This window comes from Pseudomonas sp. 43NM1, from assembly GCF_002836905.1.
Lineage (GTDB): Bacteria > Pseudomonadota > Gammaproteobacteria > Pseudomonadales > Pseudomonadaceae > Aquipseudomonas > Aquipseudomonas prosekii.
Map to the genome: position 1 here is coordinate 1 of NZ_MKGS01000141.1, position 55,564 is coordinate 55,564.

General features: G+C 55.0%; 60 protein-coding genes, 1 tRNA gene and 2 pseudogenes. 39 read left to right on the plus strand and 24 right to left on the minus strand.

All coding sequences use genetic code 11. The features are described from left to right. From BI292_RS14720 to BI292_RS14755, 8 genes and pseudogenes are all read left to right on the plus strand, one after another. A pseudogene (locus BI292_RS14720) lies at window positions 1–314 on the plus strand (phage tail tape measure protein); the annotation flags it as partial. A gap of 9 nt (window positions 315–323) precedes the next feature. After that, window positions 324–1,169, plus strand: coding sequence for a phage tail protein (locus BI292_RS14725; RefSeq protein ID WP_101208274.1), 846 nt, complete (start codon window positions 324–326; stop codon window positions 1,167–1,169). Beyond that, complete coding sequence (locus BI292_RS14730) at window positions 1,144–1,350, plus strand: tail protein X (RefSeq protein WP_101208275.1); 207 nt, start codon at window positions 1,144–1,146, stop codon at window positions 1,348–1,350. Before BI292_RS14725 ends, BI292_RS14730 begins: the two co-directional genes overlap by 26 nt. Before the next feature lie 89 nt (window positions 1,351–1,439). Continuing rightward, a complete protein-coding gene (locus BI292_RS14735; protein WP_101208276.1) occupies window positions 1,440–2,486 on the plus strand; it encodes a phage late control D family protein in 1,047 nt (348 codons plus the stop codon). A gap of 50 nt (window positions 2,487–2,536) precedes the next feature. Beyond that, window positions 2,537–3,100 carry a glycoside hydrolase family 19 protein gene (locus tag BI292_RS14740; RefSeq protein WP_101208277.1) on the plus strand — a complete coding sequence of 188 codons (564 nt, stop codon included), beginning with the start codon at window positions 2,537–2,539 and terminating at the stop codon, window positions 3,098–3,100. Beyond that, window positions 3,082–3,624, plus strand: coding sequence for a lysis system i-spanin subunit Rz (locus BI292_RS14745; protein WP_101208278.1), 543 nt, complete (start codon window positions 3,082–3,084; stop codon window positions 3,622–3,624). The genes BI292_RS14740 and BI292_RS14745 overlap by 19 nt, the downstream gene beginning before the upstream one ends. Before the next feature lie 149 nt (window positions 3,625–3,773). Further along, window positions 3,774–3,920: pseudogene (locus BI292_RS14750) on the plus strand (DNA adenine methylase); the annotation flags it as partial. Window positions 3,921–4,121: 201 nt separating this feature from the next. Next, complete coding sequence (locus BI292_RS14755; RefSeq protein ID WP_101208318.1) at window positions 4,122–4,877, plus strand: hypothetical protein; 756 nt, start codon at window positions 4,122–4,124, stop codon at window positions 4,875–4,877. A gap of 80 nt (window positions 4,878–4,957) precedes the next feature. Here BI292_RS14755 and BI292_RS14760 read toward each other — a convergent pair whose 3' ends face one another. Then, the gene (locus BI292_RS14760) at window positions 4,958–5,143 is read right to left on the minus strand and encodes a DUF3606 domain-containing protein (RefSeq protein ID WP_101208279.1); all 186 of its coding nucleotides are present in this window, start codon (window positions 5,141–5,143) and stop codon (window positions 4,958–4,960) included. A 425-nt stretch (window positions 5,144–5,568) separates the two neighbouring features. On the opposite strand from BI292_RS14760, the gene BI292_RS14765 reads away from it, so the two are divergent. Further along, window positions 5,569–7,506, plus strand: coding sequence for an LTA synthase family protein (locus BI292_RS14765; protein ID WP_101208280.1), 1,938 nt, complete (start codon window positions 5,569–5,571; stop codon window positions 7,504–7,506). Window positions 7,507–8,067: 561 nt separating this feature from the next. On the opposite strand, the gene BI292_RS14770 is transcribed toward BI292_RS14765, so the two are convergent. Then, the gene (locus BI292_RS14770; protein WP_101208281.1) at window positions 8,068–8,742 is read right to left on the minus strand and encodes a response regulator transcription factor; all 675 of its coding nucleotides are present in this window, start codon (window positions 8,740–8,742) and stop codon (window positions 8,068–8,070) included. A 68-nt stretch (window positions 8,743–8,810) separates the two neighbouring features. After that, the gene (locus BI292_RS14775) at window positions 8,811–10,454 is read right to left on the minus strand and encodes a phosphoethanolamine transferase (protein WP_101208282.1); all 1,644 of its coding nucleotides are present in this window, start codon (window positions 10,452–10,454) and stop codon (window positions 8,811–8,813) included. 332 nt (window positions 10,455–10,786) lie between these two features. Here BI292_RS14775 and BI292_RS14780 point away from each other — a divergent pair, with 332 nt between their 5' ends. Together BI292_RS14780 and BI292_RS14785 are read left to right on the plus strand one after the other, a co-directional pair. Further along, entirely contained in the window at window positions 10,787–11,476 is a 690-nt protein-coding gene (locus BI292_RS14780; RefSeq protein ID WP_305887388.1) for a histidine phosphatase family protein, read from the plus strand. Next, complete coding sequence (locus BI292_RS14785) at window positions 11,473–12,336, plus strand: phosphatase PAP2 family protein (protein ID WP_101208283.1); 864 nt, start codon at window positions 11,473–11,475, stop codon at window positions 12,334–12,336. The genes BI292_RS14780 and BI292_RS14785 overlap by 4 nt, the downstream gene beginning before the upstream one ends. 284 nt (window positions 12,337–12,620) lie before the next feature. Here the strand turns inward: BI292_RS14785 and BI292_RS14790 are convergent, their stop codons facing one another. The 9 genes from BI292_RS14790 to BI292_RS14840 form a co-directional block, all read right to left on the minus strand. Then, entirely contained in the window at window positions 12,621–12,977 is a 357-nt protein-coding gene (locus BI292_RS14790; protein ID WP_101208284.1) for a DUF6572 domain-containing protein, read from the minus strand. A 10-nt stretch (window positions 12,978–12,987) separates the two neighbouring features. Continuing rightward, complete coding sequence (locus BI292_RS14795; RefSeq protein WP_101208285.1) at window positions 12,988–14,184, minus strand: S-type pyocin domain-containing protein; 1,197 nt, start codon at window positions 14,182–14,184, stop codon at window positions 12,988–12,990. Window positions 14,185–14,899: 715 nt separating this feature from the next. Beyond that, on the minus strand, window positions 14,900–15,322 hold the full coding sequence (locus BI292_RS14805) for a DUF4952 domain-containing protein (protein WP_101208287.1): 423 nt from the start codon (window positions 15,320–15,322) through the stop codon (window positions 14,900–14,902). Continuing rightward, window positions 15,323–16,075, minus strand: a complete 753-nt coding sequence (locus BI292_RS14810; protein WP_101208288.1) for a hypothetical protein — start codon at window positions 16,073–16,075, stop codon at window positions 15,323–15,325. A 28-nt stretch (window positions 16,076–16,103) separates the two neighbouring features. Then, window positions 16,104–16,604, minus strand: a complete 501-nt coding sequence (locus BI292_RS14815) for a PAAR domain-containing protein (RefSeq protein ID WP_101208289.1) — start codon at window positions 16,602–16,604, stop codon at window positions 16,104–16,106. A 10-nt stretch (window positions 16,605–16,614) separates the two neighbouring features. After that, window positions 16,615–17,235: a hypothetical protein gene (locus BI292_RS14820; RefSeq protein WP_101208290.1), complete on the minus strand. Its 621-nt coding sequence runs from the start codon at window positions 17,233–17,235 to the stop codon at window positions 16,615–16,617. A 1,001-nt stretch (window positions 17,236–18,236) separates the two neighbouring features. Next, entirely contained in the window at window positions 18,237–18,794 is a 558-nt protein-coding gene (locus BI292_RS14830; RefSeq protein WP_101208291.1) for a Smr/MutS family protein, read from the minus strand. Window positions 18,795–18,884: 90 nt separating this feature from the next. Then, window positions 18,885–19,205, minus strand: coding sequence for a hypothetical protein (locus BI292_RS14835; RefSeq protein ID WP_092271102.1), 321 nt, complete (start codon window positions 19,203–19,205; stop codon window positions 18,885–18,887). A 131-nt stretch (window positions 19,206–19,336) separates the two neighbouring features. Then, on the minus strand, window positions 19,337–19,927 hold the full coding sequence (locus BI292_RS14840; RefSeq protein WP_101208292.1) for a cysteine hydrolase family protein: 591 nt from the start codon (window positions 19,925–19,927) through the stop codon (window positions 19,337–19,339). 253 nt (window positions 19,928–20,180) lie between these two features. On the opposite strand from BI292_RS14840, the gene prmB reads away from it, so the two are divergent. Beyond that, window positions 20,181–21,089, plus strand: a complete 909-nt coding sequence (gene prmB / locus BI292_RS14845; protein WP_101208293.1) for a 50S ribosomal protein L3 N(5)-glutamine methyltransferase — start codon at window positions 20,181–20,183, stop codon at window positions 21,087–21,089. A gap of 168 nt (window positions 21,090–21,257) precedes the next feature. Here the strand turns inward: prmB and BI292_RS14850 are convergent, their stop codons facing one another. Both BI292_RS14850 and BI292_RS14855 read right to left on the minus strand, forming a co-directional pair. Then, window positions 21,258–22,049 carry a hypothetical protein gene (locus BI292_RS14850; RefSeq protein WP_092271093.1) on the minus strand — a complete coding sequence of 264 codons (792 nt, stop codon included), beginning with the start codon at window positions 22,047–22,049 and terminating at the stop codon, window positions 21,258–21,260. Between the two features lie 99 nt (window positions 22,050–22,148). After that, a complete protein-coding gene (locus BI292_RS14855; protein WP_101208294.1) occupies window positions 22,149–23,147 on the minus strand; it encodes an alpha/beta hydrolase in 999 nt (332 codons plus the stop codon). 116 nt (window positions 23,148–23,263) lie between these two features. Here BI292_RS14855 and aroC point away from each other — a divergent pair, with 116 nt between their 5' ends. The 5 genes from aroC to mtnC all read left to right on the plus strand — a co-directional run bounded on the left by aroC (window position 23,264) and on the right by mtnC (window position 27,485). Then, window positions 23,264–24,355, plus strand: a complete 1,092-nt coding sequence (gene aroC, locus BI292_RS14860) for a chorismate synthase (protein ID WP_092271087.1) — start codon at window positions 23,264–23,266, stop codon at window positions 24,353–24,355. 34 nt (window positions 24,356–24,389) lie between these two features. Further along, window positions 24,390–25,535, plus strand: a complete 1,146-nt coding sequence (locus BI292_RS14865; RefSeq protein ID WP_092271084.1) for an MFS transporter — start codon at window positions 24,390–24,392, stop codon at window positions 25,533–25,535. Next, entirely contained in the window at window positions 25,532–26,158 is a 627-nt protein-coding gene (locus tag BI292_RS14870; RefSeq protein ID WP_101208295.1) for a methylthioribulose 1-phosphate dehydratase, read from the plus strand. Before BI292_RS14865 ends, BI292_RS14870 begins: the two co-directional genes overlap by 4 nt. Window positions 26,159–26,251: 93 nt before the next feature. Next, window positions 26,252–26,797 (plus strand): acireductone dioxygenase, encoded by a 546-nt coding sequence (locus BI292_RS14875; RefSeq protein WP_101208296.1) that lies wholly within the window; start codon window positions 26,252–26,254, stop codon window positions 26,795–26,797. A gap of 4 nt (window positions 26,798–26,801) precedes the next feature. After that, entirely contained in the window at window positions 26,802–27,485 is a 684-nt protein-coding gene (gene mtnC, locus BI292_RS14880) for an acireductone synthase (RefSeq protein ID WP_101208297.1), read from the plus strand. 224 nt (window positions 27,486–27,709) lie between these two features. Here mtnC and BI292_RS14885 read toward each other — a convergent pair whose 3' ends face one another. Further along, window positions 27,710–27,988, minus strand: coding sequence for a DUF3509 domain-containing protein (locus BI292_RS14885; RefSeq protein ID WP_092271072.1), 279 nt, complete (start codon window positions 27,986–27,988; stop codon window positions 27,710–27,712). Window positions 27,989–28,331: 343 nt separating this feature from the next. On the opposite strand from BI292_RS14885, the gene BI292_RS14890 reads away from it, so the two are divergent. The 7 genes from BI292_RS14890 to BI292_RS14920 all read left to right on the plus strand — a co-directional run bounded on the left by BI292_RS14890 (window position 28,332) and on the right by BI292_RS14920 (window position 33,891). Then, entirely contained in the window at window positions 28,332–30,170 is a 1,839-nt protein-coding gene (locus BI292_RS14890) for a long-chain-acyl-CoA synthetase (protein ID WP_101208298.1), read from the plus strand. A 95-nt stretch (window positions 30,171–30,265) separates the two neighbouring features. Next, window positions 30,266–30,784 (plus strand): ankyrin repeat domain-containing protein, encoded by a 519-nt coding sequence (locus BI292_RS14895; protein ID WP_092271066.1) that lies wholly within the window; start codon window positions 30,266–30,268, stop codon window positions 30,782–30,784. A gap of 157 nt (window positions 30,785–30,941) precedes the next feature. After that, window positions 30,942–31,472 carry a hypothetical protein gene (locus BI292_RS14900; RefSeq protein ID WP_101208299.1) on the plus strand — a complete coding sequence of 177 codons (531 nt, stop codon included), beginning with the start codon at window positions 30,942–30,944 and terminating at the stop codon, window positions 31,470–31,472. A 71-nt stretch (window positions 31,473–31,543) separates the two neighbouring features. Beyond that, entirely contained in the window at window positions 31,544–31,735 is a 192-nt protein-coding gene (locus BI292_RS14905; protein ID WP_092271060.1) for a PLDc N-terminal domain-containing protein, read from the plus strand. A 255-nt stretch (window positions 31,736–31,990) separates the two neighbouring features. Then, window positions 31,991–32,866 (plus strand): polyamine aminopropyltransferase, encoded by an 876-nt coding sequence (gene speE, locus BI292_RS14910; protein WP_092271057.1) that lies wholly within the window; start codon window positions 31,991–31,993, stop codon window positions 32,864–32,866. Between the two features lie 229 nt (window positions 32,867–33,095). Next, complete coding sequence (locus BI292_RS14915) at window positions 33,096–33,329, plus strand: hypothetical protein (protein WP_092271054.1); 234 nt, start codon at window positions 33,096–33,098, stop codon at window positions 33,327–33,329. A 220-nt stretch (window positions 33,330–33,549) separates the two neighbouring features. After that, on the plus strand, window positions 33,550–33,891 hold the full coding sequence (locus BI292_RS14920; protein WP_092271051.1) for a ribonuclease E inhibitor RraB: 342 nt from the start codon (window positions 33,550–33,552) through the stop codon (window positions 33,889–33,891). Between the two features lie 311 nt (window positions 33,892–34,202). Here the strand turns inward: BI292_RS14920 and BI292_RS14925 are convergent, their stop codons facing one another. Continuing rightward, window positions 34,203–35,024 (minus strand): cytochrome c, encoded by an 822-nt coding sequence (locus BI292_RS14925; protein WP_101208300.1) that lies wholly within the window; start codon window positions 35,022–35,024, stop codon window positions 34,203–34,205. A 606-nt stretch (window positions 35,025–35,630) separates the two neighbouring features. Here BI292_RS14925 and BI292_RS14930 point away from each other — a divergent pair. The 3 genes from BI292_RS14930 (at window position 35,631) to BI292_RS14940 (ending at window position 39,824) form a co-directional block, all read left to right on the plus strand. Further along, window positions 35,631–36,836, plus strand: a complete 1,206-nt coding sequence (locus BI292_RS14930; protein ID WP_092271045.1) for an acetyl-CoA C-acetyltransferase — start codon at window positions 35,631–35,633, stop codon at window positions 36,834–36,836. 25 nt (window positions 36,837–36,861) lie between these two features. Continuing rightward, window positions 36,862–39,006, plus strand: coding sequence for a 3-hydroxyacyl-CoA dehydrogenase NAD-binding domain-containing protein (locus BI292_RS14935; protein WP_101208301.1), 2,145 nt, complete (start codon window positions 36,862–36,864; stop codon window positions 39,004–39,006). A 95-nt stretch (window positions 39,007–39,101) separates the two neighbouring features. Next, complete coding sequence (locus tag BI292_RS14940) at window positions 39,102–39,824, plus strand: amidotransferase (RefSeq protein ID WP_092271038.1); 723 nt, start codon at window positions 39,102–39,104, stop codon at window positions 39,822–39,824. A 45-nt stretch (window positions 39,825–39,869) separates the two neighbouring features. Here the strand turns inward: BI292_RS14940 and BI292_RS14945 are convergent, their stop codons facing one another. The 3 genes from BI292_RS14945 to BI292_RS14955 all read right to left on the minus strand — a co-directional run bounded on the left by BI292_RS14945 (window position 39,870) and on the right by BI292_RS14955 (window position 42,607). Continuing rightward, complete coding sequence (locus BI292_RS14945) at window positions 39,870–40,841, minus strand: magnesium and cobalt transport protein CorA (RefSeq protein WP_092271035.1); 972 nt, start codon at window positions 40,839–40,841, stop codon at window positions 39,870–39,872. Window positions 40,842–40,981: 140 nt separating this feature from the next. Next, window positions 40,982–41,704 carry a 1-acylglycerol-3-phosphate O-acyltransferase gene (locus BI292_RS14950; RefSeq protein WP_092271032.1) on the minus strand — a complete coding sequence of 241 codons (723 nt, stop codon included), beginning with the start codon at window positions 41,702–41,704 and terminating at the stop codon, window positions 40,982–40,984. Between the two features lie 213 nt (window positions 41,705–41,917). Next, window positions 41,918–42,607, minus strand: coding sequence for a crotonase/enoyl-CoA hydratase family protein (locus tag BI292_RS14955; protein WP_101208302.1), 690 nt, complete (start codon window positions 42,605–42,607; stop codon window positions 41,918–41,920). A gap of 308 nt (window positions 42,608–42,915) precedes the next feature. Between BI292_RS14955 and BI292_RS14960 the strand changes: the two genes are divergently transcribed. The 8 genes from BI292_RS14960 to BI292_RS14990 all read left to right on the plus strand — a co-directional run bounded on the left by BI292_RS14960 (window position 42,916) and on the right by BI292_RS14990 (window position 48,333). Beyond that, window positions 42,916–43,005: transfer RNA gene (locus BI292_RS14960), tRNA-Ser, on the plus strand. 256 nt (window positions 43,006–43,261) lie between these two features. Continuing rightward, window positions 43,262–43,975 (plus strand): hypothetical protein, encoded by a 714-nt coding sequence (locus BI292_RS14965; RefSeq protein ID WP_101208303.1) that lies wholly within the window; start codon window positions 43,262–43,264, stop codon window positions 43,973–43,975. A 67-nt stretch (window positions 43,976–44,042) separates the two neighbouring features. Then, window positions 44,043–44,414, plus strand: a complete 372-nt coding sequence (locus BI292_RS14970; protein ID WP_101208304.1) for a Rap1a/Tai family immunity protein — start codon at window positions 44,043–44,045, stop codon at window positions 44,412–44,414. Window positions 44,415–45,585: 1,171 nt separating this feature from the next. Next, entirely contained in the window at window positions 45,586–45,996 is a 411-nt protein-coding gene (locus tag BI292_RS28785) for a hypothetical protein (protein WP_157831259.1), read from the plus strand. 160 nt (window positions 45,997–46,156) lie between these two features. After that, window positions 46,157–46,360, plus strand: coding sequence for a hypothetical protein (locus tag BI292_RS14975; protein ID WP_101208305.1), 204 nt, complete (start codon window positions 46,157–46,159; stop codon window positions 46,358–46,360). After that, window positions 46,357–46,590, plus strand: a complete 234-nt coding sequence (locus tag BI292_RS14980; RefSeq protein WP_101208306.1) for a hypothetical protein — start codon at window positions 46,357–46,359, stop codon at window positions 46,588–46,590. The genes BI292_RS14975 and BI292_RS14980 overlap by 4 nt, the downstream gene beginning before the upstream one ends. Next, complete coding sequence (locus tag BI292_RS14985; RefSeq protein WP_101208307.1) at window positions 46,583–47,059, plus strand: hypothetical protein; 477 nt, start codon at window positions 46,583–46,585, stop codon at window positions 47,057–47,059. Before BI292_RS14980 ends, BI292_RS14985 begins: the two co-directional genes overlap by 8 nt. Window positions 47,060–47,472: 413 nt before the next feature. Then, on the plus strand, window positions 47,473–48,333 hold the full coding sequence (locus tag BI292_RS14990) for a helix-turn-helix domain-containing protein (RefSeq protein WP_101208308.1): 861 nt from the start codon (window positions 47,473–47,475) through the stop codon (window positions 48,331–48,333). 619 nt (window positions 48,334–48,952) lie between these two features. On the opposite strand, the gene BI292_RS28790 is transcribed toward BI292_RS14990, so the two are convergent. Both BI292_RS28790 and BI292_RS28795 read right to left on the minus strand, forming a co-directional pair. Continuing rightward, on the minus strand, window positions 48,953–49,381 hold the full coding sequence (locus BI292_RS28790) for a hypothetical protein (protein WP_157831260.1): 429 nt from the start codon (window positions 49,379–49,381) through the stop codon (window positions 48,953–48,955). A gap of 64 nt (window positions 49,382–49,445) precedes the next feature. After that, complete coding sequence (locus tag BI292_RS28795; protein WP_157831261.1) at window positions 49,446–49,802, minus strand: hypothetical protein; 357 nt, start codon at window positions 49,800–49,802, stop codon at window positions 49,446–49,448. Between the two features lie 176 nt (window positions 49,803–49,978). On the opposite strand from BI292_RS28795, the gene BI292_RS14995 reads away from it, so the two are divergent. From BI292_RS14995 to BI292_RS15005, 3 genes are all read left to right on the plus strand, one after another. Next, entirely contained in the window at window positions 49,979–50,230 is a 252-nt protein-coding gene (locus BI292_RS14995) for a helix-turn-helix domain-containing protein (protein ID WP_101208309.1), read from the plus strand. Window positions 50,231–50,571: 341 nt separating this feature from the next. Beyond that, entirely contained in the window at window positions 50,572–50,790 is a 219-nt protein-coding gene (locus BI292_RS29175; RefSeq protein ID WP_101208310.1) for a hypothetical protein, read from the plus strand. A gap of 132 nt (window positions 50,791–50,922) precedes the next feature. Next, window positions 50,923–51,483 (plus strand): recombinase family protein, encoded by a 561-nt coding sequence (locus BI292_RS15005; RefSeq protein WP_101208311.1) that lies wholly within the window; start codon window positions 50,923–50,925, stop codon window positions 51,481–51,483. A 277-nt stretch (window positions 51,484–51,760) separates the two neighbouring features. On the opposite strand, the gene BI292_RS15010 is transcribed toward BI292_RS15005, so the two are convergent. From BI292_RS15010 to BI292_RS15020, 3 genes are all read right to left on the minus strand, one after another. After that, a complete protein-coding gene (locus tag BI292_RS15010) occupies window positions 51,761–52,555 on the minus strand; it encodes a hypothetical protein (protein ID WP_157831262.1) in 795 nt (264 codons plus the stop codon). Between the two features lie 91 nt (window positions 52,556–52,646). After that, the gene (locus BI292_RS15015; protein ID WP_101208313.1) at window positions 52,647–52,949 is read right to left on the minus strand and encodes a hypothetical protein; all 303 of its coding nucleotides are present in this window, start codon (window positions 52,947–52,949) and stop codon (window positions 52,647–52,649) included. A 214-nt stretch (window positions 52,950–53,163) separates the two neighbouring features. Further along, window positions 53,164–54,696, minus strand: coding sequence for a site-specific integrase (locus tag BI292_RS15020; protein WP_101208314.1), 1,533 nt, complete (start codon window positions 54,694–54,696; stop codon window positions 53,164–53,166). A 317-nt stretch (window positions 54,697–55,013) separates the two neighbouring features. Here BI292_RS15020 and BI292_RS15025 point away from each other — a divergent pair, with 317 nt between their 5' ends. Then, complete coding sequence (locus BI292_RS15025) at window positions 55,014–55,334, plus strand: YbjQ family protein (RefSeq protein WP_101208315.1); 321 nt, start codon at window positions 55,014–55,016, stop codon at window positions 55,332–55,334. Window positions 55,335–55,564 lie beyond the last annotated feature (230 nt).

Sequence of the window (55,564 nt, forward strand, 5' to 3'; positions counted from 1 at the left end):
GTTCCGGTGCGTTGCTGATGGCTTCGGCCCCGGCGCCGCAAGCACCGGCGCTGGGCGACGTGGCTCGCGCGTTGGCCGTGCAGGCCCAGGCCAAACCGGCGGCCGTGGCCATCAAGCCCAAGGAGCCGGAGAAGCCTGTGCCGGCGAAAGTCGATCAGCAGTTTCAGTACTCGCTGAACATGCCGGTCACGGTCCAGGGGGATGTCAAAGACCCGCAACGCTTGGCCCAGGACTTGATGCCGCATATGCGGCTGATGATGGCGGATGCGGCGAAACAGAACGCCGCCAAGCTCTACGACGAACCGCACCTGTAAGGAGGCCGCATGGCGTATATGGAACAGTTGCAATCGGGCCTCAAGTATCTGGTGGACGCAGGGGAGGCCGGCCGGCGCAGTGCCGACGGCATGCTCGGCCCGGTCAACGGCGCGATCAGTGAAATCACTGGCGCGGCGTCCGAGCTGGAAAACATCCCGTTCGTGGGGCCGGCGATCGGCGCCAAGCTTCAGCGGGTTATGCGCGGGGTGAACGCGGCACAGGCCAAGGTCGGCCAGGTCGTCGCGGTCTACGGCCGCGCGACCCGGGCGGCGGCCGAAGTGCAGGAGCGATTAGGGGTGCTCAAGGAGCAGGCGGGCAAGGCGGCGACGGCGATCAATAACATCGCCGGCAAGGTCAGTCCCGCGCTGGCCAACATCGTGCCCACCAGCGCATTTGCCGGGGATGCGACGCCGGCGCCGGAAGCGGTGAAGCCGTTCCCGCACCTGATGATCATTCAGCCGCGTGACCCGAAGCTGGAGCCGTATTACTTCAATCTGGACACGGCCGCGTTTGACGAGCTGAGCCGTTCGACGGAGTTTCGTTGGGCGTCCCAGGAACGACTCTCGCGCCGCCCGGCACAGCAGGCGATCGGCCAAGGCGAAGAGAAAATGACGCTTAAGGGCACGATCTACCCGGGCTTCAAGGGCGGCCTCAAGCAGCTCGACACGCTGCGCTCGATCGGCGCCAGGCTTCAGCCGCTGACCATGACCACGGGTTATGGCGAAGTGATTGGCACCTGGTGCCTGAAGACGGTCAGCGACGAGCAGGGCGCGTTTTTGCACGGCGGGATTCCGCGTAAACAGGGGTTCACTTTGGAGTTTGTGCGCTATGGCGACGACATGCAGAACGTCTGACGGGGACATGCTCGATGTCATTTGCCATAACTATTACGGGCATCTGAACGGCAGCACCGAGGCCGTGCTTGATGCCAATCAGGGCTTGGCCGATGAGCCCCAGCCGTACCGCACTGGCGTGGTGATTGTTCTGCCGGATCTGCCCAGCCCGACCACTGAGGGTGTGAGCTTGTGGGATTGACCTCGATCGTCGCCGGCGACGCGTTGCGTTAAGCGTAACAGCCCTTTGTTTCTTGCTCGCCTTGTGCGGGTTTTTTTTGGATGAAATTCATGACCCCGACTTTTCGAATCGTTGCCGACGGCGCCGATGTTACGGCAAAGATCAATGATCGGTTGTTGTTGCTGCGCACCTCGGACAAGCCGGGGATGGACTCCGACGAGTTTGAGTTGCGTATCGATGACCGAGATGGCCAGGTGGAGCTACCTCGGCGCGGTAGCTCTATCGAGATTTACATGGGCTATGTCGAAACTTCCCTGGTGCGCCTGGGTCGTTACGCGGTGGACACGGTCGAGGTGTCAGGCCCGCCGGATACGATCGTGATTAAAGGCAAGGCCAGCGACATGCGCGGCAGCGGTAAGACCATCCGCAGCGGCAGTTGGGAGGGCGTGCCGCTGTCGAAGATCGTCGCCGATGTCGCGGCGCGTAACGGCTGGGAGCCGGCGTGTCCGGTGGCCACGAAAGTCGCTCGCGTGGACCAGCTCGGCGAGTCGGATTTTAATTTCATCACGCGCCTGGCCAAGCAATACGACTGCACGGCCAAGGTGGCCGACGGCAAATTGATGGTGATGCCGCGCCAGGGTGGCCAGACAGCCAGCGGCAAGTCGTTCGGCGCAATCACCCTGACAAAAAGCGACCTCAGCCGCTGGCAGTTCAGCCTCGGCGATCGCAACTCGCACAAGGCCGTGGCGACCAAACATCAAGACAGGAAAAGCGGCAAGTTAGAGGTGGTCACGATCGACAACGAGGACGCCCCGGAAGGCTTGCCGGCAGTGCATACCGATCGACATATCTACCCGAACAAGACGGCCGCCGAGTCAGCGGCCAAGGCGCGCTTAGCGGCGTTCAATCGTTCGACCGCTGACGTGCGTTTCGAGATGCCCGGCCGGACCGACATCTTTGCCGAGCGTCCCATTATTGCCCAGGGTTTCAAGGATGGCCTTGATGGCGAATATCTGGCTGATTCGGTAGAGCAGGTATTCACCCAATCCGGCTGGTCGACCACCGTCGAATGCAATGCCGGCAAGAAAGGAAAATCCAAGGGCAAGAAAAAGAACGCCGCGAAACCACCGCTCAAGGTCGTGAGCGTCGCACCGTAATTACATCCCATGCCGCCTGTGTGCGGTTTTTTTATGTCTGGAGATTTTTTATGTCCGTCACGGAACAACAGCTACAACGCATCATGCCGAACGCCCGCCGCCAAGCGGGCGTTTTTGTATCCGCGCTCAATACAGCGATGGCCCACCGGCATATCAACACACCAAAACGTCAGGCGGCCTTTCTGGCACAAGTCGGTCACGAGTCAGGGCAACTGCAGTACGTCCGCGAGTTGGGCGGCGAGCAGTACCTGAGCAAATACGACACCGGCAAATTGGCGGCGGATCTGGGTAACACGCCGGCAGCGGACGGTGATGGCCAGCGCTATCGTGGTCGTGGCTTGATCCAGATCACCGGCCGCAACAACTACCTGCGCTGCAGCCTGGCCTTGTTCGGTGATGAGCGATTGTTGCGCACCCCTGAGCTCCTCGAGCTGCCGCAATGGGCCGCCGAGTCGGCCGCTTGGTTCTGGTGGGTGCGCGAGCTGAACGCCCTGGCAGACCGGGACGACTTCGACGCGATCACCCGCAAGATCAACGGCGGCCTCAATGGTCAGGCGGATCGGCTGGAGTTGTGGGGCCGGGCGAGGGCAGTGTTATGCGTCTCGTCGACCTGATTCCAGCACCGTATCGCCTGCTGGCCATCGGTGGGCTGCTGGTTGCGGTGACCGGCGGATCGGCTGCGCTGGCGTGGCAGATTCAGGATTGGCGTTACGGCCAGCAGTTGGCGGAGCAAGCCCGCCTGCAGGCCGAGACGTTGAATCAGCTGACCCAAGCCGCCGCGACGCAGCAGCAGGCCGAGCAGGGCAAACGGGTGGCCCTGGAACAACGGCTGTCGGCTAGTGAACAAACCTATTACCGAGTCTTGAGCGATGCCCAACGTGATCAAGGTCGCCTGCGCGACCGTCTTGCCACTGCTGATCTGCGCCTGTCAGTCCTACTCGACGCCACCACTGTTGCCGGCGGCGACTCAGTGCCAGCCACCACCGCCACCGGCGGCGTGGTTCATGGCGCCACTAGGGCCCAACTTGACCCAGCGCATGCTCAACGAATTATCGGCATCACCGATGCCGGCGACCAAGGACTGATCGCCCTGGCGGCTTGTCAGGCCTACGCCAAAGAAGTCTCAACACCGAAGTGAAAAAGAGCGGCCTGGGTGGATGCGTCAACATCCAACCCGACCGCCGTCCCTGCAGATGGTCCCTGCAAGTCCAGCCAAGGCTCTTACTCCGTGCACGAAGCGCGGCGAGCCTAGCACCTGTTTATCCATACAGTAAAGGTCTTGCTTTTATGTCCACACCTATCATCCCTTGGATGGGCGGCAAACGCCGCCTGGCCGACCGCCTCATTCCTCTCTTCCCACCTCAGGAGTGCTACGTGGAAGTCTTTGTCGGAGGTGCCGCGCTGTACTTCATGCGACCCCAAGCCGCGCCTGTTTAAGTCGTTAACGACATCAATGGCGACTTGGTCACGCTGTACGTTGCCGCGAGAGCACGATAGGCGCAGTTGCAGTCCGTGAGCGCGTTTTCATTTTATTTTCATTTTCATAAGACAGGTTTTTAACCTTCTTACTTGGATGATGCGCCATCGTCGCCTAAACCGACGTACACAAATCTAATGCGCTTATCGGTATTCATGATGAATAAACTTCCGCAAATTACGCTTGCATTCTGGATCATGAAAGTCTGTGCAACAACCTTGGGGGAAACCGCAGGCGACCTATTGTCAATGACCTTGGATGTGGGATATGCAATAAGTTCGCTGATCCTTATCAGTGTGTTTGTAGTAACATTGCTTACACAGCTTTCTTCTAAACGCTACTACCCTGCGCTCTATTGGCTTGTAATTCTTTCGACCAGTACAGCGGGCACGACCATGTCGGATTTCATGGATCGTACTTTAGGTCTAGGCTACGCCACAGGGTCCGCGATATTGATCGCGATATTACTGAGCGTTTTCACTCTGTGGTATTTCAGCGAGAAATCGCTTTCTGTTACTGACATCAAATCCCGAAAGGCCGAATTGTTTTATTGGTTTGCCATTTTGTTCTCCAACACGCTTGGGACGGCACTCGGCGACTTTCTCGCAGATGATTCAGGGTTGGGGTTCATGGGTGGCGCTCTCTTAATCGGATCGGCGATTGCGGCAATTGTGGTGCTGTATTACACAACCAAAGTCTCTCGACTACTGTTGTTCTGGGTGGCGTTCGTATTGACAAGGCCCTTCGGCGCGACGTTAGGCGATCTGCTCACTAAATCTCACGAGAAAGGTGGCCTAGATTTCGGCACGATTGGATCGTCCTTGGCACTGCTTACTGTGCTAGTAGTCTTAGTCGTAGGTACGATTTTGCGCAATCAAAACCCTGCCCGTACATGTACGCCCACAGCGGATTGATGCGAGATCATTCAACAGGTGCGGTTGAGATTTCGCGATAATCAACTGTTGGGATAAGCCACTGTACGGCCCTCCTCTGATCATGAGCGTCGCACTTGCACCAGATGGCGTGTCACTGCAGTCAGTGAGTCACCTACTTGCTCGACTGCGGCTTTAATTTCTTTTTTTGATACCCCTAGTCTCGCTGCCGAAAACTTGAGTTCGGTACCGTCCTGAATGTTGATCCTGAGCGCGTCGTTAGCAACCAAAGGATTTTGCTTTTCCATCAGACTCTCCATGTCCGGTGAAGTGCGAGAACAGGGTAGTCGCAAACGATTGAAATGGAGGGGTTTTTTGAAGAAAGTCGTGATTTATGTTTGGCTAGCGTTATTTTGTGATCAAAGTCACTCGCGTTTAAAATTCTTTGGTCCGTGTTTAGTGCAAGATCCAATTTAAAATCAACGTCTCAGCTGAAACGGACCATATCTAGACACAAGGCAGCTTCCAAGCTACTTTCTTGAGAATTAGCACCATTACGACGTCCGCCATTTCGCCTTGTTACAAGATGATGCACATAGGCCGAATGCATGATACTCAACTAAGCTTACGATCTCAAAAAATGCGCCAATAGCTGCATCAAAGCAATGAAATATGGCTTAGGATTAGGGCCATGAGTCCACTGATGGATCTGGCATCAAAAAAGGAATTATCAATGCGTTTAGCTTTTTCCGCTCCACTGCGTTTCCTAATCTTGGTTTCTGTCATCTGGCTGGTGATTTTCTCTGTCACGCGTCTGGTATTGCTCGCCACCCACTTATCTGAGGCGAACACCCCGTATTTTTCGATTTTCGGTTTCGGTCTTTTGTATGACACTTGTTTTCTACTCTACGCGGCAGTGCCGTTGGGCATGTATCTGATGCTGTGCCCGCCTGTTTTGTGGTGTACACGTGGACACCGTTGGCTTCTGCAGGGGCTGTTCGCTGTGAGCGTCTTCGGAATGCTATTTGTAGCAACAGCGGAATGGCTGTTCTGGGACGAATTTGGTGTTCGCTTCAACTTCATCGCCGTGGACTATCTGGTGTACTCCGATGAGGTGCTGAACAACCTCCTGGAGTCGTACCCAATTGGAAAATTGCTCAGCGCCTTGGCAGCTGTAGCAGTTTTGGTCTGCGTTGCCCTGCATAAAATGCTATGGAGAACGCTAAATGCGCCTCTTCCTTCTTTGCGTCAGCGGGTGAAAGCTGTCGGTGCTATTTTGGTATTAGGAGGTTGCACGCTGCTCGTGGTTGACCAAGAAACGCCCCGGACACAAGGCGGCAATACCTACCAACGTGAGTTGTCCAGCAATGGTCCCTACCAATTTTTCGCAGCGTTTCGCAATAATGAACTGAATTACGAGCAGTTCTACGCCACATTGCCAACCATCGATGTGGTGCAGCACATGCGTCAGGAATTAGCGGAAACCAACGCGAAGTTTACCGGCAAGGATCCGGTAGATATTCGCCGCACGGTGACGAACGGGAGCGGCGCTCTGCAGCACAATATCATTTTGGTCACGATTGAGAGTTTCAGTGCCAAGTACATGGGTAGCAATGGTCGAGAAGGAGGTCTCACCCCCTACCTTGATCGATTACGTAAAGAGAGCTTGTACTTCAACAACTTCTACGCCACAGGAACTCGCACGGATCGCGGCTTGGAGGCAATCACCTTGGCCATTCCTCCTACGCCCGGACGCTCCATCGTCAAGCGGGTTGGTCGCGAAAGCGGCTTCGCCAGTCTCGGCCAACAGCTGAAGCATGTTGGCTATGACAGCGTGTTCGTATACGGCGGTCGTGGTTACTTTGACAATATGAATGCCTTTTTCAGCGGAAACGGCTATCGAGTGGTCGATCAGAGCAGCGTTGCTGAATCCGAGATTCACTTCAAAAATGCCTGGGGCATGGCTGATGAAGATCTCTATCGCCAAACCCTGAAGCTGGCGGATGAGGACTTCGCGAAGCAGAAGCCATTTCTCCTGCAATTGATGACCACTTCCAACCACCGTCCATATACCTACCCAGGAGGCAGGATTGATATGCCGTCTGGAGTCGGTCGTGACGGTGCAGTGAAGTACACCGACTATGCTATAGGCAAATTCCTTGAGGATGCGCGCAAAAAATCTTGGTTCGCTAATACTATTTTCGTGTTTGTCGCTGATCACACTGCCGGTAGCGCGGGAGAGGAAGATCTGCCAATTCGTAACTACCAGATTCCGCTCTTCATTTACGCGCCAACGCTGATTCCAGCGCGCGAAGACAGCCAACTCGCCAGCCAGATAGACTTAGCCCCGACCTTGTTGGGATTGTTAAAGTTAAATTATGAATCTACATTTTTCGGTCGTGACTTACTGCGTCCCTCTTCTCTACCTCCACGCGTTGTTATAGGTAACTATCAGCACCTTGGCCTGTTTGATGGCAAAGATCTAGCCATCCTAAGCCCACGCGCTAGATTGCGGCGTCATGACGATTCGCTCGGTGATAGTCGGGAGACACCAGCTCAGATCGATGATCCCCTAGTGAGGCGTGCCGTCAGCTACTACCAAGCGGCGAGCTATGGCTTTACCAAGGGCTTGCTAGGCTGGTCAGAAGGGGAAGCATCAGCTAACGATTAGAGAGGCACGAAGCCCGCTACCATCGCCGTTCAATGGATTGATAACTCCGTTCGCTGACTCCGCGCCCACAGTTTTCTTCGTGGGCGCTTCTCGATTGTCGCGGTGTCGCCGTTTTAAGCAGCTAGCCGACGTTTTTCGGGCGGGAGCGGAAGACCGAATCCCTATCTAAGCCCGTGTGTATACCAGCGAAGAATCATTTGATGCGCGGCCCGCACGATGGCAGAGACCGGCCCCATATTCTGCAGCATCCAGAAAGCTAGGACTGGTACTAGCAGTGCCGGTCAAATGTTGCGAATGTCTTCATTCGCATCAAGCACGAACTCAAACCCGATACTCACTTCCTTTAATGTCTGTGCAACGCGGTCTACGAAGAACTCCGCTTGTTCTGGTAGTTCACACAGACCGTTAATGCGAATGATGGGCAGCTTGCCTTTGGATGGCGGGCAGGCACGCCATCGTCAGTACTACGCGCCTGTATGATCGGCGCGAGCAGCGACTAGAGGATTTGCCAACATACAAGGTGACCGGGGAGCGGGGGAAACAGCATTTAGCACGCCTGATTCATCGCGGGCCTTGCAGTTTGTAACCCATGCCGTGAACGGTGTGCAATAAAGTAAGATCAAAAGGTTTGTCTATGATCTTACGCAGCGTATAGAGGCTAGAGCGCAAGCTGTCGGATTCAGGCGTGTTGTCACCCCAGAGGGCCTGCTCAAACTCCTTGCGTTTAACCACAGATGGGCTTTTGCGCATCAGTAACTCCAGAAGCACTCGACCGGTTTGATTGAGTTTGAGCAATGTTCCGGCTCTGCGGACTTCCAAGGAATCCAAGTCGTAGGTCAAATCATGTACTTTGAGCACGTTTTTCCTCATGCCCGTTGAGCGCCAAGCAACCGCTTCAACGCGGGCAACCAATTCGGAAAGTGCAAAAGGTTTGACGATGTAATCATCGGCGCCAACGGAGAGCCCGGCCAGTCGATCCTCCAGTTGGTCCCTAGCCGTAAGCATTAGGACAGGGACGTGCTGTCTGGAGTCTTCCCTGAGTTTTTTGCAGATATGGTTGCCGTCCATCCCGGGGAGCATCAGGTCAAGGATGATGGCGTCGAAATTACCCAATATGGCAAGACGCAGTCCGGTCAATCCATCTAGCGCGCCCACCACTTCGTATCCCTTGAGCGTGAAGTACTCCGAAATGTTGGCAAGAATGTCTTTATGATCTTCGACAACAAGTATACGCATTGGGGTCACACTATTTATGGGGCGGCTGGGACTGTTTTTATATGTGGCCAGTGGGTTACGTGCGCCGGTTATTGGTCGGCCAAAACGCTGTCGGGCGCAGCGCTCCTGCAGCCAGCGAACATATCCAATTTTGGATCGTAAACATGGGTGTGAACATCTAATAGTCCAAGTACTGAATGGAAAAAATTGTCTTGACTTAGCGAATCATTGCGGTTGTTTTGCAAACAGGCGCTATCGATTGCAAATGAACGTTGGTAGTTGTCAGAAAACCAGACCATCAGGGGGACATGTTTTTGCTGATCAGGCGCAAGCATATAAGGCGTTCCATGCAAAAATAGGTTGTACTCGCCCAGTGACTCGCCATGATCCGATAAATAAATCATTGCTGTGTCAACTTTATCTTGGTGCTTGCGCAAAATATCAATCAGACTCGCCAACACATGATCGGTGTACAAGAGGGTATTGTCATAACCGTTGACAATACTCTCCCGACTGCACTGGTCCAGAGCGTTGCTTTCGCAAACGGGCGTAAATTTCTCAAATTCCTTGGGGTAACGCTTGAAGTATTCTGGACCGTGACTGCCCATCTGGTGCAATACAAGCACCGTGTCTTTATCAAGATGCTCAATGAAACTTTGCAGGCCTTGTAGCAGAATCTCATCCCTACATTCGTTATTGGTGCAGAGGTCGGGGTCTTTCAAATTACTCACGTCCTGAAAGGTAACCCGATCGCAAGTGCCTTTGCAGCCCGACTGATTGTCGCGCCAAACCACGTCTATTCCCGCATGTTTTAGTACATCCAGCAGCCCTTCTTCGGTTTTTGCTACCGACGCGTCGTAATTTTTGCGTCCCATATTGGAAAACATGCACGGCACCGATACCGCTGTCTCCGTACCGCAGGAGTGAACGTCAGCAAAAGCGATCATGCCGGGCTCTTTACTTAGTTGCGGCGTGGTGTCTCGCTTGTAGCCCAGGATGCTAAAATTTTCCGCTCGGGCACTTTCACCGACAACCAGCACTGTCAGAGATTTGCGCGCGTGTTGCGCCTGGCCGGTATCCCGGATCGCGTCTTCGCCTATCTTCATGAAGGGTTTTTGTGCGGTGGCAAGCTGTTCGCGCAGATAGCTGATTGATGCGCCAATGTAATTGCTAGGCACAAGCATCAAGCGTAATTCATGGTGGTTGCGAAAAAGCGACGACAAGCCTTGGTAATTGACCAGGGCAACGCCGCCTATGACTAATGCACAACTGAAGCTGACCAGTGTCTTACTAAGGATCTCTCGCGGCAGTTGGCCGTTGACGATCGGAGTTTTCCAAACGATCAACGATGGCAGTACGCCGAGAATCAGCATGTACGCGAACAGCTTTGGTGACAACAGATCAAAAACCTCCGTGACATTGGTTTCTGCGAAATTACGTAACATGCCAGCATCTATCAATACTCCATAGCGGCTCATGAAGTATGCGACGCCGGCGCTGACCATGAATAGGATAGTTAGCACTGGCTTCAATGTTTTCCGGAACGACAATAAAGTAAGTACGATATTGAAAGCAAAAAATACCATAATGCCAAAGGCCACCCTCAGCGCCATACCCTTGGTGGTTGTTATGTTGAAAAGATGTTCCCAGAGCGTAGCGTTGAAGCCAGCTAACAGGAAAGCACTGGCAAACAAGGTCGTCACTTCAGGGCGTATGGGCTTGATATTAAACATGTTGTCTACTTAATCGAAATGAGGGAGGCACCCATTGGCTGAGCGGGACGTCTCCAATGAACGCAGACTCTAGGCAGCGATTCATCAAATTTTTGTGAAAAAAACGCCACTAAAAAATTGGAATGGGCAGAATCTGAATTTATCTCGGTTAAACGCCGCGTGCGCACAAGCTGTAGACCTTATGCTAATAATTATTTTTTCACATCGTTTTCACCGTGCCTCAACGTTACTCACTTTAAGGTGCAGCTCATGCTAAGTCTGAGTTAGGTGCTGATGCGTTTCAAGTTAGAACCTGGCTGGCGCTAAGACCATTATTCTGCAGGAGCGATTGAGTGATCCCCGCTTTTATAAATGATTCGGTTATTTCGCGGATCAACTCTCGGCTGTCTAGATCTGATAAACAGTCAATGACAATTTTTTTCTTCATCGTTGCGCTTGGCGCGGTGCTTAGTTGGTTATGGACGGCTACGCCTGTTGCCGACTTGAGCAATGGAAGTAACTTAAGCGAGTCCAACCTGTATAAGGATTGGGCTCGGGGGAATGTCGTGGTTATGGTCCGACACGCCGAACGATGTGATCGCTCCACTAACCCCTGCCTGGGGAGTGCTGATGGAATCACGGTAAGCGGCAGTCGTTCGGCATCAGCTGTGGGTAACGGTTTGCGGCGACTGGGCCTTGATAAAGCCCAGATGATTGCGAGTCCGTTAACCAGGACTCGACAGACGGCCGATTTTATTCTAAGGAGATCAGTACAGACCCAAAGTTGGGTCGGCGATTGCGCCAGCAGCTTCAATGACGCAGTTTCAGAGCATAAACAACCTGCCGAGAATCTGGTGTTGATCACCCACAGCGGCTGCATTGACCAGTTCGAACGCAAGATGGGGGTGCGTGCCGGGGAGCGTTCCGCAGATTACACCCAAGCCTTATTTGTCAAAATGGATGGTCAAAAGGCTCCGAGCATCATTGGCTCGCTGAGCGCTGCGCAGTGGAAAAACATCATTCCCGGTCAGGTGAATTTATGAAAGCCTTGAGCGCCCGTCGTGAATTCTATGTCCGGTATTTAGGGCTGCCGCTCTTACTGGCATTGTTAACGTTCCTGGCTTTTGATCTGACCGATCTAGACAGACTGTTCAGCAACCTGTTCTACGATCCGGTCGCTGGTTTATTCCCTGTGAGCCACAATCACTTATTTGAAAAAATCACCCACAAATGGGCTCGAATCATTCCGGACTGGACAGGGGAGCTCGCTGTTATCGGCGCATTGTTGTCTTTTGTCTGGCCTGGTATTGTTAAATTTAATGCAACCCGATCTGGTCAATACGTCATCCACTCACGAATGGCGTCTCCCCTTCAATGGCTGCAACAGCACCGATTGGATTTCTTTTTCGTCATCGTCGCCTTCGCACTGAGTACCGGCCTCATTCATTACTTGAAAAGCCACTCAAGCATTTATTGCCCTGTAGAAACAACGCTCTATGGCGGCAGTGAGATCCGTAAAGAGTGGTACGAAAACTTCAACGTTTGGCGCGAAGCTGGTGCCGGGCGCTGTTGGCCGGGAGGCCATGCTTCCAGTGCGTTCAGCATGTTTGCCGTATATTTCGTCGCGCTACGCTATCGTTGGCAAAATTCGAAGTATTTGCTTGTTGGCGTGATGGTGCTTGGCCTCGTTTACGGTACAACCCGGGTATTGCAGGGCTGGCACTACTTTTCGCACACACTCTGGGCGGGTATTTTTGTGTGGATGAGCACGTTGTTGATGGCGCTGTTATTCTATGGCCGCTCTTTGCTGCAACAGCCAATCCGAGCGATAACTAAGCCTAGCTGCTCGGGCAACATCGTCGATAGTTCTGCTGCGGTTCCTTCTGTCAATCCTTCGACTTGAGCAATGAGGCCGATCAGCGCTGCCGGCACAGTAAGGATCAGAGGCGGAGTAGGGCAGATATAGGACCGGTATGGGCTGCGAGAGACCAGCAGATGGGGGCCAGCGCCCCGCATTTTTAGGCCCTTGGCGGACTTCAAAGATGCGAGAAGGGGTTCGAATCCCTATCTTTATCCAGGTCGTGACGGTGATCGTCCTTCTAACTGCGGGCCCTGCACGGTGACAAGAACCCGCCCCACGCACTGCAGCATGCGGAAAAGCGGGCTCGGTACTGGCTATATTAGTGATCACATGTTGCGAATGTCTTCATTCGCATCAAGCACGAACTCAAACCCGATACCTACCCCCTTTAGTGTCTGTGCAACACGGTCTACGAAGAACTCCGCTTGCTCTGGTAGTTCGTACAGGCCGTTAATGCGGATGATGGGAAACTTGCCCTTGGATGGTGGGTAGCTCTCCAATATCTCGCCACTTTCGATGAAGGCAATGTAGGTATTGATTTTCTCTTGCAGCAGCAGCAAGTGTTCGCCCTGTTGGGCCTTGTCGCCCCATTTAAGGTGGTCGCTGATAACCAGAATTACGTTTTTTGGCTCCCACTCTGGTACGGCAATAATATCGACGACCTTCGTTTCTACAATGGACATGTCTGCTCCCTCAGAGGGGTGAATCAGGTCGAAGGATTTCGATCCTGGTGGGTGGTATCTTGGTGCCACCTGGAAAGCCTGGCTTGCCTTTGCCGACGACGGTTGCACCAGTTTTCTCAATTTCAGGGAAGGCAGCTTTCTGATTTTTTGTCAGTGGTGCGGTTTCAGATGACTTGCACTCAACGCATGAAATCTCTCCGTCGGTGTCCCTGCCCAACATATCAATTCGGGTCTTCACACCACTGTCGGTTTTAACCGTAACCTCGCGTACGGCTTCGGGTCTGTTCTCGCTGTACTTATCGTAAGACGTGTCTTCGAAGGCCTTGCCCTGTTTTTTGTTTTTCTCAAACTGTGTGCTGAGCACAATGTAGATTGGCTCAATGCCAGAGTCGGGGAACCAGATAATTGCATCTTGGAACTCGGGTGGATGCGCAGGATTCGCCAGCACCGTGTCAGATTGTGCAGTCGGCGGATACACCCATACTGGTGGTAACGGAGGGGCGCCTTCCAGTGCGGGAATACCCAGCACATCGTCAGGGCCTGCCGCTGGCGTCCAAGTGAGCCCAATCCCGTTGCCAAGGTCCGCGACAAATTTCTCACCGTCTTTCTCGCCTCTGATGACAGGGACCTTTTCCCAGTCCGTTTTACCGCCCGTGTAGAAGCCGTAAGCGTCAACGGAGCCATCCGGCAATGTTTTTACGTTGACGCGTACACGTGTCCGGCCAGCTTCAAGGGTCGCGTATTGATCGTGGGTGTAGAAGGCGCTGTCAGGCGAAATGCTGGTATTCGGGATCAGTAATGCAACAGTGCCCAATGCAGCGCCAGCAGCAACAACGCCAGATCCTTCCAGCAGCCCTAGTGATAGCTTTCCGCCAAGACGTTGAGCAATTGCACCGCCAGTGGTAGACCCGCCTACCAGTTGCAGTGAAGTGCCTTGTGCTGCGATCGCTGTCCCGGTGCCAAGCACGGCCCACAGTCCATAATCGGCCAGTTTCTCAACAGGGATAAACCCGGCAGGGTTTTTGTGATTAATTACACCGTCAGGAAGGTTACAGCTCTTGGCAAACACACAGCCCATCGTGGCTGGCGTGTCATCCGGCTCCGGTGCCAGGTCTTTGTATTCCGCCCAACGCTGGGCGTGGGTATCGACAGGCTCGCCACCGCTATAGCTATGGCCTTTCGGCGGGTTAGGTACATAACCGCTCATGCAGCGTCCTTGTTCGTCCTTGGAGGTTCCCGGCCTGAGGCTGGGGCAGAATGACGTTAATGGGAAGCGCAAGCGCTGGCTGCAGGACAATTCCTGTTAGCTGCGCTTATTTCCCAGCTCCATGTCATTGCAGAGAGCGGATGGTAACTGCACTCGCATAAGGGTTTGAATAGTGGCCTTTTGCGCACTAGCGGCCATCGTTCCGAAAGTTGGCTTCTGGCTGATTGCAATCGTCATCGCGGCCGGGCAAAGGGAGAGTGGCGGAATGGTGATCATGACCTGAGAACCCTCAACGCTGCGAAGGCTGCTCTGATGTGGCTAGTCGATGTTCAGGTTTGTTGCGGAGAGGGGGTGAGGCTCTTTGAAGCGCTGGTGTCTGTTTCTATTCGGTCGGTGTTTTAAAAAAACAGAAACAGACACCTTAACAGACACCTTGGTGAATCTGGGTAGGCTGGAGGTCTTGAAAATAGTGGAGCGGGTGAAGGGAAACGAACCCTAGTTATCAGCTTGGGAAGCTGACATCACCACAGGCAGTGATCGGCCAGAAGCAGTCACCTACGACCGCCTACCGCTGATCGTTACTGCGGGTCGGAACGGTCATAAAAATCAGTGAACCCTCATTTTGCTTATCTATCAGAGGCGGTCACCCACTAATGGCTACCCACCGACACATCACATGAGCTGCGCATCGGTCCTGTCCGTTTACGAAGTGTGCTTAGATCTCTTCAGTATTGATGGATACAGTGATGTTGAAGAATTTTATTGCTGACCACGAATTCCGTTTGTTCACCGGCGTCTCCTCGGAACCCATGCCGAGCAGATACCATCGCTGTGTTTTTTTATCTCGATAAGAATAAAATGTTGAGTCCCAGCCGCAGCAGATAAACCGGAGCATCGGAAGGTTGAAAGTCTGGTTCATGTACTTTTCCGCCTCAAGGGCGTCTGAGCCTTTTACGCGGTACCGAGCAATGAGAGGCTTTCCCTGTTCATCATTGTTTTGAGTGCATTCCACGTACTCTACAAAATCAGGCTTGTCGCTTAGTTTAGCCAGAAAGTCGTCGCATCGAGGTTTAGCCATCGCGCAGCTGGCAAGCAGTGATAAACTTATCAAAATGAGTGAGGAGATTAGTCTGTTCATTTATTTTTCCACGATAAGTTTGCCAATGTATTTTCCTCTGCCTTCTTTCATGCGCTTATCAATTAAATAGTCGTAGATATCATTCCACTTCAGTAATTCGTAAAAGGTCACGCAGCCTTCTGATAAATGACCGATGTGGATATACCGACTGCTATTCCCTGTCGTTCCTTCAACCTCAATCGGGAACCAGACATCATTGCAGCGTACTCTTCCTGGGTGTGCGGCCTTGTAACCGGCTGTAGAAATATTGGCATGAGACTGATCGGGAGCCATAATCCGATGGGTGCCTGGCGGGATCGGCGTATACTGACCATCCCAAATACTGTTTAGCGTTACCTTAGCGGTTTTTCCATCGAAGCTTGCGATAGCCCATTGCTGTTTGCGAGTATCCCCCCTGATTTCGGAGCGGACAGCTATTGGATTGCCGCTGTATTTAACGTTCATGACAGCAGGGGCTTTTGGAGCAACATCCGAAAGATATTTTTCTGCATTTTCAGTGGCCATGCTGGCCTCTATTCCCACCCATGTGCTATTGCCGTCAGCCACTTTGAAATAAGTGCGGCCATTTTTTTCTTTCAGCATAGTGACTTTTGTGTATTCACAAAGAAAAGCATCTTTGCCGCTCGGCTCCTGACGTATTTTTAACCAGCCGCTGTCATTAGGGCGTCTCGAGTATTTGGTAGCAACAGTAACTGCATGGCTGCTATTTGGCTGATTATTTGAGCTTGTTCGATTGTTCGTAAGTACTGGCATTCTTCAGTGTCCATTTAGAAGCTAAGCGTTAAGCGATGTCGTCCGGTTCCAGATGCAGGTCTTCAACGACTGAGGTCGGTATTCGCTGGGTTTTCCCCAATTCGTTCGTTACGCCTCTGAAAATCTTTCCAGATGCGGTGGTCACCTTGTAGGCAAAATCAGCTACGGGCTCACCTTCCGTATCGAGCAGGGTGAATTGTTCATCGAAGCCGAACGAAATCGGAATAATCGGAGTAAAGGACGCACCACCACCGCTGTTGCCAATGATGACAGTTCCGGACCCGCCCATTACTGCGTTGCCATGATTACCAAGGCTTCCAACAACGACCGCCGGCAAGCCGTTAATCAGCACGCTGGTAATGACGTTGTCCGCTATCTGACTTCCACAGGCTGTGGGCTCGGTTTGTCTGGCTGCGCTCAAGCCATCAAAAAATACATCTGGCGAACCACTGGTAATAGGGTTCGAGCCATGACCCGGCATTGGGCATTCTGTAGGGTCAGACACCCGCGCTGCAGGTTTACCACTCATATGAAACTCCTTAATTGACGTGGATTTGATAAGAGCCGGCCGTGCTTCCAAAGCACCAACGGCAATCGATAGGATCAAATAATGCTACTTGATCCCAACTGGTTGTCTCGGCATCATGGGTTGACATTACACCTATGGCTTCAGTCTTGTGCCAGTGCATCTCCTTTGGGTGAGCAGCATCCAGGGTGTTGAGGAATGCGTTGTAGTCGGCAAGTTTCAAAAGATTATAGATTCCTCCCAATTTACTCGGAAGTTCATCACCCCAATTTAGATAGTATCCCTCCCCCCAACTACGCACATCGATGTGGGTAAACCACCCCATGGGCACTAGCTGTTCGTTTTGAATCAGAAGTTGACGGTTTTTTGCGGCAAAACCCAGGCAGATATGAAGATTTAAACCGCCTTCCTGCTCGGCCAAAACGCTAGGACAAAAAAATTGGGAAAGTGGCTGAGCTTCAAGATCAGAGTTTTGGGCTGCTAGCTCTGCGTCAAGTCGCGAGACAAATACCCGAACTACAGAGATTCCATTTGAGGTAGTTGTACAGCTCACCTCTTGATACTGACCATCGCTATTTTTTCTGGTCAAGCCATAGAGACGGATTGAAGATTTGAACGTAGAGGACTGATGCATCCATGCTCCAGATAATAATAACAAGGCACAAAAAATGAGAGGGAAAACTGCAATTGACTCAGTCTATTGAGCTCAATATAAAAGCATTTCAGAATCGCCTGTGGGACGTGCCCTTAGCCGGCTTAACAGAAATTGCCCCATCCCTTTCATGCGGATGTTGGTCAGATTGTCAGGTAAGGATAAATTTGTCGATGGTAAGCGTCTGGGCATTACGTGTTGTGTAACTAATCCGGTTACCGCCGATGCGGCAGCAGGCCCCTGATTCCACTTGCCCGCTGCGTGGGCAGGGGAGTCGGGACGTCCTTAAAAACTGTCCCTACAGGCAACTATGGTTCGATAACAGGACCGTCATGACTGGCCGCTTTTGGTCGTTTTCTGCCTTCCGCGACGGGCAGCAATCGGCCAGCGATTGCCTGCGCAGCCCAGGCGAATGGCCAAACCCCATTTTTCACCGTGCCGACTGACCAGCACCTAACGCACCGCGCCGCCCTCGAGCATGACGCGCGGCGCGTCTTCGTGAATGCCTTCCCTCATCCTGGTCCCACGCTGGATGGACCGCCCAAATTGCTAAAAAAACGAAGATGTTTCAGCGGATCAGCCAATACGGCCGGTGCGTTGGGGGCGTTCTACGCCCAATCCATCATCGGCCTGACGCAGATCGGCAAAGAGCGTGGGGGAGAGCTGTAGTTGATTTATCTTCAAGGCAGCGCGAATGAGCGCCTGACTTTCATGCTTAAAAATGGGAACCAACTGGTTCGGTGCAGGACGCTTTAACCAGCAAGGCTCGTACCAATTCTCGTACCACTGGCTGCGTTAAAGGGCGTTGGAACGAGATTGCTGGAGTACAAAAAACCCGGTTTTACTGCCCCTGCCGATCTACATGAACCAGCCCAAAATAGCGGTGTAATTCTGTTCCAGGGACATGAAACTACCTGTGGGATTTTACGCAAAGGGCAAGGGTACGGTGGCGGACACGGCGCTGCAAGCGTGAAGCGACAGCTTTACTCGTCGCGACCTTCCATCATGGTCCGTTTGAGCAGCACATAAACCGCTCCGGCGCCGCCGTGTTTAGCTTGGCAAGAGGTGAAGCCGAGTACCTGGGAATGCTGGCGCAGCCAGGTGTTGACGTGGCTTTTGATCATCGGCCGCTTGCCGTCCAGGCGCACAGCTTTGCCGTGGGTGACGCGCACGCAGCGGATTTCGAATTTGGTCGCTTCGGCAAGGAACGCCCACAGGGTTTCGCGGGCCTTTTCGACATTCATGCCGTGCAGGTCGAGGCTGCCTTCGAAGGGGATTTGGCCAATCTTCAGTTTGCGGATCTGGCTTTCCTGAACCCCGTCGCGGGCCCACATGAGCTCGTCTTCCGGGCCGACGTCGATCACAAACTGATCGGACAGACCGTCGACGGTGGTCGCATCGGTGCGCACGGTGGCAGCCTGACGCAGCTTGGCAATCTGCGCGCGGTCAGCCTTGGGTTTGCCGGTTTCGGCGCGATCGTGCTTGATCGGCTTGACGCCTTGGATCGCACTTTTGAACAGGGAAAAATCGTCGTCTTGCATGTCAGCCTCCGCGAAGGAGGGCAGTTTACCCAAGTCGCGACGCTATCCATAACAAACAATTGGAGCCCGGCCAGTGCCGAGCTCGAGGTTTCAGTCGTGTTTTTTCATCAGATGCGGAGCCATGTTCAGCTCTTGCGACTGGCGCGAGCGACGTCGGCAACGACGCCACAACCACACGCCGATGTACAACACCAGCAGGCCAATCACCAGGATCACCGCCGCGCCGGCCTTGTTGGTGTTCAGTTCGCCCATCGCGGGCGCGTGGCCGAGCAGACTGGCGCCGCCGGCCAGTGCCATCAGCACACCGAGCATCGCCAGCAGCGCGGCAATCGTTGCGCCGATTCGAAAACGCCAGTTGCTTTGGCCTTTGGGCCGCAAGCGGCGTGCGTCAAAACCATCGGATAACTTCATTCCGACCTTCCTCAATGGGTATCGGCCCTTCGACCGGGAGTTGACCGGGATGTTCCTGAGGCTAAGGCAATTGCAGCAAATGAGAGGCTTTTGCGGATGAGCGGCGGCATCGACCGCTCAGCGTCAGGCGATCAGATCAAATCGTGGGTCAGGGCGAGGGTGGCGAAGTTGTCCGCCATGATCGCCATTTCGGTCTGCTGCACATGTTCGGCGCTCAGCACGCTGTCCTTGTAGGGCAAATCGCGAGTGGCGCAGGCGTCTTCAACGAGTGTGCAACGGAAACCTAGGTTTTTCGCCGCGCGTACCGTGGTGCTGACGCTGGAATGGCTCATGAAACCGGCAACGATCAGGTCCAGCGAACCGAGTTCCTGCAAACGATCGTACAGCGGGGTGCCGTGAAACGCGCTCGGCAGCAACTTGCCGATGATGGTTTCGTCGCCCTGTGGCTCCAGGCCCGGGATGAATTCACCGCGCTCGCCCTGCGGATCGAACAGCCCGCCGACGGTGCCGAGGTGACGCACATGGACGATCGGCCGACCGGCTGCGCGGGCTGCGCTCACCAGTTGCTTGATGTTGGCGACGGCATTATCCATGCCGCTCAGGGCCAGCGGGCCGCTGAGGTATTCCTTCTGCGCATCGATGATGATCAGCGTCGCCTGGCTCAGTTTGGCCGCCGGGTAACCGCGGCCGCTGAGATGAAACATCGTTTGTGGAACGGACATTCTGGGGCTCCTTGGAGTGGGGCTTTTGCGACATTGTCCTCTGGCTGAGCGGTTCTGTGAATCGCTACTATCGCAGGCGCCGTCGTTGCTGGCGTGCAGCCTTGTCAAGATGCGCATTGTGTTCAATAGCCAATGGAAAATACAGATAAGTCCTACATCTGCTCGGCTGTTTTTCCCGCGTCGTCGTGGCGCGGTTTGGCTGGTAGAATCGCCAGTCGTTTTATTGCCACTCGTTTTATTTGGAGTTTGCCCCGTGATCACTTCCCGACTTCGTACCCTGCGCGACCATATCCGTTGGGCCGTCAGCCGCTTCCATGGGGAGGATCTGTTTTTCGGCCATGGGACCGACAACGCCTGGGACGAAGCCCGTCAACTGGTGTTGGGTTCGCTGCACTTGCCTTGGGAAATCGCTGACAGCTACCTCGATTGCGCGTTGGAAGACGACGAGCTGGTCAAACTGCAACGGCTGCTCAAGCGCCGCATCGAGGAGCGCATTCCCACCGCTTACCTGTTGGGCGAGGCGTGGTTCTGCGGCATGTCGTTCATCGTTGACGAGCGAGTGCTGATCCCGCGTTCACCGATTGGCGAGCTGATCGAAAAGCGTTTTGCGCCGTGGCTGGGCAACGATCCGCCGCGCATTCTCGACCTCTGCACCGGTTCCGGTTGCATCGGCATTGCCTGCGCCTACGAGTTCCAGAACGCCGAAGTGGTGCTGGCCGACCTGTCGTTCGAAGCGCTCGAAGTGGCCAACCAGAACATCGAACGCCACGGCGTCGATGAACGCGTGTACACGGTTCAGGGCGATGGTTTTGATGGTTTGCCGGGGCAGCGTTTCGACTTGATCGTGTCGAACCCGCCTTATGTCGATGCCGAAGATTTCGCCGACATGCCGGACGAATACCAGCACGAACCGGAGCTGGGCCTGGCGTGTGGTGAGGATGGTTTGAACCTGGTGCGCCGGATGCTCGCCGAAGCGGCGGATCACCTGACCGAGAAGGGGTTATTGATTGTCGAAGTGGGCAACAGCCAGGTTCACGTCGAAGCGCTATACCCGGAAGTCGATTTCGCCTGGCTCGATTTCGAGCGCGGCGGGCACGGTGTGTTCATGCTGACGGCGGAACAGTGCCGCGAGCATCAGGCCGTCTTCGCGTCCCGCGTCTGACCGCTATCATTTGTGGCGAGGGGGCTTGCCCCCGTTGGGTCGCGAAGCGGCCCGCGCACTTCCCCGCGCAGTTCAGCGTTTAACCGCAGCAAGCGGTTTACGCCTGCTGCGCTGTCGAACGGGGGCAAGCCCCCTCGCCACAACAAGCCCCCTCGCCACAAAGTGTTGCTACCGGTGCGTAGCAATCCAGATCAACAGTCCCGCCTGAAACACCGCAAATGCCACCAGGCAGGTAATGGTGAAGCGCAGCCCGGCGTCTTCACGTTTGTACTTGCTGACTTTCTCTTCGTGCTTCTTCAGCTTCACTTCCTGCTCAGCCAGGTTGTGCTCGGCTTGCTGAAGCATCTGCGCGGCTTCGAGAATTTCCACCTGCTGGAGCTTTTCGCTGTTCCAGTCCGCGAGTAGATCACCGACTTTCACTTCTTTGACGCTGCCCTTCAAATGCTGGGCATCGGCATACGCCACTTCAAAACCGTGCGCGCGCAAAAAGTGATCGCGGCGCAGGCGAGTGTCTTCGTTCAGTGCGTCTTTGTTGTTCAGGTCGGTGCCGTCGACGGTGTAGCCGGGCCAGCGTTTCTTCGCCCAACTGATGCCTTGAGCGGCGAGGTAACGGCCGATGCCACGGTTCAGCGGTTCGATTTGCAGCCCGCTGTCAGGGCCGAAATGCACGCGGCGGGTCTGGTGATCGACCCACACGTCCAGCAGATTCTGTTCCTTGCGCACCCGTTGGCCCGGCAGCTTGATGGTCAAGCGCATCAGGCTGAGTTCCTTGCTGTTGCGCTCGGCGTAACCGAATTCAACAAAGCGCAACGGCCGCCCGCCGGTGTTGCGATCGGTCTTCAACGGCGCCAGACGCAGCATTCTGTGGTGCTCGGCATGCACATCCGCCCACGGCAGCTCGACCGCTGGCGGTGCTTCTTTTTCAGCGCTGGTGTCGGGTGAAGTCTGGGTATCAGTCATAACGGCGAGATCCTGTCCAAGCTCTGCTTGCCGCCAGTCATAGCGCTGGCGACAAAGGCTTATCGGCCGTTTTACTCAAGACTGGAGGGCAATCAGCGCTTAACGGGTGCGAAGTCCGTCAATAAACCCAAGGATGCGCGCGCCCAGTTCGGCGGCCAGCGGCAATTGCGGGTCCTTGTACGAGGCCAATTGACGCTTCACGTCGTTGGGGACGATGCGCATCACGTGGTTCATGCCTTCGATCACCGCCAGTTCGGCGTCCGGTTTGGCTTCCTTGAGCAGCTTGGCGTCACCGACGCCGACCTGGATATCGTTGGTGCCCTGAACGATCAGCGCCGGCATTTTCAGTTTGGCAAACGCGGCGGCCGGGTCCTGACGGAACAATGAAATCAGGTAGGGCTGCACGCTTGGACGGAAAATCACCTGCAGTTGTGGCGGGACATTTTCGTCGGTGCGCCCGGCCTTGAGGCTGTCGAGCAATTCATTGCTGCGCAGCATCAGCGGTGGCGGCAGGCGATTGCTCAATTGCTGACGCAACACTTGGTCAACCGGGCGCGCGCTGCCGGACATGGAAATCACCGCCGATGCATCGACACTCGGCGCCGCCAGCGTGGCGATCAAGGCGCCTTCGCTGTGGCCCAGCAGAATCAACGGGCCAAAACGCGGATCAGCCTTGAGCTTCTGGCCCCAGGCCTCGGCGTCGGCAACGTAGGCTTCCACCGACAGATTGCGCTCGTCCGGGGTCGCGGCAAGGCTCGCCGCGACGCCGCGCTTGTCGTAGCGCACGCTGGCAATATTGTGTTTGGCCAACACCCACGCCAGCCGTTTGAGGCTGTCGTTGCGTCCGCCATCCGGGTTATTGCCGTCGCGATCTGTAGGACCGGAGCCGGAAATGATCAGGACAACGGGCACAGGCGTGTCGGATTTAGGCAACAGCAGGGAGCCGAAAAGCTCCCCGGTGCCGGTGATCAAACTGATTGGCCGCTGTAGGACAGTGGCCTGGGCGAAGCCGGTAAACAGGGTAAGGCTCAAGACTAGAACTCGCAGCATCATCACGCCATCATCAACAAGGTGCCGGTTGGACTCGCGGGCACCCAATAAGGTTCGCAGGTGGAAAGGTTAAGGCTGGAAAGGTTCGAGGATGAACTACTTGGGTAGCCTGCGTATACTGGCGCGCATTACGTATTCAGGTTCGATTTCACGGAGCGTCCCGCATGTCCGGCAATACCTACGGCAAGCTGTTCACGGTCACCACCGCTGGCGAAAGCCATGGTCCGGCGTTGGTCGCCATTGTCGACGGCTGCCCGCCGGGGCTGGAGATTTCCCTGGAGGATCTGCAGCGTGACCTTGATCGGCGCAAGCCCGGCACCAGCCGCCACACCACGCAACGCCAGGAAGCCGACGAAGTCGAAATCCTCAGCGGCGTGTTTGAAGGTCGCACCACCGGTTGCGCGATTGGTCTGTTGATCCGCAACACCGACCAGAAGTCCAAGGACTACTCGGCGATCAAAGACCTGTTCCGCCCGGCGCACGCCGACTACACCTACCACCACAAGTACGGCGAACGCGATTACCGCGGCGGCGGTCGCAGCTCGGCGCGGGAAACCGCGATGCGCGTGGCGGCCGGGGCGATTGCCAAGAAATACCTGGCGAGCCAAGGCATTGTCATTCGCGGTTACATGAGCCAGCTCGGCCCGATCGAAATCCCGTTCAAGACCTGGGATTCGGTGGAGGACAACGCGTTCTTTAGCCCCGACCCGGACAAAGTGCCGGAACTGGAAGCCTATATGGACCAGTTGCGCCGCGACCAGGATTCGGTCGGCGCAAAAATCACCGTGGTTGCCGAAGGCGTGATGCCCGGCCTCGGCGAGCCGATCTTCGATCGCCTCGACGCCGAACTGGCCCACGCGCTGATGAGCATCAACGCGGTCAAAGGCGTGGAAATCGGCGCCGGTTTCGCCAGCGTCGCCCAGCGCGGCACCGAGCACCGCGACGAGATGACCCCGGACGGTTTCCTCAGCAACAATGCCGGCGGCATCCTCGGCGGGATCTCCTCCGGCCAGCCAATCGTCGCGCACCTGGCGTTGAAGCCGACCTCCAGCATTACCACGCCGGGCCGCTCGATTGACGTCAATGGCAACCCGGTCGATGTCATCACCAAGGGCCGTCACGACCCGTGCGTCGGCATCCGCGCCACGCCGATTGCTGAAGCGATGATGGCCATTGTGTTGATGGATCACCTGCTGCGTCATCGTGGGCAAAACGCCGATGTGCGCGTGAACACGCCGGTGTTGGGTCAGCTGTAATGGCTGACCTCAAAGCCGTTTTGGTCTGAGGACCATGGCGGCGCTCCCGTACTGGCGGCTGTCCAGTTTTTACCTGTTCTATTTCGCCTTGCTCGGTTCGACAGCGCCATTTCTGGCGCTGTATTTCGATCACCTCGGATTTTCCAGCGCGCGCATCGGCGAGCTGGTGGCGATCCCGATGTTGATGCGCTGCGTCGCGCCGAACATCTGGGGCTGGCTCGGCGACTACACCGGCCGGCGCCTGGCCATCGTGCGTTTCGGCGCTGTCTGTACGTTGCTCACGTTCTCGCTGATCTTCGTCAGCAAAACCTACGCCTGGCTGGCGATGGTCATGGCGCTGCACGCATTCTTCTGGCACGCGGTGTTGCCGCAATTCGAAGTCATCACGCTCGCACATTTGAACGGTCAGACCTCGCGTTACAGTCAGATTCGCTTGTGGGGCTCGATCGGTTTCATCATCACCGTGGTTGCGCTCGGGCGCGTGTTCGAATGGCTGAGCCTGGACGTCTACCCGATTGCGCTGGTGCTGATCATGGCCGGGATTGTCGTCAGCAGCGTGTGGGTGCCGAACGCGCAACCGCTGCACAGCGAACGCGTGGCGGGGCAGGGTTTTCTCAAGCAATTGCGCAGCCCCGGCGTATTGGCGTTTTATGCCTGCGTGGCGCTGATGCAGATGAGCCACGGCCCGTATTACACCTTTCTGACCTTGCACCTTGAGCGACTCGGTTACAGCCGCGGCGTGATCGGCATGCTCTGGGCGGTCGGCGTGGTCGCTGAAGTGCTGATGTTCCTCGCCATGAGCAAAATCCTCGCGCGTTTCTCGGTGCGCCGGGTGCTGATGGCAAGTTTTCTGCTGGCGGCGCTGCGCTGGTTGCTGCTAGGTTCGTTTGCCGAATTTCTCTGGGTGTTGCTGTTCGCCCAAGTGCTGCACGCGGCAACGTTCGGCAGCTTTCACGCTGCTGCCATCCAGTTCGTGCAACGTAGTTTCGGCGCACGCCAGCAAGGTCAGGGCCAGGCGTTATACGCGGCGTTGGCCGGCACCGGCGGCGCGCTTGGCGCGTTGTATTCCGGTTACAGCTGGAATGCCCTCGGCGCAACATTGACCTTTAGTATTGCCAGCCTCGCAGCCTTCGCCGCTGCCGTTATCATTGCCACACGCATGCAAGAGGACCGGCCATGAGCCTTACCCGTGAACACCTCGCCCAGGAAATCATCGACGCCGGGCGTTTTCTCTATGGACGCGGTTGGTCGCCGGCCACCAGCAGCAATTACTCGACGCGCCTGTCGCCGACCGAAGCGCTGCTGACCGTATCCGGCAAGCACAAAGGCCAGCTCGGCATCGACGATGTGCTGGCCACCGACCTGTCGGGCAATAGCCTGGAGCCGGGCAAAAAGCCGTCCGCCGAAACCTTGTTGCACACGCAGCTGTATAGCTGGCGCACGGAGATCGGCGCGGTGTTGCACACGCATTCGGTCAACGCCACGGTGCTGTCGCGCCTGACGCCGGAAGATTTTATCGAGTTCGAAGACTACGAATTGCAGAAAGCCTTCAGCGGTATTTCGACCCACGAATCGTTGGTGCGCGTGCCGATTTTCGACAATGATCAGGACATTGCGCGCCTCGCCGCCAAGGTGCAGCCTTGGCTCGACGCCCATCCCGATTGTGTCGGTTATCTGATTCGCGGCCACGGCCTCTACACCTGGGGCGCGCGCATGAGCGACGCGTTGCGGCAGATCGAGGCTTTTGAATTTCTGTTCGAGTGCGAGTTGAAGACCCGCAGCGTCCTGAACCGCCAAGGCTGACTTCACCAGAAGCAGCGTGTTTGCCTGTTTAAACGCCGCGCCCGACCGGTCTGCAAGAACCGGACGGCGCTGCCGCTACCGAGGAATTGCCCCATGAGCAGCCTGTCCGTTTATCACGTCTCCAGCCCGGAAATACCCAACAAGGTATTGACCCATTTCGAAGACATCGCCTCGACCCTCGCCGAACAAGGCGTGCGTTTCGACCGCTGGCAAGCCGCCGCAAAAATCCAGCCGGGCGCCAGTCAGGAAGAAGTGATCGCGGCGTATCAGCAACAAATCGACAAACTGATGACCGAGCGCGGTTACGTCACCGTCGATGTCATCAGCCTGAACAGCGACCATCCGCAGAAAGCCGAATTGCGCGCCAAGTTTCTCGATGAGCACCGGCATGGCGAAGACGAAGTCAGATTTTTCGTCGCCGGGCGTGGCTTGTTTACCCTGCACATCGACGATTACGTCTACGCCGTACTCTGCGAGAAAAACGACCTGATTTCGGTGCCGGCCGGCACGCCGCACTGGTTCGACATGGGCGAACATCCGCATTTCGTGGCGATTCGTCTGTTTAACAATGCTGAAGGCTGGGTGGCCAAATTCACCGGCGAAGACATCGCCAGCCGTTTCCCACGCCTGGAGGACTGAGCCGATGCCGATCAAAGCGATTCTCACCGACATCGAAGGCACCACCAGCGCGGTGAGTTTTGTCTTCGACGTGCTGTTCCCGTACGCCGCCAAACACTTGCCGGACTTCGTTCGGCAAAACGCCGGTCGCGCCGATGTCGCCGAGCAACTGGATGCCGTGCGCCGTGACAGCGATGAACCGCAGGCGGATGTCGAGCGAGTCATCGAGATTCTGCTGGGCTGGATCGCCGAAGACCGCAAAGCCACGCCGCTCAAGGCAATCCAGGGCATGGTCTGGGAGCAGGGTTATCAGGCCGGGCAGTTGAAGGGCCACGTTTACCCGGACGCGGTTGACGCGCTGAAGCGCTGGCATCAGGACGGTTTTCAACTGTTTGTGTATTCCTCCGGCTCGATCCAGGCACAGAAGCTGATCTTCGGGTGCTCGGAGGCGGGGGATTTGTCGCCGCTGTTCAGCGGGTATTTCGACACGACTTCCGGGCCGAAGCGTGAGGCGCAGTCGTATCAGCGCATTACCCAGGCGATTGGCGTGGCAGCGGGGGAGATTCTGTTCCTGTCCGACATCGTCGAAGAACTCGACGCGGCGCGAACGGCGGGTATGGCAACGTGCGGTTTGGCGCGTGAGGGTGGCGAGTTGGCAGGGCACGTGACCGTCGACAGCTTCGGCAAAATCGATCCCTGCGCGTTCTAAACCATCACCGCAGTACCTTGTAGGAGTGAGCCTGCTCGCGATGGCGGTTTGTCATCCAGCATCATTGTTGACTGACACTCCGCCATCGCGAGCAGGCTCACTCCTACAATGGGTCGCATTCCACAGTTGCTGCCGGGGCGCTATAGCAATTTCCAGACCCCACAAACAACTCAGGCCGTGAAGCGATAACGCTCACGGCCTGTCTGTTTGCAGCGTCGAACGATTTACGCCGAGTGGTACGTCGGCAGGGCAAATCGTTGTTGGCTCTGCAGCATCGAAATCTGCGGCAGTTCACTGGCCTGTTCAGCCAGGTCACGGCGGATCGCGCTGATCACCCACGACAACTGATCGCCAGCGTGCAACTGCTGGTAAGAGATCGAGCGTTTGAACACTTTGCCTTCGGCGCTGCGCAATGTCAGCAGGATGCCACCGTCAGGTCGAGCCTGGGTGGTCACGTCGAAGTTGGAGAACAGGGAGTTAAATTTTTCTTGGATCAGGCTCATGTCTATCAGCTCCGTTAGCACTTGATTAGCAAGCATGGAGAGGTAGTTGCAGTGATTGTGCCAGCACGAGCCAATTAAAAAACCGTTATAAATCAATAAGTTATTTATATGTCGAATTTATGCTTTCGTGCAATCTGCATGAATAGCCATCGTGCATCCTGCATTTTGCGTGGTTTTGCACGATTCAACGGAACCAAAGGCACAAGCAAGGATCGTGTTTTCGCGTGTCCCGGCAGCGGATACAAAACATTGCAAAAACCGCGTGTACAGCGTCGGAACGGCTGACGTATTTTCGGGCTCATTCCATGCCGCCCGATAATAAGAAGACCGACCGGGAGCTACCATGCGCGACACGATCACCTGGGGCATGATGCTCCGCAAATTACCGACGATCGCCAAAGCCATTCCCCGCGTGGTGAAGGGCATGAAAGTCGCCAACGTCAAGGACCCGACCCAACCGTGTGGCCTCGCCTGGACCTTCGAACAGGCGACTTTGCGCAACCCCGACGGCCTCGCGCTGCTGCAAAACGACGTGGCGCTGACCTATGCGCAGGTCAATCAGTGGGCCAATCGCATCGCTCATCATCTGATCAGCCAAGGCATCGGCAAGGGCGACGCGGTGGCGATTTTCATCGAGAACCGCCCGGAACTGCTGGTGAGCATTCTCGCCGTGGCCAAGGTCGGCGCGATCAGCGCGTTGCTCAACACTTCGCAGACTCGTGACGCGCTGGTTCACAGCCTTAACCTCGTGGCGCCGGTCGCGATCATCGTCGGCGAAGAGCTGGTGCCGGCGTATTCCGCAGTCCGCCAGCGCGTAGCGATTGCCGAAACCCGCACCTGGTTTGTCGCCGACCGCGAAACTTATGGCAGTCCGGGCATTTCGCCCGACGACTTTATCAACTTGATGGAAGTCAGCGCCGACGCTGGCGACGCCAGCCGAAACCACAACCCGCCAAGCAGCCAACAGGTGTTTTGCGATGACACCTGCTTTTACATCTACACCTCCGGCACCACCGGGCTGCCCAAGGCCGGCGTGTTCAAACACGGGCGCTGGATGCGCAGCTCGGCGAGTTTCGGTTTGATCGCGCTGGACATGCGCCCCGAAGACGTCGTCTATTGCCCGTTGCCGCTGTATCACGCCACCGGCCTGTGCGTGTGCTGGGGGTCGGCGATCAGCGGCGCCTCGGCGTTTGCGATTCGCCGCAAATTCAGCGCCAGCCAGTTCTGGAGCGACGTGCGCAAATACCGCGCGACCACCCTCGGTTATGTCGGCGAATTGTGCCGTTACCTGGTCGATCAACCGCCCAGCGCCGATGACAACCAACACGGCGTGACCAAGATGATCGGCAACGGCCTGCGCCCCGGCGCGTGGCAACAATTCAAGACGCGCTTCGGCGTCGGCCACATCTGCGAGCTCTACGCGGCGAGCGACGGCAACATTGGTTTCAGCAACATTCTCAACTTCGACAACACCATCGGTTTCTCGTTGATGAACTGGGAGCTGGTGGCGTACGACCACGACAGCGGCGCGCCAATTCGCAACGCCAAGGGTTTGATGAGCAAAGTCGCCAACGGCGAGCAGGGTTTGTTGCTCGCCAGAATCGACGACAAAGCGCCGCTCGACGGCTACACCGATCCGCAGAAAACCGAAAAAGTCGTGCTCCGCGATGTGTTCAGCAAGGGCGACCGCTATTTCAATACCGGCGACTTGCTGCGCAACATCGGTTTTGGCCATGCGCAGTTTGTTGATCGCTTGGGCGACACCTATCGCTGGAAGGGCGAAAACGTCTCGACCACCGAAGTCGAAAACATTCTGCTGCAACACCCGAACATTTCCGAAGCCGTGGCTTACGGCGTGGAAATCTGCAACACCAATGGCCGCGCCGGCATGGCCGCGATCACGCCCGCCGAGTCGCTGGCGACCCTGGATTTCAGCGAATTGCTGAGTTTTTTGCAGGCACAAATGCCGGCGTACGCAGTTCCGTTATTTCTGCGGGTGAAGGTCAAAATGGAAACCACCGGGACCTTCAAATATCAGAAAACCCGGCTCAAGGATGAGGGTTTCGATCCGGGCAAAACCGCTGATGATCCGATCTATGCGTGGCTGCCGGGCAGCCAGACTTACGTGCAAGTGACTGCGCAGGTGTTGGCAGATATTTACGCGGGCAAGTACCGCTATTAAATCTGGCTATGGCAGCGCATGAGAAAAAATGAGTGACAGGCGCGAGGGCGCTCGGGAAACTGTCGGCTTTTGCGAACGACCAATATGGAGTCCCTATGTCAGACCAAAGCCGCCAGATGACGCCCGAAGAAGCTGCTGAATTTGCCGAACAGGTGTTCAACAAAGCGCGCGAGGGCGATGCCGCGATGATGGCTGCGCTGCTGACCAAAGGCTTGCCGCCGAACCTGCGCAACCACAAGGGCGACACGTTGTTGATGCTCGCTGCGTACCACTGTCACGCCGAGACGGTGAAAGTATTGCTCGAGCACAAGGCCGATCCCGAGATCCGCAACGACAACGGCCAGAGCCCGATTGCCGGCGCCGCGTACAAGGGCGATCTGGCGGTGGTCAAAGCGCTGGTGGAAGGCGGGGCGCAGGTTGACGGCTCGTCGTTCGATGGCCGCACGGCGCTGATGATGGCGGCCATGTTCAACCGCGTGGAAATCGTCGATTACCTGATCAGCAAAGGTGCCGACCCGCGCGCCAAGGACGCCAATGGCGTGACCGCCATCGATGCGGCGAAAACCATGGGCGCGGTGGATACCATGGCGCAACTTGAGAAGCTGCTGGCCTGAACCCGAACCTGCCGCTGATCCCGTAGGCCTGGCTTGCCCGCGATGGCGATTGTGCTGATGTCATCGCGGGCAAGCCTTGCTCCCACAGCGTCAATGGGCGGCGTAATGCTGTATCCTTCGCGCCCTCAAAATTCTCCTTCGCTACAGGATCCGCGCCATGAAAACCGCACTCGTCGAACTCATCAGCAAAATCAGCTCCGGGTGCATGGGCGATGACGAAATCCTCAAGATCGCTGACGAAGCGGCGCAGGCCTACGCTGATCCGCAAGCTTTCCTGACAGCCAATCCCGACATCAACTACGACGACACCTTCCCAATGCCATTGGGCGAGTGGGTGGTGGTCGGCAGTCTGCCGGAAACCGTGCTGTTCCAGGCTGACACCTACATGGATTTGTTCGCGCAGATCGTCGCCTCGTTCGGCCCCGGCGTCGACTTCAACGTCAAACCCAAGCAACTGGCCAAGACTGAAGCCCTGACGGCGCTCAACCGCATTCAGGTGCAGATGAGCAGCATGAACAAGGAAAACGGTGGTTACACGCTGATGAACTTCAGCCAGTTGCTCGACGACGAACTGCAAGTGGTGCTGGTTTACGGCAACGACGTGCCGCGTGTTCTGCAGTTGTGCGCCGAAGTCGGCATCGCTGCCGCGCCGTCTCTGGAAGCGCTGAAAGTGGCGGTTCACGTTTAATGCAATAAAACGGAACCCTCGTCAGGGCCGGCTATCCTAAGACTGCATGCCACTATCTAGGGAGCAACACCATGGGTTCGACGTTTAACGGTCTGATTGGCCTGATCATTTTCGCCCTCGACATCTGGGCCATCATCAACGTGCTGAAAAGCGGCGCTACCACCGGGATGAAAATCGTCTGGGTGCTGCTGATCCTGTTGCTGCCGGTGCTGGGCCTGATCATCTGGGCCATCGCCGGACCACGAGGCAATGTGCGCATCTGACCTTGTACCCGGCTCCCCTGCGGGAGCGAGGCTTGCCCGCGAAGAGATCGTGTCATTCGACATTGATATCGACTGACACGACGTCTTCGCGGGCAAGCCTCGCTCCTGCAGGAATTCGGTGCGTGATCATGTGAGGTTCGACCTGTCATGTTCCGCAACGTAGAATGCGCGCCTTTCCCGGGCAATCGAGCCTTTCGATTGGCCATCATGGGCGGGTAACCGTCCGTTGCCGCCGCATTCATCGGAGCACTTCCCATGAGCACCACCAAGACCAGCGAATACCTGGAAACCCTGTACGAAGGCTACGGCCAGCGTTTTCGCATGGAAAAACTGCTGCACGAAGTGCGCACCGAACACCAGCATCTGGTGATCTTCGAAAACCCGCGCATGGGCCGGGTCATGGCGCTGGACGGTGTGATCCAGACCACCGAAGCCGACGAATTCATCTACCACGAGATGCTCACCCACGTGCCGATCCTTGCCCACGGCGCCGCCAAGCGCGTGCTGATCATCGGCGGCGGCGACGGCGGTATGCTGCGCGAAGTGGCGAAACACGGCAGCGTCGAGCACATCACCATGGTCGAGATTGACGGCACCGTGGTCGACATGTGCAAAGAGTTTCTGCCGAACCACTCGAAGGGTGCTTACGACGACCCACGGCTGAACCTGGTCATCGACGACGGCATGCGATTTGTCGCCACCACTACGGAAAAATTCGACGTGATCATCTCCGACTCGACCGATCCGATCGGGCCGGGCGAAGTGCTGTTCTCGGAGAACTTCTACCAGGCGTGCCACCGCTGCCTGAACGAGGGCGGCATTCTGGTAACGCAAAACGGCACGCCGTTCATGCAACTGGGCGAAGTGCAAACCACCGCCGGACGCCTGCGCAGCCTGTTCCCGGACTGGCATTTCTATCAAGCGGCCGTGCCGACTTACATTGGCGGCGCGATGACGTTTGCCTGGGGCGCGACCAACACCGCTTACCGCAAACTGTCGCGCGAAACCCTGCAACAGCGCTTCGCCGGCAGCGGCATCGTTACCCGTTACTACAACCCGGAAGTGCACATCGGCGCCTTCGCCATGCCGCAGTACGTGTTGAACGCGATCAACAAGCCAAGTAACGACTAACCCGTCCCGAACCAACGTAATTCCCGGCAGGAGCAGAGCTTGCTCGCGAAAGCGGTGTACCCGTCGACAGGTGTTTTGACTGATACAGCGTCTTCGCGAGCAAGCTTTGCTCCTACAGGGTTGCGGTAAATTTTTGCTGACCCAGCGACGCAATCCGTTTGAACGATCACACAGTGCAAAAGTCCAGATAGTTGTAAGCCCATTTGCGGGTTTGATCGAGGAGGCACTGATGTCAAAGTGGAAAATCACTTTCGTAGATGATCACGGTGAAACGGTCGATGAAGTCTTCGAGTGCGAGGAATGCCCGGATAACGAGCACGCCGCCAAACTCATCAAGGCTCGATTCCTGCCGGTGGCTGCCGAGCTGGATCTGAATGATCTGGAAGGCCGGACCACTGATGCCAGCGTCAAAAGTCTGAAAACCCAGAACAGCATAGAAATCCTCGGCATTACGCCTGCCTGAACCTCATCTGTCTCATTCTCAACCAGACCTTGGCAGCAGCTCCGAGATGGGGCTACTCTGCAAGCGAGATCAGCGATTGGATCGCTAAGGTCTGGTCTTGTCAGCTACATGCTTAAACCCCGGCGGCAACCTGATTACGGGTTGACGTAATGTCCTCGCCAATCGGTCGCGGGCAATGGGAGTACGGAAAGTCTATCCATATTTTTCAGGAGGACGATTCATGAGCACAGCCTATCAAGAAGACATCAGCACCAGCGTGCTGCGCCGCATGAAGGAAGGCGGTTTCGATTTTTCACGGTTCCATCCCATCGAGTTCTACGCAATTTTCCCGGACGAGGAACGGGCCCGCAGAGCAGCAGTGCATTTTTGTGGTGAATCGCTGAACGCGCAGGTCAGCGTGCGTGACGACGGCGCCTGGCATTTGGAGTTAAGCAAAGTGATGCACGCCACCTACGACGGTATTGGCGATTTCGAGCAGGATTTCGAGGCGGTGGTCGAGCCTCTGGGCGGAATTATCGAGGGCTGGGGCGTCAAGCAGGAGGTACGAGGGCTACTCGCATAACACTATGAACAGCGACAACATCCACTAACGGCTGACCTTCGGGTTGGCCGTTTTCGTTTTTGCGCAGGCATGAATCCTTGTAGGAGCTGAGCTTGCTCGCGAAGGCGTCCGATCAGACACAACTGTATTGGCTGACCCACCGCTATCGCGAGCAAGCTCGGCTCCCACAGGGATTGTGTGCATTCCGCCCTTGTAGGAGCTGAGCTTGCTCGCGAAGGCGTCCGATCAGACACAACTGCATCGGCTGACCCACCGCTATCGCGAGCAAGCTCGGCTCCCACAGGGATTGGGTGTATTGGAGTGAGCGCGTGTCACGGCTGGGTTTTGCGCCCGGCCATGTGTTGCAGATACGCGACCAACTTATCCAGATCCGCCGTCGGCAATACCTGCTCGGAGAAGCCCGGCATTTTCGCCTGTGGCCAATGGCGCAGGCTTTGCGGGTCGCGGATGTAGCGTTTGAGGAAGTCGGCGCCGAAATATTCGGTGGGGTTGTACGGGATATTCAGGTCCGGCCCAAACTGCGCATCGCCCGCACCATTGAGCCGGTGGCACGCCAGGCAATTCTTCTGAAACAGCGCAAATCCCTGGTTCACCGGATCGTCCGCCTTCAACGCCGGATCCGGCAACAACGCCGGAAAGCGCTCTGCTACCGGCGCCATACGCTTGATGCTGGCGACCTGAAACGGCCATTGCTCGGGGCTGATATTGCCGGCCTGCGGATCGGTCCAGACCAGATAAAACGGCCCGGCGCTGGGTTTGTTCGCCGACAGCGCCGGCCACGGTTTGCCCGGATCTTCAATCGCCAGCCAGGCCTGCGCGCCGTGCTTATTGAGCAACGGCGCGGCCGCCAATTCAGCGGCAAAACCATCGAGTGCCACGGCTTGCAGATGATCTTCAGGTTTAACGCCAGTCAACAACGCAGCCAGCGGCACCGCTTGATAGTGCATGTCGCGTTTGTAGGAAACGTCGTTGCTGATATTGATGGTCTGGACCTGAGGATGCTTGAGCAACTCCTCGGTCTGCCAGGTGCGAGTGCTCGCGCCCAGCTGCAGGTTCAGCTGTGCGGCAAACAGGGGCGTGCCGAACAGCATGGCCCCAATCAGTAAAAAAGCTCTCAAATGATCGCCGTCCATGTCGTGGAAGTGCCGGGAAGGTTGGCACACCCACGCTGGCTCGGGTAGCGAGCCAGGCAACTTTTCCAATCAAAGCCGTTCGGGCGATAACAAAACCTGGCGCCGTTTTCGATCAGCCGCCTAACCAATCACCTTGGTCAGGTTGGGCAAAATCAACAACAGCGTGGTGGCGAATAAGATGAGTCCCGCTTGACGTACTTTCGAATGTTTGAACATGGCTGACCGCCTTTTTTGTTATTTGCTGATGCCTGCCTGCATATCTCCATGACGGCAAAGCGCTGCACTTCCTGTAAGACGAGTGCCTCGGCAAAACCCGACGACAACTTCGTACATGTTCACCTTAGAGCCCGCGTCACTCGTGGTTTAGATCCATTTCGTCTGGTGTGCAGGAAAAAAGCTCTTAAAAAGGCATGAGGCCTATCGCCAGCTGCGTGGACGCCCGTTGGCTAGACACCTTGGTCACCTGAAACGGTTAATCCGATAGCTGACTACCGTCCGTCTGAGCGTGAGCGTCAACGTCGATGAGCATTGCGGTCATTGAATCCAGCGCCGCTGGGCTTAAGGTGACCACTCAGCATTTACTCCCCGTACAGGTTCGAGGACGTCATGACCCAAGCTTTGATTTTCGACGCGCTACGCACGCCCCGTGGCAAAGGCAAGGCTGATGGCGCGCTGCACAGCGTCAAACCGGTGAACCTGGTGGCCGGGTTGCTGACGGCGTTGCAACAACGCACGTCCCTCGACACCAGCCAGGTCGATGACGTGGTGCTCGGTTGCGTCACGCCGATCGGCGATCAAGGTTCGGACATCGCCAAGACCGCCACGCAAGTTGCCGATTGGGACGTCAGCGTCGCGGGCGTGCAAATCAACCGGTTCTGCGCTTCGGGCCTGGAAGCGGTGAACCTCGGCGCAATGAAAGTTCGTTCCGGTTTCGAGGATCTGGTGGTGGTCGGCGGCGTCGAGTCGATGTCGCGCGTGCCGATGGGCAGCGACGGCGGCGCGTGGGCGCTGGACCCGGCAACCAACCTGCACAGCCATTTCACCCCGCAAGGCGTCGGCGCCGACCTGATCGCCACCATCGAAGGTTTCAGCCGTCAGGACGTCGATGCCTACGCGCTGCACTCGCAGCAAAAAGCTGCGCGGGCGAGGGCGGATGGGTCGTTCAACAAATCACTGGTGCCGGTACAGGACCAGAACGGCATCATCCTGCTCGATCACGATGAATTCATCCGCGCCGAATCGACGCTGGAAGGCCTCGGCAAGCTCAAGCCGAGTTTCGAGATGATGGGGCAAATGGGTTTCGACGCCACTGCACTGCGCGTTTACAGCCACATCGAGCGGATCAACCACGTGCACACGCCGGGCAACAGCTCCGGGATCGTCGACGGCGCCGCGCTGATGCTGATTGGCTCCGAAGCCAAGGGCCGCGCGCTGGGTCTGCAACCGCGAGCGCGGATCGTCGCAACGGCGGTCACCAGCACCGACCCGACGATCATGCTCACCGGCCCGGCGCCGGCCACGCGCAAAGCCTTGGCCAAAGCCGGGTTGCGCGTCGAAGACATCGATCTGTTCGAGGTCAACGAGGCCTTCGCCTCGGTGGTGTTGAAGTTCATCAAGGACATGGCGATCGACCCGGACAAGGTCAACGTCAATGGCGGCTCGATTGCCATGGGCCATCCATTGGGCGCCACTGGTTGCGCGATCCTCGGCACCTTGCTCGATGAACTGGAAACCCGGCGTCTGCGTTATGGCCTAGCGACCTTGTGTGTCGGCGGCGGCATGGGCATTGCCACCATCATCGAACGCCTCTGAGCCCCGACTTCAAGGAAATTCCCTCATGACTGAAGCGATTCGTTACGACAAAGGCCAAGACCAGATCGTGGTCCTGACCATCGACATGCCGGGCCAGAGCGCCAACACCATGAACGCGGTTTACCGCGACGCCATGGCCACCTGCGTCGCCCGGCTGGTGGCGGACAAGGACAACATCGCCGGGGTGATCATCACTTCGGCGAAGAAGACTTTTTTTGCCGGGGGCGACCTCAACGAGCTGATCAAGGTTGGCAAACCCGAAGCCAAAGCGTTCTACGACATGGTGCTGACCCTGAAAGGGCAATTGCGTACCCTGGAAACACTGGGCAAACCGGTGGTCGCCGCGATCAACGGCGCGGCGCTGGGCGGCGGCTGGGAAATCTGCCTGGCCTGCCATCATCGGGTCGCGCTGGACAATCCAGCGGTGCAACTCGGCCTGCCGGAAGTGACGCTCGGCTTGCTGCCGGGCGGCGGCGGGGTGGTGCGCATGGTGCGCATGTTGGGCCTGGAGAAAGCGTTGCCGTACTTGCTCGAAGGCAAAAAGGTCCGCCCGCAACAGGCGTTGCAAGCAGGGTTGATCGATCAATTGGCAGCGGATCAGGATGAATTGCTCGGCAAGGCGCGGGCGTGGATCGCGGCCAATCCGAGCGCCGTGCAGCGCTGGGACGTGAAGGGTTATCAGATCCCGGGCGGCACACCGTCGAACCCGAAAGTCGCGCAGATGCTGGCCATCGCGCCGTCGATCCTGCGCGCCAAAACCCAGGGCTGCATGCCCGCGCCGGAAAAAATCCTCTGCGCGGCAGTCGAAGGCGCACAGGTCGATTTCGACACTGCGCACTTGATCGAGACGCGCTATTTCACCGAATTGACCACCGGCCAGGTCGCAAAAAACCTCATTGGCACCTTCTGGTTTCAACTGAATGAGATCAATGCCGGCGGTTCGCGGCCGCAGGGTTTTGCGCCTTATGTGACCAAGAAGGTCGGCGTGCTTGGCGCCGGCATGATGGGCGCCGGGATCGCGTTCGTCAGCGCTTCGGCGGGCATCGAGGTGGTGCTCAAGGACATCAACGTTGCGGCGGCGGAGAAGGGTAAAGCGCATTCCGCTTCGTTGCTGGAGAAGAAAGTGGCGCGCGGTCAGTTGAGCGCCGAACAGCGCGACGCGGTGCTGGCGCGGATCAAAACCACCGACAGCGATGCCGACCTGGCCGGTTGCGACCTGGTAATTGAAGCGGTGTTTGAAGATCGCGAATTGAAAGCCAAGGTGTCTGCGGCGGCGCAGCAAGTCGTCGGCGCCGACGCGTTGATCGCGTCCAATACCTCGACGTTGCCAATCAGCGGCTTGGCCACTGCGGTGCCGGATCAAAGCAAATTCATTGGCCTGCACTTCTTCAGTCCAGTGGAAAAAATGCCGCTGGTGGAAATCATCAAAGGCAGCCGCACCAGCGACGAAAGCCTGGCGCGCGGTTTCGATTTCGTCCTGCAAATCAAGAAAACCCCGATTGTCGTCAACGACAGTCGCGGCTTCTTTACCTCGCGGGTGTTCGGCACGTTCACCAATGAAGGCATCGCCATGCTCGGCGAAGGCGTGAGCGCGCCGATGATCGAGACCGAGGCGCGCAAAGCCGGGATGCCGATCGGGCCGCTGGCGATCTCCGACGAAGTTTCCCTCAGCCTCATGAGCCACATCCGACAACAAACGGCGAAGGATCTGCAAGCAGAAGGGAAGCCGCTGATTGAGCACCCGGCGTTCGCCGTAATTGACTTGCTGCTCAACGAATACAAGCGTCCGGGCAAAGCCGCTGGCGCGGGTTTTTACGATTACCCGGGCGCCGGGCAGAAACATTTGTGGGCGGAACTGAAGACGCGTTTCGAGAAGGCCGACGGGCAGATTTCGCCGAAGGACGTGCGTGATCGGCTGCTGTTCGTGCAAGCGATTGAAACCGTGCGCTGCGTGGAGGAGGGCGTGCTCACCTCGACGGCGGACGCCAACATTGGCTCGATCTTCGGCATCGGCTTTGCCGCGTGGACCGGCGGCGCGTTGCAGTTCATCAATCAATATGGCCTGAAAGACTTTGTTGCCCGCGCGCAATACCTGGCCGAGCAGTACGGCGAACGCTTCGCCCCGCCCGCGTTGCTGCTGGAAAAAGCCGCGAAAGGTGAGGTGTTTTAAAGGATAGATGACGCACGCCGGGGCTTGCCTTGCCACCGTGTTTCGAGGCAGGCTTCGGGGTGTGCATTATTCCCATCACGTGTCAGGTATTTTTTATGTCGTTACGCATCTGCATTCTTGAAACCGACAACCTGCGTCCAGAACTGGTCGATCAATATCAGGGTTACGGGCAGATGTTCCAGCGTCTGTTTTCGCAACAGCCGATCGAAGCCGAGTTCACCGTTTACAACGTGGTGCAGGGCGAATACCCGAGTGATGAGCTGACGTTCGACGCTTACCTGATCACCGGCAGCAAGGCCGATTCCTTCGGCACCGACCCATGGATCGAAACCCTGCGCACTTACTTGCTGAAGCGCTACGAGCGCGGCGACAAATTGATTGGTGTGTGCTTCGGCCATCAGTTGCTGGCGTTGTTGCTGGGTGGCAAGAGCGAGCGCTCGACCGCAGGCTGGGGCGTTGGCACTCACAACTACAAACTGGCGGCAAAAGCGCCGTGGATGAGCCCGGTTCGCGAAGAGCTGACGCTGCTGATCAGTCACCAGGACCAGGTCACCGCGCTGCCGGAAAACGCCACGGTGATTGCTTCAAGCGATTTCTGCCCGTTTGCCGCGTACCACATCAACGATCAGGTGCTGTGCTTCCAGGGTCACCCGGAATTCATTCACGATTACTCGCGCGCGCTGCTGGATATTCGTCAGGAAGCGTTGGGCGAACAGGTTTATTCGAAAGGCGTGGCCAGCCTTGAAAGTGAACACCACGGCACCACGGTGGCGGAATGGATGATGCGCTTTGTAGCGCACAAGCCAGCAGCGGTCTGAGCCAAAACCGGGGGAGGGGGCTTGCCCCTCCTCACCATAAGATTTCTACAACCAGCCGGACTTTTTGAAACTCGCCCACAAACTTACACATCCCACCGCAATAAACCCCAGCACGCCGAAATAGCCGTAATGCCAGCTCAACTCCGGCATGTTCTGGAAATTCATCCCGTAAATCCCCGCCACCGCTGTCGGGAATGCGAGAATCGCTGCCCACGCCGCAAACTTGCGCTGCACCACGCTTTGGCGTGACGCTTCCAGCAACACGCCGACCTCAATGGTCTGGCTGGCGATATCCGCCAACGTCGTCAGGTCTTCCATTTGCCGCGTGACGTGAATCTGCACATCGCGGAAATACGGGCGCATGTTCTTGTCGATAAACGGGAAGCTGAGCTTTTGCAGTTCCTCGCCAATCTCGACCATCGGCGCCGCGTAACGCCGCAAGCGCAATACGTCGCGCCGCAAGCCGTGAAGTTTCTGGATATCGCGCTCATTCAGCGCGCTGCACAACACGTTGCGTTCCAGCTCATCAATTTCGGCGTGAATCGCTTCGCCGACCGGCTGATAGTTCTCGATGACGAAATCGAGAATCGCGTAGAGGACAAAATCCTCGCCGTGTTCGAGCAAAATCGGACGCGCCTCGCAGCGTTGTCTGACATACGCGTAGGACGCCGAGTGGCCGTTGCGGGCGGTGATGATGTAGCCAGTGCCGGCAAAGATGTGAGTTTCGATGAACTCCAGTTTGCCGTCATTGCGAATGGGCGAGTAGGTAACGATGAACAGCGCGTCGCCGAAGGTTTCCAGCTTCGGGCGGCTGTGTTTTTCCATGGCGTCTTCGATGGCCAGTTCGTGCAGGTTGAACTGGCTTTGCAGCGCGGTGAGTTCATCGGCGCTCGGCTCTTCGAGGCCGATCCACACAAAGTGGCCGGGCTTGGCGGCCCACGCCGCACCTTCATCGAGGGTGATATTGGTGATTTTCTTACCGGCGCTGTAAACCGCAGCAGCAACAACTCTACCCATGGTGTTGGTTCACTTCTTGTCAGCAAATGGCAGTGGCAGGCAGTGTGCAGCTTAGCCTTGTGTTGCTTGAGATTCAGTGAAACCTGCAGAGTTCGCCGGCAAAAAAAATCAGCTGTCGTGAAGCGATGTTTTATCGCTGCTCAGGCGATTTTCAGCTGCTGATCCATCGAGGCGATGCACTCGCGCATCTGCTCGCGGCATTGGGCGATCAGCTGCGGCATGTCATCCATGCTCAAACCGGCTGTAGGAATTGCCGGCAGCGAGCGAATCAGAATTTTCCCACTGCGCCAGCGGTTTAATCGCATGTGTTTGACGTAACTGCTGACACACACCGGGATGATCGGCACGCCGGCGGCGATAGCCATCTGGAACGCGCCTTTTTTGAACGGCAGCAAATCCTCGCCCAGATTGCGCGTGCCTTCCGGGAAGACCCAAATCGAGGTGTCTTCGTGTTGCAAGGTGTGCGTGGTGGTCAGCATCGACTGGCGCGCCTTGTGCGCGTTGCCCCGGTCGATCAGCACGTTGCCCGCCAACCAGAACAACTGGCCGAACAGCGGCACCCACTTCAGGCTCTTCTTGCCGATGCACACGGTGCGGCGCGGCACCACGTTGCCGAGGACAAACAGATCATAGTTGGATTGGTGATTGGCGATGATTACGCAGCTTTCAGGTTTGTCCATCATCGGCCCCACGTCAGCCTTGACCCGCAGGCGCAAAATGCACATCGCCGGCCAGGCATACAGCCGCGCGCACAAACGACTGTTGTCCGGATTGAACGGTCGGCACAGCCCAAGCAGCACGCCCAACACACCAGCGAGAATAAAGTGCAGGCCCATCAATAACATACGAAACACAAACAGCATTTACAGGCCCCACCGGACAAAAGGTGGCGCAGTGTACGGATGTGCACTGTTTTCGGCAATTGCCGCTATAGAGGTAGGAGATAGGCGATGTTTAAGCGCATGTTTCAGAGTTGCATGTCAGACGCAGCCTAGAGCGCTTGCATACTTTTCGACGCGGCACGTAAGAAAAAGCCCGACACGACGGTCGGGCTTTTCGTTGTCACAGCTTTGGGCTCAGCCCAGATGTTCCTGATCCTGGATGATCGCGTTGTCCAGCGTCTCCAGCAGCGCCTTGCGCACTTTCAACTTGGTGGCCTTGTGCGCGTTCATGTTGATCTTCTTCAACTGACGCGCCGCCGCCAGCGCTGCACCTTGCAGTTCTTCGGCCGAGACCACGACATCGAGGAAACCGGCAGCAATCGCGCTCTGCGGGTTGAACATCTCACCATTGATCACCGAGCGATGGAACGCCGCGTTGCTCAAGCGATCGCGAGCCAGCTCGATGCCGGCGTGGTGCATGGTCATGCCGATCTGCACTTCGTTCAGGCCAATGCTGAACGCGCCATCAACGCCGATGCGGTAATCGGCCGACAACAACAGGAACGCACCCTTGGCCACCGCGTGCCCGGTGCACGCTACGATCACCGGGAACGGGTGCGCGAGCAAACGACGAGCCAGCGTCGAACCGGCGGTGACCAGCGCCACGGCTTCTTTAGGCCCAGCGGTCATTACTTTCAGGTCGTAACCACCGGACAAAATCCCCGGCGTGCCGGTAATGATCACCACCGCACGATCAGTCACAGCCTGATCCAGCGCAGCGTTGAACGCCGCAATCACGTCCGGCGAAATGGCATTCACCTTGCCGTTGGCCAACGTCAGGGTCGCGATACCGTCTTCGAGGTGGTAGGAAATCAACTCACTCATGACGCTATTCCTTGTATGAAAGTTGAGGCAGACGTTACCCACCGCCGCCGGCCAGGTAAAGCGCCGTGACTGACTCGCCAGTCATGCTTTGCCAGTCGCAGAAGGGTAGCCGACCGCGCCGGCCGTGCATTCTTGTCTATATAGAAGAGAGCGCCGCGCCGGAGATTGGCCGGTTTGCCATAGCCACGAAACTGCCGGAAGCTCTGAATCGCTAAGCGCATGAAAATTCTGAAAAAAATATTTGCCATCGGAAAAGCTTTCGACTACATTAGCGCGCCTCGACAGACAGAACATGTTTGAAGAGATACGGTGAAGTGTCCGAGTGGCTTAAGGAGCACGCCTGGAAAGTGTGTATACAAGAAATTGTATCGAGAGTTCGAATCTCTCCTTCACCGCCAAATTTTGAAAAGCCCTGTAACTCAATTAGTTACGGGGCTTTTTCGTTTCCGCTTGTACTACTCGATTGTACTACTCATCACATCCCGCCTTCAGTCACTCCGATCCAATCCCTTCGCTGTCCCGTTTTCCTCGTTCCGGTCGCAAATGCCCTCGATGGCTACCGTTAGTCAGTTCGCAACCGTGCCTGTGGAGAGTTCTAAACTCCCGTAGGGTATGGCAAAGTGCTGCTTGATTTCTCATAGGCATGGACGACGCATGAATATCCCGCAAGAAATGCTACAGGCTGCACGCGACAACCCGACAGAGGGGGCTGCGGAGATATGCCGCTTCGCGTTGGAGGAGACGAATCACGATCTGTTCAATACAGAATGGAGCGATCACGATCACAGTCTCTTGATGGAGGCGGCGGCGGTTATTCTGACTCTCGAAGAGCAACAAATGATTGCGCATCAGCAGCCTACCCCAGCCGTCGATGACGTCGCTCAAACAGTATGCCCGCTCCTTCGGCAATTTCTTAACGCCGTCCATCGAGATTTATCGACCACCTTATCGAAGAATAAATTTGAAAGTTTTCGAAAGCATTTCGCGGTGACCCTAGTTGAAAACTTTGGGTATGAATTTACGGATGGAGACCTAAAGCGTATTCAGCAACTGATAAACGAGTTGCGTGAAATGGTAAGTGCCAGCACTGAATTGGATGATGGTCACAAGCAACGCATGCTCAAGCGACTGGAAAAGATGCAGTCGGAGTTGCACAAGAAAATGTCCGACATCAGCCGCATCTATGAATTGATGGGTGATGCTGGTGTTGCTCTAGGTAAGCTGGGCGAGGGCGCCAAGCCATTCGTGGATAGGATCAAAGAGATAATTGATATTGGGTGGAAGTCGCAGGCTCGTGCGGAGCAATTGCAGTCAGATGCCGAGAATCCAATGATTGGGCATGAGTCAGAGCCAAAGCTTTTGGACTGATATAAGTCAATGATTCTGTCTTAATGGCCCCGATACCATCGTGCCACCACCCTCCAAGGGAATCATCATGAAGGTAGCAGGGATAGCGGTAGCTTTTGCACTGGTTGGGGTGCTTGCAAGTGGTGCTGTGATGGCAGACGGGAACGTGCTTCTACACCATTGCCAATCTGCGCTTCAAGACTTAGATGGTAATGATAAGAACGGCCCCGATTACAGTGAAGGCTATTGCACTGGAGTCATCAACGGTGTGATCGCTCTGCAAGGCTTGACCAACCCAAGCCTTCCCAAGACCCAGACGTGCATGCCAAAACCAGCGATACAGGTAGGGCAAGCTGCAAGGATCGTTGTGAAGTATGTGACGGAGAACCCGGACAAGCTCAGTCTTGATGATGGTGTCCTTGTGCTGATTGCGCTACAGCGTGCTTACCCCTGCAAGTGACCGAGACCTTTTTCCAATCAGTTCCCTAGTCGCCCAAATTTCTTATGAGTACATTTCGTGAAGAAGGGGTGGGGTCTTCTGGAAACGGTCGGCCTGTCCTGTGCACTTAGCATGGCATTCGGCAGACTGAAAACAATACAAGGTTTCGGCAAACACCAAGTATTCCACAGCGTGCGGTCGATGGTCGTCACCCTGCTGCTTCGCAGTGGAGTACCCGGCCCTACCGTTGCAAACATCGTTGGTCACGAAACTGGATTGGTCACGTTTGACGTTTATGACGAAGGTGCTAGCCCTAGGCAAAAACTTGACGCGCTTTGCAACCTGTCATTTAACTTCTCAGGCATCAATCGGCCAACCTATTGACTGGGTGAACCTTATTGACAACCTTGGCAACGATGAAAATAAATGAAGAAATCGGTTGACTATTCTATAAATAGTTGATCTATGTCTTGACAGAAACGCGAATCGTTTGTTATAGTGGTCAACATAAGGAGGAGAAATAACACTGCCGTTCGCAGCGCCCTCCCTGCTCATTACTGTCACTCAGCCCTTCCTTCTGTATTGTCAGTAACTTGTTATTTCTTCTCCGCAGAACTCTGAGTCGTAATCCTTACAGGTTACGGCTTTTTTATTGTCCTAACGCAACACATACCCCAACTCTTAATAACCAACTTTAAATGGAGGCGATTCTATGCCTGTAGTAAAACAATGCGCGTCTTGCGACAAACCTTTCACCTGCAATCGGTCGCACGCTCTAACTTGTGGATCAACCTGTCGCGGAATCCAATGGAGGGCAAACAAAACCCCAATGATTCCTGTGAAGATTGCATTTAGTACCACTCACTTCGCTGCAATCGAGAATGCTGCTAATGCTGCTGGTGTTTCGATTAACCAATATGCCCACGATCAACTGGTAAAAACAATGGAGTGCAATTGATGCGAATACAACTCAATTATGCAGCTGTAGAACAAGTTGAAAACATTATGAAGCGTATGGGTTATAAAACTCATCAACATGCACTGCAAGTGATGTTGTCCACTATCACTAACAACCTCAGACGGGTTGACGAGAAAGCCAGTAATACGAAAGCAAAAATCTAACCACCCATTCAATCCTAAATACTTTCAATCAGTAGAGAGGGAGCCATCACCACACATAAGGAATAAAAACTTGAATACATACATCGTACTGCATCGTGGTTCAAACTTGGTTATCAATGTCACAAATCAAACTGAGCAACCAGCTAACACCGTAACGCACAGATACATTCCCGCCAGTGACAAGTCACTTAAACACCTGCTCTCAATGTCACGCCGTCAAAATTCCACACTCATTGACATCGGTGACTTGATGTCACGTTCTGGTTTCATTGCAGACCAAGTTGGCAATGGCAAGTCTGGTAAAGTTAAACCAGTAACCACTCGCTACGTCAATGAACGTGTAACAACTGTACCAAATGACCGTGAGTCAACTATTCGTCACTGGGTAGAAAGCAACCCAAACGCCAACCAACACGACCTGTCGGAAGTATTCTTTACCGGTACGCTGGTAGCAAAGGCGTATCTAAGCAGATATCGGTAGAAGCTCCTGTAGTGCGATTTCAAGCGAGGTAATGTGTACCCCGGCTACCCTATGTCATGTCGTTTTAACACGTCCGCAAGCCACGTTATATAAGGGCTGAATTTGCCAGATCAGTCATATGTCAGCCTAGCTCAATGAAACTCCAACAAGGAATACAACAATGAACACAGTTAATGAAATTACAACACCCATGCTGGAACGTCACCTTGCCGTTGCTCAGATAAAGCACTACTTCCATTTGCAACAATCTGCGATTGCCGTTAGCGATCATCGCGAATGTCGTCGTGTCACTACACAGCTTGACCGATTGGTTAACGAATATGGCGTTAGTGCTTTGATCGAAGCTCAGGATGACTTGCCATGAGTAATAGCTTAGATCGTTTCACTCACGGTTTAACGCGGGCAATTGAACGACGCGCTAAACAACAAACAAAGCAAAATGTAAAAACTGCAGAGAAGGTTGATAGCGATGGAACCAAGACCAGTGCAAAGACTGCAACCACCACGACGCTCAGCAATGAGCAATACCAAGCCACTATCATTCAAATAATGATAGCCCGCATTAAGCAAATAAGGAACTCAAATAATGACTGACAAGATTACTATTAAAGGCGCACCTCCAAAATTTGAAGAGAGCGTGTTAAAGCTTCGTTGTAAAGCTCGACATAATGTTTATGATCAAACTGATGAGTGCACAGTCTTGGTACGTGGTGAAATCGCGATTCAGTTTCTGAGCAATGTTATCGACCACCATACTAAAGGTTATACACTATGTCTCAAGTACCCGGTACTAACTCGTTCTGGTAGCTATAGCTGCCGAATGGAGAAGCCTGATTCCATTAAGATCAGTGAACGCCAAGCGCTTGATCATCAAGTTAAGCTTGATTACGTCGCTGACTTGGAGCGTTCACGTGAAGAATACCGTGCGAAACTCACGAGCCAACTTTTGCAAACCCGTGAGCGGCAAGAGGCCAAGAAGGCTGCTGACAAACAAGCGAAAGTTTTGGCTGAGATTCAATCAGAAGTTGCCGCTACATTCGGCGAGTTGATCGTACCCGAGTGACCCAGTGATAGACTCTGGCGACACCAGTCAGAAGCTCCCATAACGCGTTCTGAGCACATTCCCAATGCATCCCTACCTGTCATGGCCCCGGCAGATTACCCAGTCTGTGCGGGGCTTTTTGTTTGTTGGGATTTACCGCTACGGCTCACCGTAAGTCCATTTTCCGCTCATCTATGACCTTCCTAAGGAAAAATCTTTAGATAAGTCGGCTTGTCAAGCCTTTCTTGACGAGTGGTGTGTATTCCTGTATAAGTCTCCGCTCAATCAGAACACCCAACACCTCGATGTGATCATGAGTCGATCCCGGCTTAGGCATCATGCGGAGTTTTACGTGCCTGTGATTTACCCACAACATCCGGCAGCTACCGAGAGGAATTGCCTAATGAACTGAACTAGCTAAGGAGAACCTTCCCATGTCGTACCCGCTCGCCACTAATTCGCCTGCCACCAGTAAGTCCCCCCCCTTTTCCGAACTGCTCTCATCAGCACGATTGGAAGCATTGAACGCACGCTTCGCCGCTAACGCCGATCAGTGGCTGGCAGACAATGCACCGAAGACCAAAACCAAGCTTCCTCGAAAGCCGAAGAGCACACGCGGACCAAAGCCCAAGATGATTGAGAATCCCTTTTATGGGTTCATCGGCTGCACAACTTACTGGGGGCGCTATCCAGTGTTTGCAGCAAGCATTATCGAAGGAGCTGCGCGACTGGACTGGCATGATCGTCCAATCAAAAAGGGTGGGAAATCCATGCCATTGTCTGTACGCAATCTTGCCATGATTCTGGAAAGCCAGCCCTTCATCACCAACGAAACCGTTGAAGATTTGCTGCAACTAGAAGACAGGCACGCCCGGCGCTATTTCAAAGCGGTTCAGTTGATCATCCCTAGCATGATGGAAAGTCGTCCACGATCCCTGATCAATGAGATGGTTGGCATCGAGCCTGAGCCAAAAATTTGTGAGTGGAAGGACGGGGACGATCTGAGCAAGCCAAGTGCCGAAGAACTGGTCAAGCTGCACCATGACTTACGTACCCTGACCGAGTACAAGACGGCGAAAGAGTACGAAGCAGAGTATCCAATGCATCCTCATGAATCATGCGTCATAGCGTTCCCGGCCCGTCAACAGCACTTAAAGAAAGCTGAGGTGATGAGAATGCTGATACAAGGTATGGCGGTTAAGGCTATTGAGCGAGCCACCGGCGTATCGCCGAAGACGATCAGAAAATGGCGTGATGAGATGCATATTGTACAAGGCGAGTTGAACGCAGCGTGAGCAACGTTACTGGTGGGGGGGGACTAATTCGGCCGCATGTATAAGAGAGCGAAGCGAACGACTGTTAAAGCGTAAGCTTTGAATAGAATATTCTCCGGTAGTTACCGGAGGCAAAGTGTTAGTGAGACAAGAAAGAAGAGAGGGGATAAAACCCCTCAAAACAAAAAGCATGATCTTGAAGGACAACAATCCTGTCGTAACGACAGAGAATATATTCCGAGTAAACTCAAAAGAAGATCAACAGCGGGTGGACTTCGTTATCCACCTCTTTAAAAGCATTCGCCTATCGGCTCACTTGCGCACACTGATTGTATTGGAGATTCACGCATCTCTAGAGTCTACTTCTGATTGACAATCAGAACATGTCAGCAATCTCCTGTGTGAGAGCACACAGAAATAAGTTTTAACAATCATCAGGGAAACGGGATAGTTATCAGACTAAAATCAGGAGTGACAAGCAGTCACAACAGTCTGGTGTTTTTGCGGTAATGCTCCACAACCCTGATTATACCTGAGTCTTCAACCATTCTCGGTTAAGAACACGTTTCACTTTCTTCCTGATTCCATTTCTCACGTTAGCAATTCGATTGAAATTAGGAAGAAATCGCGTCATTTCAAATCAGTACGATGACGGACGTATGTCTAGCATGGGCTGAAATACGATCCTGAAGGTTTGTTGTTCACCAGCCTGTACCCATGTAGCCACCTCACGCCTGAAGGAACTGGAGCCGCCACACCTTCCATTTGCTGCAGGGTCTGGCCCGACACCAATTAACCTTCTACCCGGCTTCAAATAAAAACGAGCTTTCTCCTCTCCGCCCAATAGAGCTACAAGCTTGCCATCGATAGAAATAGCGAATAGACACCCTGCACCATTCACGTCTCCCTCCCTGATAACGGTGACGCTGGCATCGCGCCCCTTGTCGTCTGATTGGTAGGCAAGCAATCGATTTGCAGGTACAGGTAAAACATTTCCGGCTGAATAAGGTGATGCGCAGCCGTTCAAAGTCGCAATCGCAATCGCAGTAACGGCAATCATTAGTCGCATGAGTTCTTCCTTGTTTTCGGTGAAATGCAGATTTAAGTGATATTGCTTGAGGCAAGCTGCGTTCCTACATGAAATCTTTGGAAGGTATATAGGTGTTAATTATCGGGGCACCATAGCTCTTGCCTGAGCAAGTAACCTTATAAGTAAGTTCGTTTTCTTTAGAGCTTTCATTGGCCTTAATTAGTGCCAATCCTTTCCCTGTATGAGTACAAGAAATTATGTCATGCATGAAAATTCTATTTGTTTTTTCGGTTACTGGAAATTCCTGGCAGAAACTCAAATCTGCTGTACAAAGCTCAAGTTTGAGAGCGTAAAGCTCTTTAGCACCTTGCACTGATGACACCTTGTTAGCTGCCTGTAGCCCTGAGCTACACAGAATGCTCAAGATCAGAGTTGCAGCCGACGTGGTTAAAGTGTGCATAACGATTTCATTCCGGTTATTCATTGCCTGTAGTCGTCCAGATGAGTTCAGGAGGGTCACCCATGACTTCTTCGTCCCATATTGGGAGGAGGAAGAATAGGTAGAATATCTGAATTTCAGATATCTGAAAACCAGATATAGCGTGCTGGGCTGAATCTTGCGAAACGGCCCCCCCCATGCCAAAAACGATCTATAAACCCGAACACGTTGTAATGCTGTCACTTTTGAAGAAGTACAGGAATGCAGCCAATTTGACACAGGCAGAGTGCTCAAAGGCGTTGAGCCGCCCTCAATCGTTTATGAGTGACGTAGAAAGTGGAACACGTCGGCTGGATATTATTCAGCTCCGAGACCTGTGCAAGGTGCTTGGGATTAGTCTCTGCGAATTTGTACAGGAGCTAGAGAACGCTATCGCGGTTTCTAGCTAATTCGGTCCTTTGCTGACCACTGCTCTTCTACTGCATCTTCAAGCTAATCCCTCGACCGTCAGCTATCAGAAACGATTACTATCAGGCGTATGAACAGAGCTAGTAACAGGGTGAATAACAGGGGCTGTGCGTCGGCTTTTTTGTAGCGTTCAAGCTGTGACACTGATTAAACCTGGGCTTGAAGCACCTTTAGGCTAAGCGCACTACACTCTCGCCTTCACAACCCAAATTAGTAGAAGTTCCTCGAAAAAACGTAAGCAAATCGTCGCGGCCTGCGCTCCTCCGTCACATTTGGAGCAAGAGCCTTGAAGCCCCTCAGCTCAACGCTCAAGGATGAAGAAATGCCAGACAACACAGATGCCCACATCGCCACAGCGGACGCACTGACACTCCTACTACACAACCAACACGCCCTAGCGGCAGCTATTGAGGAAGTGGCCCTATGGGCTAAAGCCAGTGGCTCGCCGCATACACACGACAACACAGTGTCTGCAATTGAAACCTTAGACACGAACGCCCAAGCCCTCACCGATGCAATTACTCAGCTTCGGCAGTCGTAGGGATCAACAAACGACCGTTAAACGATACCGGATATCCCACACCTAAACCGGTATCATAAAATATGGGTTTACAGGTTGTTGATACCAATGCAATATGATCCCTCCATTGTTGATACCTAGGAGGGTGAGTAAATGAGTCGTCTATTCGGATACGGTCGTGTCAGTACCACGGAACAGAACACCGACAACCAGTTGGTGGCACTCACCTCCAAAGGCTTCGATATCAAACCTGCACGCTGGTTCTCTGAGCAAATCAGTGGCGGCGTGCCAGCCCTACAGCGTCTCCAGTTCAGCAAGATGGCGGAACGCATGGAAGCAGGAGATACCCTTGTAGTGTTGAAGCTGGATCGTCTAGGGCGTGATGTGCAAGACGTGCTCGCCACAGTCTCTAAGCTGGCCACTGATGGTATCCATGTCCGCAGCCTTGACCTTGATGGCGTAGACCTCACCAGCGCAGCCGGCAAGCTACAGCTAACAGTGTTAGCAGCAGTCGCAGCCTTTGAGCGTGATCGCATCAAGGAGCGCACCAAGGAAGGTCTTGCACGATCTACCAAGAAGGGCGGTCGTCCAGTGGCTACAGACACCACTGAAGCAGTACAGAAGCTCAAAGCTAAAGGGCTAACACAGGCTCAGGCAGCAGCAGAACTCAAGGTGAGCTTGCCAACGATCAAGCGGCATTGGAATAAGGTTTGAGTAGGTTTGTAGTGACGCATGAGCCCGCCTTGAGCGGGATTTGTCGTCTTTGTGTCCAGATGAATCAGAGTCGATTGCTGGTCTGAATCGGGCTCAGAGAGCGGCCTAGGGTGCAGGGATATTTGGCGATTTTGGTGACTTGGAGAGCGCCCCGAGCTGTCCGGCTTGATACCTGTAAGGTCGGTCCGGGTCTTAGTTTATATTTCCAGCCACACACCTTAAACACACACGAGAGTGGTCGAAATTTTCGGCGAAAAATAGGAGTCTGGAACTCACCTCAAGCCTCGGGCTCTGTTGCCGTTGTTGCATCTTCCTCCGGTGGAACCATGCCGTAACACCAGTCGAAGTGGTGCAACTGGTTACAGTTCCAGCATGCTTTCCTGTCGTTTTGTTCCAAGTGATTCAACGCCATAGGGCTACCGCATTTCATGCAAGCAACGATGTCCATGTTTGACGGTTCAATGGTGTAGTTGTCTTCGTCTTTGTACCTGACGAGGTGCTTGTTCCCACATGACTGCTTGGGGCATTCGACCGTTGCATTTGCCTCAATCTGCGATTTGCTGGCGTACATGTCTGATCCGCACACATCGCAGGGGAATGTATCGATGGTGTTCATCGACATCAGCATGTTGGAAGACGCAACACGCTCGATTTCGTCAAAAATGATTTGAACGTTGGCAGGAGTTAGCTTTGATGGTTTGTCTGCATCAACAAGGGCGGTTGCATGCAGGAAGTTGCCCAGTCTGTTGTAGTTCGTGCTGAGCCAACGAGACGAGAACATTTTGTATTCGCCGATATGAAACGGAATACCGTCTCCTGCCTTTAGCTCCATGGCTAAGTCTTGGTCTGCTTTTGGCTCAAAGCTGAGCAGCATCTTCACCGCTTGAGGTGCTTGCCACTTACGGAATATAGAGGGTGGGAGCTTGTCACCAATCTGGCCGAGCTTCGTATAGACGATACGTTCGACGCAAAGACGAAGCTCAAGGCATGCGTGGCGTAATGAATTCTCGTCTCCGGCTGCAATGAACACTTTAGCTCTGTCCAGATAATCGTCTACGTCGTAAATGCCCATGTTCGTCCCTGCCTTGGTGAGATCATCAGAGCTTACAGCCTCGGTGGGGCACCATGCCGTCACGTCACACATTGTAGCTGGCCCCAGCGTTTCACCTCTTGGCGTAATCACCGTAGGCGTAGCTCATCTTCGCCACCTCCTGAGCCCGGTTAGCGTCATAGAACTGGCTTAGGCGCTGGCTGACACGCTGATAGTCAGCCTTGAGAACGGAAAGCTCCTTGGCTAGGTCCCGGTGCATGACGATCATACCGCCGATGGTTTGGTGGGCTCGCCGGAGGTCACGCCGTGTCGTGTCTAGCTCAGCTTCCAGTACCCAGCAGTAGTGTTTGAGCATTTCCACGTGGGAGGGCATGCCCAACTCAAACCCGCTGTCGTCTATCAAATCGTCTTCCATCACACGCACACCAAAAAACTGTATGCATGTACAGTATATGTGCGAATAGCAATATTCAATTTTTCTACGATGGATGGCGAAGTCGATCAGTCATAGTCCGGTATCGCCATGCGTGCCAACGCTACCGGATTTGTAGAAAATAGCGGCGGGTGGCTTTCTACAGAATCTTACCCAGTTAAACCGGCTAGCTGAACATCCACGGATTTTCATCACATCAACATACGGTTGTGTCGTCAATTGGCAACTCTGTTTTCAAGGAAGGGAGTTTGGAGATTGCTGCCAGCTTCTGTCCCGCGCTCGCACCTTTCGAATATACGTCGTGGGTGACAGAGCCCGTTTCATGTCCAACCAGCTCTTTTGCCAAGGCATCAGGCACGTCTGCCCTGACCAATTCAGTGATTACGGTATGACGGAAACTGTGGAAGACATAGAGCCTGCTGAAGCCTGCTGCTGTACGCAATCTGCCAAACGCCTTGGATATTGCGTGTGAGCGTTTGCCGTAGTGATCGTGTGAGCTGGTGGGGATGAGGAAGGTATCGGTGCTGTCCTTACTCAGTCGATCAATGGTAAGCAACAGCCTCGGATGAATCGGCACTACACGCTTGCTCGCCTTGCTCTTGCTCTTCGGAAAGTCGAAGCACCGGATGCCATCAACAGTGATCACGCTGTCTTTGTTCAGTCGACATAACTCTTCGATCCTGGCCCCGGTGTACCAGCCCAATGCGATGAGGTCTGCTAGCGGTTTATCCCCGTTATCAAGCGCGGCTTGATGCAGCTTGAGGGTATCGGCACGCGTATAGATTTCCCTGTCTTTGCCTGCTATCTCAGAGCCTCCTCCCTGTGGCAGTTCGTGTCCTACGAACGGGTTTACCTTGTCCTTGTATTCTTCACGCCAAGCCGCGTCATACTTTATCGCCCACTTCCAGAACGCAGTGCCAGCCATGAGGTATTGAGACAGGGTGTTCGGTGCACGATTCAATGACTTGAGCCAGTTATCCACAGTGTCGAAGTTGAGGGGGTGTCCTTCGTTTTTGAGGAAAGCTGACAGCCGCTCCATCTTGCCCACCTGCTGATCGACGTGTTTCGGGGCGCCGCCTCGGCTTTCCCTGAATTCTCGATAGGTTTTCAACCGAGCGGGGGTGATGGGTGACTTTGGCTTGTGGACGGTTGGGTCTAGCGCTATCGCCTTCGCTTCAGTTGTCTCAGTTGGGCTCAGGTCATAGTGTGATGCGGTCGTCAGTGTCATGAGTTCTCGCATGACATCCGCAGAGTGTTGCACGCGCTCTATGGCACTAGGAGGCATTTGTGCACGACTACGTTCGAGCAGGGCGACGACGCCCGGTACCCCGAGAGCTTCCAACCGTTTTGCCGAAGCGTAAAGTTCAACAAGAGTTCTCTCCCTGCCAGCTGCATTTTCTTCCGGCGTAAGCTCGTTAATTTTCTTGGACGGATTCCTCGCAACAGCCATAAAGCGTGCACCAATATGATTGTCGAGTTCCACACCCCATTCTGCGAGCTCAGGGCGCCAATTCTCTTTGCGAATCTGTGCCTCCGTTCTGGCTGCTGCAAATTCCGCCTTCCACTTGGTGAGGTAGGGTAGGCGCGCATCCATTGCTTGCTTGCGTAGTCCCGTCTTCAATGACTGAATCAGTACCTTACAACCAATGGTTTTCTGAACATCCACAGGCACTGCCAGTCGCACATACCAAGTGGATTCACCTTTCTTTTGTATCAGGTTGTCTGCCATTGTAATGCCGTGAAGTGGGGGAGTGTTCAAGCTGATTGTACTACTCAATTGTACTACTTCGCACGATTAAAGCCCCGTAGTCCGGCGGTTATTGATCGAAATGGGTGTTAAATTCGAATCTCTCCTTCACCGCCAAATTCGTTGTAACCAGAACCCCTGATTTCGAAAGAAGTCAGGGGTTTTGTGGTTTCTGGCGTATGGCTTTTCAGATCGAGGAGGGCACGCTAACTTGCATCCTGCGGCCAGCAAATGCGCCAATGATCCGGTAATCTTGCCCGGTTTGCCTCGAAGCGAAAATCCATCCATAAGGAAATCCCATGATCACCACGACTACTCACACCGTCGAAGGTCGGCAGATCACCGCTTACCTGGATATCGTCAGCGCCGAGTCGGTGCAGGGCGTGAACGTGATTCGCGATATGTTCGCCGGGATGCGCGATTTTTTCGGCGGGCGGTCGCAAACGCTGGAACGGGCGTTGATGGAGGCGCGCGTGCAGGCGACGGACGAGATCAAGGAGCGGGCGCGAGCGTTGCAGGCGGATGCGGTGGTCGGCATGGATTTCGAGATCAGCATGCCGGCGGGCAAGGGCGGAATGGTCGTGGTGTTCGTGACCGGGACGGCCGTAAAACTGGGGTGAGGTTTTCGACTGGCCGTACGTTGCGCATACGGGTCGTTGTCGAGAGCTGCCTGAGCCACCTGGGCTCGCTGGAACTCCTGAGAGTGCGGGTTGGATAAACTTCTCCCATTCGTCGGCGCTTGGCTAATCTGAACCGCAAGTCCAGTAATGACCGGCTAGTCTCAAAAGCCTTGGAGGTCGATATTTTTCAGGCAGTCAGGGCTTGCCGGTGTCGACCCCGTTTTGCGAAA

Bases quoted from the DNA above. Each gene is read 5' to 3' on its own strand.
- BI292_RS14970 (WP_101208304.1), top strand. From the start codon at position 44,043: ATGAAGGTAGCAGGGATAGCGGTAGCTTTTGCACTGGTTGGGGTGCTT.
- BI292_RS14995 (WP_101208309.1), top strand. From the start codon at position 49,979: ATGCCAAAAACGATCTATAAACCCGAACACGTTGTAATGCTGTCACTT.
- BI292_RS14875 (WP_101208296.1), top strand. From the start codon at position 26,252: ATGAGCAGCCTGTCCGTTTATCACGTCTCCAGCCCGGAAATACCCAAC.
- BI292_RS14870 (WP_101208295.1), top strand. From the start codon at position 25,532: ATGAGCCTTACCCGTGAACACCTCGCCCAGGAAATCATCGACGCCGGG.
- mtnC (WP_101208297.1), top strand. From the start codon at position 26,802: ATGCCGATCAAAGCGATTCTCACCGACATCGAAGGCACCACCAGCGCG.
- BI292_RS14915 (WP_092271054.1), top strand. From the start codon at position 33,096: ATGTCAAAGTGGAAAATCACTTTCGTAGATGATCACGGTGAAACGGTC.
- BI292_RS14790 (WP_101208284.1), bottom strand. From the start codon at position 12,977: ATGTCCATTGTAGAAACGAAGGTCGTCGATATTATTGCCGTACCAGAG.
- BI292_RS14940 (WP_092271038.1), top strand. From the start codon at position 39,102: ATGTCGTTACGCATCTGCATTCTTGAAACCGACAACCTGCGTCCAGAA.
- BI292_RS14810 (WP_101208288.1), bottom strand. From the start codon at position 16,075: ATGCCAGTACTTACGAACAATCGAACAAGCTCAAATAATCAGCCAAAT.
- BI292_RS14965 (WP_101208303.1), top strand. From the start codon at position 43,262: ATGAATATCCCGCAAGAAATGCTACAGGCTGCACGCGACAACCCGACA.
- BI292_RS15025 (WP_101208315.1), top strand. From the start codon at position 55,014: ATGATCACCACGACTACTCACACCGTCGAAGGTCGGCAGATCACCGCT.
- BI292_RS14835 (WP_092271102.1), bottom strand. From the start codon at position 19,205: ATGAAGTTATCCGATGGTTTTGACGCACGCCGCTTGCGGCCCAAAGGC.
- BI292_RS15010 (WP_157831262.1), bottom strand. From the start codon at position 52,555: ATGGGCATTTACGACGTAGACGATTATCTGGACAGAGCTAAAGTGTTC.
- BI292_RS14905 (WP_092271060.1), top strand. From the start codon at position 31,544: ATGGGTTCGACGTTTAACGGTCTGATTGGCCTGATCATTTTCGCCCTC.
- BI292_RS29175 (WP_101208310.1), top strand. From the start codon at position 50,572: ATGCCAGACAACACAGATGCCCACATCGCCACAGCGGACGCACTGACA.
- BI292_RS14985 (WP_101208307.1), top strand. From the start codon at position 46,583: ATGACTGACAAGATTACTATTAAAGGCGCACCTCCAAAATTTGAAGAG.
- BI292_RS14765 (WP_101208280.1), top strand. From the start codon at position 5,569: ATGCGTTTAGCTTTTTCCGCTCCACTGCGTTTCCTAATCTTGGTTTCT.
- BI292_RS14895 (WP_092271066.1), top strand. From the start codon at position 30,266: ATGTCAGACCAAAGCCGCCAGATGACGCCCGAAGAAGCTGCTGAATTT.
- BI292_RS14805 (WP_101208287.1), bottom strand. From the start codon at position 15,322: ATGAACAGACTAATCTCCTCACTCATTTTGATAAGTTTATCACTGCTT.
- BI292_RS15015 (WP_101208313.1), bottom strand. From the start codon at position 52,949: ATGGAAGACGATTTGATAGACGACAGCGGGTTTGAGTTGGGCATGCCC.
- speE (WP_092271057.1), top strand. From the start codon at position 31,991: ATGAGCACCACCAAGACCAGCGAATACCTGGAAACCCTGTACGAAGGC.
- BI292_RS14795 (WP_101208285.1), bottom strand. From the start codon at position 14,184: ATGAGCGGTTATGTACCTAACCCGCCGAAAGGCCATAGCTATAGCGGT.
- BI292_RS14945 (WP_092271035.1), bottom strand. From the start codon at position 40,841: ATGGGTAGAGTTGTTGCTGCTGCGGTTTACAGCGCCGGTAAGAAAATC.
- BI292_RS14755 (WP_101208318.1), top strand. From the start codon at position 4,122: ATGAATAAACTTCCGCAAATTACGCTTGCATTCTGGATCATGAAAGTC.
- BI292_RS14745 (WP_101208278.1), top strand. From the start codon at position 3,082: ATGCGTCTCGTCGACCTGATTCCAGCACCGTATCGCCTGCTGGCCATC.
- BI292_RS14725 (WP_101208274.1), top strand. From the start codon at position 324: ATGGCGTATATGGAACAGTTGCAATCGGGCCTCAAGTATCTGGTGGAC.
- BI292_RS14990 (WP_101208308.1), top strand. From the start codon at position 47,473: ATGTCGTACCCGCTCGCCACTAATTCGCCTGCCACCAGTAAGTCCCCC.
- aroC (WP_092271087.1), top strand. From the start codon at position 23,264: ATGTCCGGCAATACCTACGGCAAGCTGTTCACGGTCACCACCGCTGGC.
- BI292_RS14935 (WP_101208301.1), top strand. From the start codon at position 36,862: ATGACTGAAGCGATTCGTTACGACAAAGGCCAAGACCAGATCGTGGTC.
- BI292_RS14865 (WP_092271084.1), top strand. From the start codon at position 24,390: ATGGCGGCGCTCCCGTACTGGCGGCTGTCCAGTTTTTACCTGTTCTAT.
- BI292_RS14730 (WP_101208275.1), top strand. From the start codon at position 1,144: ATGGCGACGACATGCAGAACGTCTGACGGGGACATGCTCGATGTCATT.
- BI292_RS14930 (WP_092271045.1), top strand. From the start codon at position 35,631: ATGACCCAAGCTTTGATTTTCGACGCGCTACGCACGCCCCGTGGCAAA.
- BI292_RS14840 (WP_101208292.1), bottom strand. From the start codon at position 19,927: ATGTCCGTTCCACAAACGATGTTTCATCTCAGCGGCCGCGGTTACCCG.
- BI292_RS14820 (WP_101208290.1), bottom strand. From the start codon at position 17,235: ATGCATCAGTCCTCTACGTTCAAATCTTCAATCCGTCTCTATGGCTTG.
- BI292_RS14815 (WP_101208289.1), bottom strand. From the start codon at position 16,604: ATGAGTGGTAAACCTGCAGCGCGGGTGTCTGACCCTACAGAATGCCCA.
- BI292_RS14890 (WP_101208298.1), top strand. From the start codon at position 28,332: ATGCGCGACACGATCACCTGGGGCATGATGCTCCGCAAATTACCGACG.
- BI292_RS15005 (WP_101208311.1), top strand. From the start codon at position 50,923: ATGAGTCGTCTATTCGGATACGGTCGTGTCAGTACCACGGAACAGAAC.
- BI292_RS14850 (WP_092271093.1), bottom strand. From the start codon at position 22,049: ATGACTGATACCCAGACTTCACCCGACACCAGCGCTGAAAAAGAAGCA.
- BI292_RS14885 (WP_092271072.1), bottom strand. From the start codon at position 27,988: ATGAGCCTGATCCAAGAAAAATTTAACTCCCTGTTCTCCAACTTCGAC.
- BI292_RS14785 (WP_101208283.1), top strand. From the start codon at position 11,473: ATGAAAGCCTTGAGCGCCCGTCGTGAATTCTATGTCCGGTATTTAGGG.
- BI292_RS14760 (WP_101208279.1), bottom strand. From the start codon at position 5,143: ATGGAAAAGCAAAATCCTTTGGTTGCTAACGACGCGCTCAGGATCAAC.
- BI292_RS14920 (WP_092271051.1), top strand. From the start codon at position 33,550: ATGAGCACAGCCTATCAAGAAGACATCAGCACCAGCGTGCTGCGCCGC.
- BI292_RS14975 (WP_101208305.1), top strand. From the start codon at position 46,157: ATGAACACAGTTAATGAAATTACAACACCCATGCTGGAACGTCACCTT.
- BI292_RS14830 (WP_101208291.1), bottom strand. From the start codon at position 18,794: ATGCAAGACGACGATTTTTCCCTGTTCAAAAGTGCGATCCAAGGCGTC.
- BI292_RS28790 (WP_157831260.1), bottom strand. From the start codon at position 49,381: ATGCGACTAATGATTGCCGTTACTGCGATTGCGATTGCGACTTTGAAC.
- BI292_RS14950 (WP_092271032.1), bottom strand. From the start codon at position 41,704: ATGCTGTTTGTGTTTCGTATGTTATTGATGGGCCTGCACTTTATTCTC.
- BI292_RS14925 (WP_101208300.1), bottom strand. From the start codon at position 35,024: ATGGACGGCGATCATTTGAGAGCTTTTTTACTGATTGGGGCCATGCTG.
- BI292_RS28795 (WP_157831261.1), bottom strand. From the start codon at position 49,802: ATGCACACTTTAACCACGTCGGCTGCAACTCTGATCTTGAGCATTCTG.
- BI292_RS14770 (WP_101208281.1), bottom strand. From the start codon at position 8,742: ATGCGTATACTTGTTGTCGAAGATCATAAAGACATTCTTGCCAACATT.
- BI292_RS14775 (WP_101208282.1), bottom strand. From the start codon at position 10,454: ATGTTTAATATCAAGCCCATACGCCCTGAAGTGACGACCTTGTTTGCC.
- BI292_RS14740 (WP_101208277.1), top strand. From the start codon at position 2,537: ATGTCCGTCACGGAACAACAGCTACAACGCATCATGCCGAACGCCCGC.
- BI292_RS14955 (WP_101208302.1), bottom strand. From the start codon at position 42,607: ATGAGTGAGTTGATTTCCTACCACCTCGAAGACGGTATCGCGACCCTG.
- BI292_RS14735 (WP_101208276.1), top strand. From the start codon at position 1,440: ATGACCCCGACTTTTCGAATCGTTGCCGACGGCGCCGATGTTACGGCA.
- BI292_RS14980 (WP_101208306.1), top strand. From the start codon at position 46,357: ATGAGTAATAGCTTAGATCGTTTCACTCACGGTTTAACGCGGGCAATT.
- BI292_RS15020 (WP_101208314.1), bottom strand. From the start codon at position 54,696: ATGGCAGACAACCTGATACAAAAGAAAGGTGAATCCACTTGGTATGTG.
- BI292_RS14900 (WP_101208299.1), top strand. From the start codon at position 30,942: ATGAAAACCGCACTCGTCGAACTCATCAGCAAAATCAGCTCCGGGTGC.